We start from the raw sequence: 56,771 nt of genomic DNA, 5'->3' as shown, positions 1-56,771 counted from the left end.
CATAATCCGGCGACATCGCGCGAAACGTACCTCACGCACGACATCCCGAGAGCCGCGAAGAAGAAGCGCGTGCTCATCGTCGGCGCGGGGCCGGCGGGTCTCGAAGCCGCGCGCATCAGCGCGACGCGCGGCCATGACGTCACCGTGCTCGAAGCGAATTCGACGGCGGGCGGACAGATGCTGCTCGCGGCGACGGGAAGCTGGCGGCGCGATCTCATCGGCATCGTCGAATGGCGCGTGTCGCAACTCGACAAGCTCGGCGTCGATGTGCGCTACAACCACTACGCCGAACTGAGCGACGTGCTCGATCATCGCGCGGATGAGGTCATCATCGCGACGGGCGGTCTGCCGAATCTCGATGCGCTGCCGGGCAACGAGCTGTGCAAGTCCGTATTCGATGCGCTCACGGAAACGCCGCCGCGCACAGGCAGCGTGCTCGTCTACGACGGCACCGGCCGGCACAACGCGTATCTATGCGCCGAGCGTTATGTCGATGCGGGCCTGGATGTGTCGCTCGCGCTCATCGACAGCGTGCCCGCTCAGGAAACCGGCGGGCGTGGCGACGATCAGGTGTGGATGCGCAACATCGCGCGCTGGAACGTGCCGGTGCGCGCGGACATCGAACTGATCGAAGTGAATGCGTGCGATAACGGCAAGCGTCGCGCCGTGTTCCGTCATCATCTGACGAATGAACTCGTCGAGATGGAAGCGGATCATCTCGTGGTCGAGCGCGGCATGCTCGCGGTTGACGATCTTTTCGAGGCGGCGCGCATGTATTCGGCCAACGACGGCTACACCGATCTCGAAGCATTCGCGACGGGCAAGCCGCAGCCCGAAGCGCAGGAACGCGAGGAAGGACAGTTCCACTTGTACCGCATCGGCGATGCGAGCGCATCGCGCGACATTCACACGGCCATCTACGACGCCTACAGACTATGCCTGGCGCTGTGACGCACGCCGCATCCCATCCGCAAAACGACATGACCGAGCGAGGCTGACCATGACATTGCCGAAGGACTTCGTTGTCGCCGATCCTGGCCGCCGCAAGGCGATAAAAACGCTGGCCGCCGCGGGCGCCGCGACGCTGATTTTGCCGGGCGCATCGTCGCTCGCGTTCGCCGCGAACGAACCCACGCCGCAACGTGGCGGGCGCATCCGCGTGGCGCTCGCGAATCAGTCGCTGATGGATTCGCTCGATCCCGCGAAGGGCACGCATACCGGCGACTATTCGCGCGCCTACATGTTCTATAGCGGCCTCACCGAACTCGACGCCGACTTCAAGACGCAAAACGCGCTCGCGGAAAAGCTCGAATCCGACGACTTCATGACATGGACCGTCACGCTGCGGCCCAACGTGCACTTCCACGACGGCAAACCGCTCACATCAGAAGATGTCGTGTTCTCGCTGATGCGCCACAAAGACCCGGCGACCGGCTCGAAAGCGAAATCGATCGCGGATGGCATCAGCGCGGTGAAGGCGGCGGGACCGCTGAAAGTGGAGATCGTGCTGACCGAGCCGAATGTGGATCTGCCTGCGCTGCTCGCGATTCCGCATCTCGTGATCGTCGCCGCGAACACGACGGATTTCTCCAAAGGCAACGGCACGGGCCCGTTCAAGTGCAAGGAGTTCACGCCGGCGCAGCGCTGCATCGGCGCGCGCAATCCGAACTTCTGGAAGCCGGGACGTCCGTATCTGGATGAAGTGGAGATCATCGGCATCGGCGACGATGCGGCGCGCACCAATGCGCTGCTCGCGGGCGATGTGCAACTCATCTCGCCGCTGCCCGCGCGCGACGTCGAGCGCCTGAAGCAGACGGGCAAGGTGACGGTGCTGGAAAGCCCGTCGCAACTTTATTCGGATCTCGCGTTGCGGCAGGACATGCTGCCGACAAAAAGCGCGGACTTCAACGAAGGCATCAAGTACCTGCATGACCGCCAGCGCATCGTGAACGTGATGCTGCAAGGCCACGGCACGCTCGCGAACGATCATCCGGTGCCGGAGTGGCATCCGTACTTCATGAAGGGATTGCCGCAACGCGCATACGATCCCGACAAGGCGCAGTTTCACTTCAAGAAGGCCGGCACGCCGGGTGCGCGCGCGGAAATCATCGCGCCGCCATCTGTCGAGACCGCGCTCGATTCGGCGATGCTGATTCAGCAGGCCGCGAAACAGGCGGGCGTCGATATCAACGTGCGCCGCGTGCCCGCCGATGGCTACTGGACAACCTACTGGATGAAGTATCCGATGACCTACGGCTCGATCCTGCCGCGCCCGACGCTCGATCTGCTGTACACGCAGTTCTTCCGCTCGAACGCGAACTGGAACGAGTCCGGCTGGAAGAACGAGCAGTTCGATCAACTGCTCACGCAGGCGCGTCGCGAACGCGACGAAGCGAAGCGCATGCAGATGTACGGCGACATGCAGACCATCGTCTTCGAGAAGAACAGCCTCGTGATTCCCGCGTTCATCAACTTCATCGACGCGCAAAGCTCGAACTTGCGCGGCTTGAAGGGCACGCCTTCGGGACGTGTGATGGGCTATCGCTTCGCGGAGTTTGCCTGGCTCGCGAAGGCGTGATCGATCACCACACTGCCTGGCTCGTCAACGCGAATTGCGTGAGCGTCGCATCGGGGGATGGCGTGCCGTTGAGCGCCATCTGATCGATCGTATCGACGAGCGGCAGCCCGAGCCCGTCGAGCCACGACGACAAGCCGTAACGCAATGGCGTGTCGACGCGCACGAACATGCCCGCGTTCAGCGCGAGCCAATAGCTGATCAGCGCTTTGGCGCGGCTCCGGTCCGGCGATTCCGGCGCGATCACCGGACCGATCACATGGCCATCGCCGAAACGCCGGAAGAGCGCGAAGCCGATCAGCTCGCCGTCGCGATCGAGCGCGATGCCGCTCGCAACATCGAGCAATTGCGGCAGCAGTTCCGTGCGATCCAGTCCGCTCGCACGCGATGCGAGCGCGGCGAGACGCGGTGTGTCCTTCGCGCCGATCGGACGCAGGCGCTCGCCCGGCGGCAGCGAAACGAGCGGCGGCTGAAAGGCCGCGCCCTGATGTTGATGAATGGTGTCGATGTATTCGAAGCCGCGTTCCTCGCAAAGCGGCTTGCCTTCAATTGATGCATGGATCAGCAGCATGCGTGATCCGAGCTTCGCTCTGAGTCGGTCGAGCAGGCCGCGCCCGATGCCGCGCCGCTGATGTTCCGGCGCGACGATGAACATGCCGAGCGTCGCCGCGTCCGTGCCAAACTGAAACGCGAACGCCGTGCCGACGAGCGCGCCCTGGCTGTCGACGGCCGCGAAGCCGCTGCCGATGCGCGCCGCGAAGCGCCAGTCGTCCGCGCGATGCCGCCATTTGACGGACGCCGACAACGCGTGCGCCGCGGGGATGTCATCGAGCGTGAAAGCCCGGTATTCGACCACTTCGTTATGGTTCGAGTCAGGCACGCCGGCCTCCTCAGTTTGAAGACATTTACCGTGACTGTGACACCGCGAAGCGCGCATGGCTAGGACGATCTTCCTGTCGCGCGTGGTGCAACGCAAAACCGCAGGTTATCGCGTCAAGAACGCGCGCGCTGTGCTGAATCGGCAATTTTGTCGGCGAAATATGCCGGTGCGCTCGTCCTACGATAGAGCCATGTCAACGCAGCATCCCCGAGGAGGACTCACGCATATGGACCGGTTCGATCCTGCCAGCATCGTCATCAGGAGCGGGCACTTCATCGGCGGCGAATTGATCGATGCGGGCGCGTCGCGTATCGAGGTATCGCGTCCGTCGGATGGCGTCGCGTATGCATCGGTGCCCGTCGCCGATGACGCGATGATCGACTACGCCGTGCAGAACGCGTACAACGCGTTCAAGAAGAGCGACTGGGCCCGCCGTGCGCCACGCGAGCGCGCACGCGTGCTGCGCAAGTTCGCCGATCTCGTCGCCGCCGATGCCGCTAATCTCGCGCCGCTCGAAGCCATCGGCTCGACGCGTCCCGTGCGCGATGCCTATAACTGGGACGTGCCGTTCACCGCCGAGAGCATCCGCTTCTATGCAGAGCTCGCCGACAAGATCGGCGGCGATGTCGCGGCGACGGATCATCGGCATCTGGGCATGACGATCGCTGAACCGTATGGCGTGATCGGCGCCATCGCACCGTGGAATTTTCCGCTCGTGATGGGCGTATGGAAGACCGCGCCCGCGCTCGCGGCGGGCAACGCGGTCGTGCTGAAGCCTTCGGAGATGACGCCTTTCAGCGCGTTGCGCCTCGCCGAGCTCGCGCTCGAAGCGGGCGTCCCGCCGGGCATCTTCAATGTCGTTCAGGGCGATGGCCGCACGACCGGCGATGCGCTCGTGCGTCATCCGCGCATCGGCAAGGTGACGTTCACCGGATCGACGCGCACGGGCGCCGCGATCATGGCCGCGTGCGCCGAAACCGGCACGAAGCCCGTCACGCTGGAGCTGGGCGGCAAGAGCCCGCAAATCGTATTCGCCGATGCACCGCGCATCGATGAAGTCGCGCGTCGCATCGCGGGTGCGATCACGGGGAACGCGGGACAGGTGTGCGTCGCGGGTTCGCGACTGCTCGTGCAACGCGGCGTTGCTGAAGAACTGACGGATCGCATCGCACAGGCATTCAGCGAACTCAAGGCGGGCGCGACATGGGCCGCCGGCACGACCTTGTCGCCGATCATTTCGGAGACGCAGGCGCAGCGCATCGATGCAATCGTTCAGCGCAGCATCGCGAGCGGCGCGACCTTGCGATGCGGCGGCAAGCGTGCCGATGCCGCGACGCCCGGCGCGTTCTATGCGCCGACCCTGCTATGCGATGTCACGCAGGAAAGCGATGCCGTGCGCAGTGAAATCTTCGATCCCGTGCTCACCGTGCAGTCCTTCGATATCGAAGAAGAAGCGCTCGAACTCGCCGCACATCCCGACTACGGACTGGCTGCGGGCGTGCATACGGCGGATATCGGCCGCGCGCTGCGAATGGTGCGCCGCATTGAAGCGGGCACCGTATGGGTGAATCGCTATGGACGTACCAGCGATTTCGTCATCCCGACGGGCGGCTACAAGCGCTCGGGCATCGGCAAGGATCTCGGGCGGCAGGCTTATGAGGCAAATCTGCGCTTCAAGAGCGTGCTCATCGACACGGAAGTCTGAAGCGCACGATCGTTCGAAGCGCGCCGCATTTTGTGCTGTGACGGAGGATCAAAACGCATGACTTATGTCGCCGCGAGGCACGCATTCAACGCCATGAGTCATTTTTGCCTTGTTTAAATTTTCTCAACACTTCGCTGTTTTTTGTTTAACCAACACACGACAGGACTGACACCATGATCGATTTCGAGCCGAAGTACATTACGTTCGACTGCTACGGCACGCTGACGAAATTCCGCATGGCCGACATGGCCCGCGAGATGTACGCCGACCGTCTGCAAGGCGACGACCTCGAGCAGTTCGTCAAGTTCTTCGCGGGCTATCGCCGCGACGAAGTGCTCGGCGCGTGGAAGCCTTATCGCGACGTGATCGTCAACTCGGTGCGCCGCGCATGCGAGCGCATGAACGTCGAATTCAACGAAGCCGAAGCCGAAAAGTATTACCTCGCCGTGCCGACCTGGGGCCCGCATCCGGACGTGCCGGAAGGCCTCTCGCGTCTCGCGAAGAAGTACAAGCTCGTGATTCTGTCGAACGCATCGAACGATCAGATTCAGAGCAACGTCGACAAGCTCGGCGCGCCGTTCCATCGCGTGTTCACGGCGCAGCAGGCGCAGTCGTACAAGCCGCGCATGCAAGGCTTCGAGTACATGTTCGACCAGTTGAACTGCAATCCGGAAGACGTGCTGCATGTGTCATCGAGCCTGCGCTACGACCTGATGACCGCACACGACATGGGCATCAAGCACAAGGCGTTCGTGAAGCGCGGCCACGAGCCGGGCACGCCGTACTACGAGTATTACGAAGTGGACACCATCGGCGATCTCGCCGGCCAACTCGGTCTGTGAGCGAAGCCCCTACACGCGAGCGATGCCGATGAAACTCGACTCTTACTGGCTCGACACCGCGCCCGCGATGATCTCGACGTGCGAAGGCCCGGCGGACGGTCAGGCCGACGTCGCCGTGATCGGCGGCGGGTTCACGGGTCTGTCGGCGGCGCTCGCGTTGGGCAAGCGCGGCGCATCGGTCGTCGTGCTCGATGCCGGGCGCATGGGCGGCGGCGCGTCGGGACGCAACGGCGGTCAGTGCAACACGGGCGTCGCGCAGGATTACGCGGCGCTGCGTTCGCAACTCGGCGTCGAGCGCGCGCAAGGTTGTTATCGTGCGTATGCGGCGGCGGTGAGCACCGTCGAGCGTCTGATTCGCGAAGAGAACATCGATTGCGACTATCTCGCATCGGGCAAGCTCAAGCTCGCCGCGAAGCCGCATCATCTCGAACACATCGCGACGACCGCCGATCTCATCCGGCGTGAAGTCGATCCCGACATCGAACTGCTCGATCGCGAGCAGGTCCGCAGCGAAGTGCAATCCGATGCCTTCTACGGCGGGCTTTTGCAACGTCATGGCGGACAGATGCATATGGGCAAGTTCGCCGTTGGCCTCGCGAACGCGGCGGCGAGACAAGGCGCGCGTCTCTACGAGCACGCCGAAGTCACGGCGATCACGAAGGAAGGCGGCGCTTATCGTATCGATTCGAAGCGGGGCACCTTGCGCGTGAAGCAGGTGCTGATCGCAACGGGACCGTCGAAGCATGGCCCGTTCGCGTGGTATCGGCGCAGGCTCGCGCCGGTCGGCTCGTTCATCATCGTGACCGAGCCGCTGCCTGCGGAACGATTGCAGCAACTCTTGCCGCAACGGCGCTCGTACACGACGAGCCGCCTCATGCACAACTATTTTCGCGTGACGCCCGATGCACGCTTGCTGCTCGGCGGACGCGCGCGTTTCACCGCGTCGGAGCGTCCATCGGATGCAAAGAGCGGACGCATTCTGCAAGCCAATCTCGCAGCGATTTTCCCGAGCCTGGCTGATGCGCGCATCGACTATTGCTGGGGCGGTCTCGTCGATATCACGGCGGATCGCCTGCCGCGCGCGGGCCAGCACGACGGCATCTATTTCTCGATGGGCTACAGCGGCCACGGCACGCAGATGTCGACACACATGGGCCAGATCATGGCCGACGTGATGAACGGCAACGCGGAGGCCAACCCGTGGCGCGATTTCGACTGGCCCGCGATTCCGGGTCATACGGGCAAGCCCTGGTTTCTGCCGCTCGTCGGCGCGTATTACTCGATCAAAGACGTGTTCTATTGATGTATCGAAAGCAAAAACAGACGGCCTTCAACCAATAAACAAGCCGTCGAACATCCACAGCCCCTATCGCGGAGAAGTTCATGAGCATCGACAAATCGCCTGAAGCACTCGTTCACGCCGATGCCGGCAAACGCCTCGAAGAACTGACGCGCCGTGGCGCGTCGCGACGCAACGTCCTTCGCGCGATGGCCGCGGGCGGACTCATGTCGATGACGGGCGCGGGGCTTCTCACCGCGAGCGGCGCGGCTTTCGCGCAGGACAAGCCGAAGCAGGGCGGGCGCATCCGCGTAGCGACGCAGTCGTCCTCCGCCGCCGATACGCTCGATCCCGCCAAGGGCGCGCTCGGCACGGACTACGCGCGTGCGTTCATGTTCTACAGCGGCCTGACCGAGCTGGACAATCATCTCGGCGCGAAGATGGCGCTCGCCGAATCGCTCGAGACGAAAGACGCGACCGTGTGGGTCGTGAAGCTGCGCAGCGGCGTGCAATTCCACGACGGCAAGTCGCTCGCGCCGCAGGACGTCATCTACTCGCTGATGCGCCATAAAGACCCGGCGGTCGGTTCGAAGGCGAAGACGCTTGCGGATCAGTTCAAGGACATCAAGGCGACCGGCCCGAACGAACTCACGATCACGCTCTCCGGCGCGAACGCGGACCTGCCGGTGATTCTCGCGGACTCGCACTTCCTCATCATCAAGGACGGCACGACGGACTTCAAGACGGCGGTCGGCACGGGCCCGTTCAAGCTGAAGGAATTCGCGCCGGGCGTGCGCACGGTCGGCGTGCGCAACGAGAAGTACTGGAAGCCGGGCATGCCGCATCTGGATGAAGTGGAGCTGATCGGCATCGCGGACGAACCCGCGCGCGTGAATGCGCTCATGTCGGGCGACGTGCAGCTCATCAACGCAGTGAGCGCGCGTTCGACCGACCGCATCAAAGGCACGCCGGGCTTCACGGTGCTGGAAACGAAGACGGGCCAGTACACCGATCTCATCATGCGCGACGATGGCGGCATCACCGGCAATGCGGATTTCCGCCGCGGCATGATGTACCTGATGGACCGCGAGCAGATGCGCAAGACGATCTTCCGCGGCTATGGCGCGATCGGTAACGATCAGCCTATCGATCCGAGCAACAAGTACTACATGGCAGGTCTGCCGCAACGCGGCTTCGATCCGGACAAGGCGAAGTTCCACTTCCAGAAGGCGAAGCTCGGCAGCACGCCGATTCAGGTGTACGCGTCGCCGGCGGCGGAAGGTTCCGTCGAAATGGCCGTGCTGATGCAGCAGGTCGCGCCGCAAGCGGGCATCAATCTGCAAGTGACGCGCGTGCCGTCCGACGGCTACTGGTCGAATCACTGGATGAAGCATCCGCTCGGCTTCGGCAACATCAATGCGCGCCCGAGCGCGGACGTGATCTTCACGCAGTTCTTCAAGTCCGATGCGCCGTGGAACGAAGCGAACTGGAAAAGCCCGCAGTTCGACCAGATGCTGGTCGCCGCGCGTGGCGAGCCGGACGATGCGAAGCGCAAGAAGATCTACGGCGACATGCAGGAACTCGTGCATTCGGATGGCGGCATCGGCATTCCGATGTTCCAGAGCTCGCTCGATGCGCATACGACGAAGCTCAAGGGCCTGAGCGGCATTCCGCTCGCGGGTCTGATGGGCTGGATGTTTGCGGAGAACGTGTGGCTCGAAGCCTGAGCGTGATGTAGCCGCGGACGTGCGTCGCGTTCACCCGCGCGGCGCACGATGTCAACCCTTCAAACGAGAGGCGATATCCGATGAAAGCTCATGCGCAACGACTCATCGCCGCGCGCCTCGGCCTCGCGCTGCTCACGCTCCTGATCGTGTCGATGATCGTGTTCGGCATCACCGGTCTCTTGCCGGGCGATGCCGCGCAGCAGGCGCTCGGTCAGGCAGCGACGCCCGAACAGGTGGCGGCGCTGCGGCATCAGTTCGGCCTCGATCAGCCTGCCGTCACGCGTTATCTGCAATGGCTGCTGCACGTGGTGACGGGCAACTTCGGCACGTCGTTGTCGAACAATCTGCCGGTCAGCGAACTCATCTCCACGCGTCTGCCGAACTCGCTCGTGCTCGCGGGATTGACCGCGCTCGTGTCGGTGCCGCTCGCGTTGTTCATCGGCATTGCATCGGCGATGTATCGCGGCTCGCTGCTCGATCGCGCGCTCAACGTGCTCACGCTGTCGACGGTCGCGGTGCCCGAGTTTCTCGTCGCGACCATCGCCGTGCTGATCTTCGCGGTGAAGCTGCGCTGGCTGCCGGCGTTGTCGTATCTGTCGGATGTCTCGTCGTTCGGCGCGCTCGTGCGCACGTATGCGATGCCGGTGATGACGCTGTGCTGCGTGATCGTCGCGCAGATGGCGCGCATGACGCGCGCCGCCGTGCTCGATCAGCTCAATGCATCGTATGTGGAGATGGCCTTGCTCAAAGGCGCTTCGCCGATGCGCGTCGTGTTGCGGCACGTGCTGCCGAACACCATCGGGCCGATCGCCAATGCGGTCGCGCTGTCGCTGTCGTATCTGTTCGGCGGCGTGGTGATCGTCGAATCGATCTTCAACTATCCCGGGCTCGCGAGCCTGATGGTCGATGCCGTCACCAATCGCGACATGCCGCTCGTGCAGGGCTGCGTGATGGTCTTCTGCGCGGCTTATCTCGCGCTCGTGCTCATCGCCGATCTGGCTCAGATCGTCTCCAACCCGAGGCTGCGTCAACGATGAATCGGAACGTCTCTTCTCACGCCACGACCGTGCTATACGATCAACCGCCCGCCGACGCGCCGCAGGAGCAGGCGCCCGTGGTCGTCAGACGCGGCCTGTTGAGCCGGCTCGTCAGCCGCTTTTCGGTGCTTGGGCTGATCGGCCTTTTCATCGTCGTGTTCTGGCTCGCCATTGCGTTCATCGGGCCGGTGGTCGCACCGTATAAAGGCGGCGCATTCACGTCGACGGAAATCTTCGGCTCGTACAGCGCGGCGCATCTGCTGGGCACCGACTATCTCGGCCGCGACATGCTGAGCCGCATTCTCTACGGCACGCAGTACACGGTCGGTCTCGCGCTCGCAGCGACGGTCGCCGCGAGCGTCATCGGCACGTTCTTCGGTCTCGTCGCCGCCGTGTCGGGGCGCTGGGTCGATGAAGTCCTGAGCCGCCTGTTCGATGCGCTCATCTCGATCCCGAGCAAGATTCTCGCGCTCGTCGTGATCGCCGCATTCGGCTCGTCCATCCCGATGCTGATGATGGTCGCCGCGCTCGCGTACATTCCCGGTGCGTTCCGCATTTCGCGTTCGCTCGCGGTGAACATCATGACGCTCGAATACGTGCAGGTGGCGAAAGCGCGCGGCGAGAAGCTCTTCTATATCGCGCGCGTGGAAGTGCTGCCCAACATGATTCATCCGATGCTCGCGGACTTCGGCCTGCGCTTCGTGTTCATCGTGCTGCTGCTCTCGGGCCTGAGCTTTCTCGGGCTTGGCGTGCAGCCGCCGAACGCGGACTGGGGCTCGCTCGTGCGCGAGAACATTGGCGGCCTGGCGGAAGGCGCGCCCGCCGTCCTGATGCCCGCGGTCGCCATCGCGACGCTGACGGTAGGCGTGAATCTGCTCATCGACAGTTTGCGTCGTCATGGCGCGCGTTCGCATGGAGGCGGCCAGTGAATACGACAACGAGCACTAACATGATCGAAGTGAAAGGCCTGCGCGTCGTTGCAGGCGCGGCGCCGGACCCCGTCATCGAGATCGTGAAGGGCGTCGACTTCACGGTGAAGAAGGGCGAAGTGCTCGCGCTGATCGGCGAGTCGGGCTCGGGCAAGACGACCATCGCGCTCGCGCTGCTCGGTTATGCGCGCGGCGGTTGCTCGATCGCGGGCGGCTCGGTGAAGATCGGCGACACGGACGTCTTGTCGCTCGATGCGAAGGGCCGCCGCGCACTGCGTTCACGCACGATCGCATATGTGGCGCAGAGCGCATCGGCGGGCTTCAATCCGGCGCGCACGATCATGGATCAGGTCACCGAGCCCGCGTTGCTGCACAAGCTCATGACGCCGGCTGTGGCGCGCGAGAAAGCCATCGGCCTGTTTCGCTCGCTGGCGTTGCCGAATCCCGAGACGATCGGCGATCGATATCCGCATCAGGTGTCGGGCGGTCAGTTGCAACGACTGATGGCGGCGATGGCGTTGATCACCGATCCCGCTGTCGTCGTTTTCGATGAACCGACCACCGCGCTCGACGTGACTACGCAGATCGAAGTGCTCGCCGCATTCAAGGGCGTGGTGCGCGAACTCGGAACGACGGCCGTGTACGTGTCGCACGATCTCGCTGTGGTCGCGCAGATGGCGGATCGCATCGTCGTATTGAATGGCGGACGCGTGCGCGAAAACGGCGCGACCGCGCAAGTGCTCGATGCACCCGCCGATGAATACACGCGTCAATTGCTCGCGGCGCGGCGCCGTCCCGAAGTCGAGCTCGCGATGCCCGATGAAACGCGCGACGTGCCGCTGCTCGAAATCCGCAATCTGAGCGCGGGCTATGGACGTGTCGATGCGAACGGCATGCCCGCCGTGCGCGTGCTCGATGACGTGAGCCTCAAAATCGAGCGCGGCGCCACGCTCGGCGTGATCGGTGAATCGGGTTCGGGCAAGACGACGCTCGCGCGCGTGATCGCGGGTCTGGTCGATCGTGCGCGCGGCGACGTGCTGCTCGATGGCAAGCCCTTGCCCGCGAAGTTGTCGGAGCGCACGCTGGAGCAATATCGTCGTGTGCAGATTGTGTTTCAGAACGCGGATACCGCGCTGAACCCGAGCCGCACCATCGCCGATATCCTCGCGCGGCCGATGAATTTCTATCACGGCCTGCGCGGTGCGGCGGCACAAAAGCGCATGCTTGAACTGCTCGATCTCGTGAAGCTGCCGGCATCGATTGCAAAGCGTCAGCCGGGCGGTTTGTCGGGCGGACAGAAGCAGCGCGTGAATCTCGCGCGTGCGCTGGCGGCGAAGCCTGAACTCATTCTCTGCGATGAAGTGACGTCCGCGCTCGATACGGTCGTGGGCGCCGCGATTCTCGATCTGCTCGCGGAACTGCGTCGCGAACTGAATGTGTCGTACATGTTCATCAGTCACGATATCTCGACGGTGCGCGCCATTTGCGATGAAGTCATCGTGCTGTATGCGGGCCAGTGCGTCGAAGCGGGACAGCGCGATGCGCTTTCGCATCCACCGTATCACCCGTACACGGGTTTGCTCGTCGATTCGGTGCCCGCATTGCATCCCGGCTGGCTGGATTCGCGTCGCGCGATGGCGCTCGGCGCGTTGCCCGTGCTCGGACCGGAAAGCGATGCGCCCGAGCTGTGCAGCTTCCGTTCGCGCTGCGCTGCGCGTATCGACGGCAAGTGCAACGTGACGCCGCCCGCGAAGAAGACGCTACCCTCGGGCGCGCAGATCTTGTGTCATCACAGCGCCGACGATCTCGCGCGCATGCAGTCGACGGAAACGGTGACGGCATGAGCGGACGTTTCGTGAGAGTCGCGGAGCACGGGCGCAGGACGTTCGAAATCGTCATCGACGGAAGGCGCGCGCTTGCATCCGAAGGCGACACGCTGATGGTCGCGTTGCTCACATCGCAGGAAGCCTTGCGCGATTCCGAGTTCGGCGATGGCCGGCGCGCGGGCTTCTGCGTGATGGGTGCATGCCAGGACTGCTGGGTGTGGACCGCGGACGGCGAGCGTGTGCGCGCATGCACGACACCGGCGGCCGAAGGCATGTCGATCATCACGCGTCTCGCGCAAGCACAGGAGGGCGTATGGCCGCGACTGTGATCGTGATCGGCGCGGGACCGGCGGGCGTGCGCGCGGCGCAGGCGCTCGTCGAAGCGGGCCTGCGCCCCATCGTCATCGATGAAGGCAGGCGCGATGGCGGGCAGATTTATCGTCGTCAGCCAGAAGGATTCACGCGCACATACGAGACCTTGTACGGCACCGAAGCGCCACGCGCGCACGCGTTGCACGAAGCGTTCGATGCGCTGCGCCCGAAGATCGACTACATGCCCGATACGCTCGTGTGGAACATCGAAGCGAATGCGTTGCATACCATGAGTGGCGCGCGTCATCGCAGGCTCGCGTTCGATGCGCTCATCATTTGCAGCGGCGCGACCGATCGCCTGATGCCTGTTCCCGGCTGGCATCACGCAGGCGCGTATAGCCTGGGCGGTGCGCAGGTCGCGCTGAAATCGCAGGGCTGCGCGATCGGCTCGCGCGTCGTGATGATGGGCACAGGGCCGTTGCTCTATCTCGTCGCGGCGCAATACGTGAAGGCGGGTGCGACGGTCGCCGCCGTGCTCGATACATCGACGTTCGCGCAACGCGTGCGCGCGTTGCCGCAATTGCTCGCGATTCCATCGACGTTGAAGAAGGGCATCGCGTTGATGCGTGTGTTGAAGGACGCGCGCGTGTCGGTTCATCGCGGCATCACGCCGGTGGAAATTCGAGGAACGCCGGAGCGTGGCGTGCTAGGCGTGCGCGTGAGGCAGGCCGATGGTGCGATGCTCGACGTGAAGTGCGATGCCGTCGCGCTCGGCTATCACTTGCGTTCCGAGACTCAACTCGCCGATCTCGCGGGCTGCGAATTCCGCTTCGATCAGGCGTTGCAGCAATGGCTTCCGATCACCGATGAAGACGGCCGCAGCAACGTGAAGGGTGTCTATCTCGCAGGCGATGGTGCGCGCGTGCGCGGTGCCGATGCAGCGGAGAGCGCGGGACGTCTCGCGGCGTTAGCGGTGTTGAAAGACATCGGCATGACGCGCAACGAGGACGAAGCCAGCAAGCTGCGCATGCAACTGTCGCGCTTCACGCGCTTCGCTGCTGGCTTGCGCGCCGCGTTTCCGTGGCCCGCACGATTCGCCGCTGCATTGCCGGATGACACCATCGTGTGCCGATGCGAATCGATCACGGCGGGCGAGTTGCGCCGCGTCGTCAACGATATGGGCGCGCAGGAAGCGAACCGCGCGAAGGCCTTCTCGCGCGTCGGCATGGGTCGATGCCAGGGCCGCTTCTGCGCGCATGCGGGCGCGGAAGTCATCGCGGCCGAAGCACGCGTGCCGCTCGAAGCTGTCGGCCGTTTGCGCGGCCAGGCGCCGGTCAAACCTCTGCCGATGGCGCTCGCGCCGAACAAGGACATGGAGACGAGCGAATGAGCAAGCGCGCCGATGTGATCGTGATCGGCGGCGGTATCGTCGGCACGACGACCGCTTTCTTCTTGCGTCGCCGCAAGCGTTCGGTGATTCTGCTTGAACGGGGCCTCACGGGACAGCAAGCGAGCGGCGTGAACTTCGGCGGCGTGCGTCGGCAAGGCCGCGCGCTCGAACAACTCGCGATGTCGAATCGCGCGCTGCAAACGTGGCGGCGTTCGCGCGAATTGCTCGGCGAGGATGTCGAGTTCCTGCCATCGGGACATACGCGCGTGTGCTATCACGCGCATGACGCGGAGTACTTTCATCGCTATGCAGCCGATGCGCGCGCCTACGGTCTCGATCTCGAAGTGCTCGAAGGCGCGGCCATGTACAAGCGCTTTCCTTTCCTCGGCCGCGACGTGCTCGCTGCATCGATTTCGCCGCTCGATGGCCACGCGAATCCGCGTCTCGCCGCGCCCGCGTTCGGACGTGCGGCGGCGCGGCTCGGTGCAGGCATCGTCGAGAACACGGAAGTCGTGCGTGTCGAAAAGGAAGCGGGCGGCTTTCGCGTGGAGACCGCAACGGGCGATGTTTATCGCGCGGAGCAAGTGCTGATTTGCGCGGGTGCGTGGGCCGATACGCTATCGACGCAATTCGGCGAACCCGTGCCGCTCGTCGCGCGCGGCCCGCAAATGGCCGTCACGGAACCCGTGCCTTACGTCTTCAAATACTCGATGGGCGTGTACACGTCGATCAAGGAAGAAAGCGTCTATTTCCGGCAAGTGGAGCGCGGCAATATCGTGCTCGGCGGCGGCCCGCCCGGTCCCGCCGATGCAGGCACGCGGCGCGCATCGGTTTTGCCGGAGAACACCGTCGCGCAGATGGCGCAGTTCTGCCGCATGGTGCCCGCCATGCGCCCGCTGCATGTGATTCGCGTATGGAGCGGCGTGGAAAGTTATCTGCCGGATTCTGAGCCGGTGATCGGCCCAAGCTCGAAAGCCGATGGTCTTTTCTATGCGTTCGGCTTCAGCGGATCGGGCTTTCAGATCGGACCGGGCGTGGGCGAAACGCTCGCCGAATTGCTCGATACGGGCAGCACGCCGATCGATCTCTCATCGTTTTCCATCAGACGATTTCAGCGCGCTTCGTCGACGCACGCCGAATCCATCACATCCGAGACTTCGCCATGAGCCAAGCCAATCTGGTCGACGCGCGCGCCTATATCGAAGCCAATTTCGACAAGACCGTGAGCCTTGCGCAACTCGCGGATCTGTCGGCGTTGAGCGTGTCGCGTTTCGCGACTGTATTTCGCGAGCAATTCGGGCTTTCGCCGTACAAGTACTTGTGCGAGTTGCGCGTGCGGCGCGCGCAGACCTTGTTGCTTGCAGGCGTGCCGGGATCGGTCGTCGCGACGGAAGTGGGTTTCTTCGATCAGAGTCATCTGGCGCGGCATTTCAAGCGCTTTTGCGGCATGACGCCGAGCGCTTTCGTCGAGCGGGCGCGCAGAAAGGCGCGTTCAGCCAAGCCCGACGCCGGTTTGTTGAAGCGCGTCGCGCAATCCCAGCCGCGGGTATTTGCTTTCGACAGTGCGCATGTCGCTTAACGCTTCCTGAATGATCCACTCACGCACGCTGGCGACGATGGGCCGCATCGGCTTGTTCGGCGGCGTGAGCAGGCAGCAGCGCCGGCTCGTGACGATCAGTTCTTCTTCGGCCGGCACGAGCGCACCTTGCGCAAGCCAGTGCGATGTCACGTTCAGCCATCCAAGCGCGACGCCTTGTCCGAGCAATGCCGCCTGCACGACGATGGCGTAATCGTTGAAGCGCAACATGCCCGCTGCATGACGCTCCTTTGAAGCGAATGCATGAAAACGCTCGTGCCAGCCGCGTTCTTCATCATCCATCACGATGACCGTATCGCCATGCTCGCGCGCCGCGTCCGCTTGCGCGAGTTCGTGATAGCGCGGATTGCACAGCGGCAAGAGCGTTTCGGGCATCACGAGCACCGCGTGTTCGTCGATCTCTTCATCGTGCACAAAGCGCATGCCGAGATCGACATCGACGAGCGGCCCGCCGATACGCCCGGATATCAATTGAAACCGCAAATCGACGGAAGGAAACGCCTGATTCAGACGGCTCATGCGCGGCATGAGCCAGTGCGTCGTGAAGCCAGTGGACACCGAAAGCGTGACCGTTTCGATGCCTGTCGCGCGCGCTTCGATTTCGCGGATCGCGCTTTCGATGCCGCTAAAGCCTTCGGAAATCTTGCGATAAAGAATCTCGCCGCTTTCCGTCAGTTCGATACCGCCGCGCACGCGCTCGAAAAGCCGCACGCCGATATGGTCTTCCATGCGCGCGAGCATGCGGCTGACGGCGGGCTGACTGACATAAAGCTCTTGCGCGGCGCGCGTGAAATTACCGCAGCGCGCGGCCGCCTCGAACACGAAGAGCGCATTGGCGCTCGGCAGTTTCTTGCGAAGGTTTGGCATGACTTCATGTTATGCCCGATCCAACAATTTTGGAATTGCCGTCAAAAACATCGCGACTTAGTATTTTCCCAACCTCTCTCTTCTTCGACGAGACGAACGACATGGACGCACGCGCTAAAACCGGAGTGTCGATCAGGTCAGCGACCAAGCGCTACGGCGCGCTGACCGCGCTCGATGACGTGTCGCTCGATATCGCGCCGGGCGAATTCGTCTCGCTGCTCGGGCCTTCGGGTTCGGGCAAGACGACGCTGCTGGGCATTCTCGGCGGCTTCGTGCAACCCACATCGGGAAGCGTGTGGGTCGGCGAGCGTGACATTACATTTGCGCCGCCGCACAAGCGCGATATCGGCATCGTGTTCCAGAACTACGCGCTCTTTCCACATATGACGGTGGGCGAAAACGTTGCGTTTTCGTTGCGCGCGCGTCGCGAGCCGAAATCGACATGGGCGAAACGTGTCGCCGATGCACTCGCGATGGTCGAGCTAAACGGCTACGAAAGCCGCGGCATTCATCAGCTTTCCGGCGGACAGAAGCAACGCGTGGCGCTCGCGCGCGCGATGGTGTTTCAACCGCAACTCATTCTGATGGACGAGCCGTTGTCCGCGCTCGACAAGCAATTGCGCGAGACGATGCAGATCGAATTGCGCAGACTGCATCGACAGCTTGGCGCGACCATCGTCAACGTGACGCACGATCAACGCGAAGCACTCACGATGAGCGATCGCGTCGCCGTGCTGAAGGACGGCAGGCTCGTGCAGATCGACACGCCCGAGCGTTTATACGATCGTCCTTGCGATGCATTCGTCGCGAGCTTTATCGGCGAAGCGACGATGCTCAACGTCACGCGCGCCGGCGACGATGCCGTGCGTCTCGGCGATACGGTCCTGCGCACCGCGCATCCCTTGCCGCGCGGCGAAAAGTTACTGCTCGCGGTGCAGACGGAAAAGCTCGTCATCGACGGCGAGAACCATCATGCGAATGCGAACCGCCTGTCGTGCCGCGTGACCGAAGTGCTTTATCAGGGCGAGAGCCTGCGTGTGTTCGCCGCGCTCGCCGACGGCACCGCGATCAGTCTTCGCCAACCCGGCAGCCATGAGGCGCGCAAGCGCATTCCCGCGCCGGGTGCGTCGATGACGGTCGCGCTCGATCCGCAAGACACGATCGTCGTGTCGGCCTGATTTCTTTTCACCGCCTGTGCACGGGCGATTTCGACTGCAAACGTAGTTACGCAACCGGTAAAGGATGAAGCAATGAATCTCACCGATTTCAAGGTCCTGACGTTCGATGTCGTCGGCACGCTGATCAACTTCGAAAAGGGCGTGCTCGATTCAGTGCGCCGTCTGGGCGGACCGAAGGCGAAGGACCTCACTGACGACCAGATCTTCGAGCCATACATGGAAGGACGCGCGAAGTATCCGGGCCGGTCGAGTCATGAGATGGCGAACGTGTATCTCTATCTCGCGAAGCAACTCGGCCTGCCCGACGATGCGCAATCCGCCGCCGCATTTCAACGCGATGTGCTCGAATGGCCCGCATTCGAAGATTCGGTCGCCGCATTGAAGCGTCTGCGCAAGCACTTCCGTCTCGTCGCGATGACTAATGCGGATCGCGTTGCGTTGTCGGCGTATGCGCACACGCTCGGCGATCCGTTCGACGATACCGTCTGCTGCGATGAAACCGGCGTCGCCAAGCCGGACCCGCAATTCTTCGCTTATAACCGTGGACGTCAAGCCGCATTCGGCTACAAGTTCGAGGAGATTCTGCATACGGCGCAGAGCCAGTATCACGATATCGGCATCGCGACGAAGCTCGGCTATTCGACATGCTGGATCGAGCGCCGTCAGGGCATGAAGGGCTTCGGCGCGACGCCGGTGCCCGAGACCGTGACCGCGCCGACGTGGAAGTTCGCGACGCTTGCCGCGCTCGCGGATGCCGTCGACGATGAAGTGCGCGCCGCCGCATAACGATGCGCGCCCCGACGACACCATCACGCCCGCAACCGGACTCGCTGTGGCGGGCGATGGCCGCGCCGCAGAGCACGGGCGCGCCGCTCGCACGCGATATCGCCGTGGACGTGGCGATCATCGGCGCGGGGTATTCGGGCTTGAGCGCCGCCTATGCGCTGCAAAAGCGCGGCGTCGAATGCGCGGTGCTCGATGCGAATCCTGTCGGCTGGGGCGCGAGCGGGCGCAATGGCGGCGTGGTGTCGTCGAAGTTTCGCCTCTCGTTTCCGACGATAGCGAGCACGCACGGCATCGATGTCGCGAAGCGCATGCATCGGCTCGCGCATGATGGCGTGCGCACGGTTGAGGCGTTCATCGACGAATTCAAGCTCGAACGCGCGCGATTCGAGCATACGGGCAGCCTGCGTTGCGCGCATACGGAACGCGCGCTCGCGTCGATATGCGCGGAAGCGGACTGGGTTCGCACGACGCTCGACGATACGTCGATGACCGTGCTATCGCGTGCCGAAGTGGAACATGAGACGGGCTCGAAGGGCTTTGTCGGCGGCGTGTTGAGCGCGGATGCGGGCACGATACTGCCGCTCGAATACGTACGCGGTATCGCGGCCGGTCTGAGGGCGCGCGGCGTGCCGATCTACGAGACGACGCCTGTCATCGACATGTCGCGCGAACGGGGCGGCCGTGTGCTCTTGAAAGCGCCCGGTGGCACGGTGCGCGCGAAGCAGGTCATCGTCGCGACCAACGCGTATTCGAATCTCACCGATGCAACGGCTTCGTATCATCGCGAGCTCGTGCCCTTCAGAAGCGCGATGATCGCGACCGCGCCGCTATCGCCGGAAGTCGATGCGCAGTTGATGATCCATCGGCGCAGCTACACCGAAACGCGCCGCATGATGAAGTGGTTCCGCAAGGTCGATGGCCGCATGTTGTTCGGCGGACGCGATGCGTTCGGCAAGGAAGGCGAGCCGACCGGCTTCGATGCGCTGCAACGCGCGATGGTCTCGCTCTTTCCGCAACTGCGAGACGTGGCGGTGGAATATCGCTGGTCGGGTTATGTCGGCATGACCTTCAATGCATTGCCGCATGTGGGCCGCAGCGACGATGCGACTACGTTCTGTCTCGGCTACAACGGCGCGGGCGTCGCGATGGCGAGCCTGATCGGCCGGCACGCCGCGGCGCTTGCATTGGGCGAAAAGCCGGAGCTTGCGTTGCTCGCGCAAGATGGCCTGCGGCCCGTGCCGTTTCACGCGTTGCGCGCGCCGGGCGTGAGGCTCGTCGCCGCGTGGTATCAGTTTCTCGACGCCGTAGGTGCATGATGACCACAGCCAAACGGATTCTCCAGGACACCGCCGTGATGCAATCCGCGACCATCGATCCATCGGTGCGCCATCAGCGTCGCGAAGACCGCACGATGCTGCTGTTGATGGCGCCTGCACTGCTGGTGGTCGTCGTGCTGCTCGTGGTGCCGCTCGCGTGGCTCTCGTGGCAGTCGTTCTATCACGATGGCGTGTTCTCGCTCGTGAACTACAAACGCGTCTTTACCGGCGCATATCTCGACACGTTTCTGCTGACGTTCAAGCTCAGTTTCATCGTGACGGCCATTGCGCTGCTGCTCGGCTATCCGGTCGCTTATTTCGCGGCGTCGATATCGCCGCGATGGAGCGCGCTCGTGCTCGGCATGGTGATTCTGCCTTTCTGGACGAGCGTGCTCGTGCGCACGTATGCGTGGCTCGTGCTGTTGCAGCGTACGGGTCTCGTCAACAAGGCGCTGCTCGGCATGGGTTTGATCGATCGTCCGTTGCAGCTTTCCTATAACCAGTTCGGCACGATCATCGCGATGGTGCATATCCTCTTGCCGTTCATGGTGCTGCCGCTCTATTCCGCGATGCAAAAGATTCCGCCGAATCTCTCGCAGGCAGGCGCGAGTCTCGGCGGTTCGCCCGTGCATGTGTTCTTGCGTGTGTTTCTTCCGCTCTCGATGAGCGGAGTGCTCGCGGGCGTCACGCTCGTCTTCGTGCTGTGCCTCGGCTTTTACATCACGCCTGAACTGATGGGCGGCGGCAAGTCGATGATGGTATCGATGATCGTGAGCCGCAACGTCGAGATCTATAACAGTTGGGGCGCGGCAAGCTCGGTGAGCGTGGTGCTGCTGATCTGCGTGTTCGCGATCTTCTATGGCGTGAGCCGCGTGATTCCGCTCGAAAAGACGTTGGGAGCGAAATGATGCAAATGAGAAATACGATGTCCTTTGGCCGCGTGACGCTCGGCGCGTCGGTGATGCTGATTCTCGCGTTTCTGATGATTCCGGTCGTCATCGTCGTGCCGCTGTCTTTCTCCGACGCGCGCTTCCTCACGTTTCCGCCGCCTGCTTATTCGCTGCGCTGGTATCACGCATTCTTCGACAACCCGGCGTGGATCGATGCGGCGAAAACGACCTTCGCAGCATCGACGTGCGCGGCGCTCATCGCGACACCGCTCGGCATCGCGGCGGCATACGGCATTCAGTATGGATCGCACGGGTCCTTGCGTTACATGCGCACGTTGCTGATGCTGCCGTTGATGGTGCCGATCATCATCGTCGCGGTGGGCGTGTTCTTCGTCTTTACGCAGATGGGTTATGTGAACACGCTCGGCGGTCTTATCATCGCGGATACGATGCTTGGTTTGCCGTATGTGCTGATTTCCGTCGGCGCAGATTTGCGCACGTTCGATCGCACGCAGGAGATGGTCGCGCGCAGTCTCGGTATGAATCGCTTTCGTGCATTCATGGCGGTGACGCTGCCGCAGATTAAAGCGAGCGTGATTTCAGGTGCGGTATTCGTGTTCATTCAGGCGCTCGATGAAACCGTCGTTGCATTGTTCATTTCGGGCGGCAACAATCAGACGCTCACGCGCCGCATGTTCGTCACGTTGCGCGATGAAATCGATCCGACCATCGCCGCCATCAGCACGATGTTGACGGCGCTGACCTTGTGCCTCGTGATGATCGTCGTCGTGAGCCGGCGCTCGTCGGCGGCGGCGCGAGTCTGAATCTTCCACAACTAAAAGTTATGCGACATCTACAGCAGTTCTATATCGACGGCGAATGGATCGAGCCATCCGGCAGCACGCGTTTGCCGGTCATCGATCCGTCGACGGAAGAAACGATCGGCGAAGTCGCGCTCGGCGATGCACGCGATGTCAATCGTGCGGTCGCGGCGGCGCGACGCGCGTTCGCCTCGTTTTCGCAGACGAGCGTCGAAGCGCGCGTGGCATTGCTCAAGCGCTTGCTCGAAGCGTATGTGGCGCGTTACGACGAGATGGCCGACGTCATCTCGCGCGAAATCGGCGCGCCGACGAAGCTCGCGCATGCGTGGCAGGCCGCGCTCGGCAAGCGGCATATCGAAGAGACATTGCGCACCGTCGAGACCTTTCCGTGGCAGCGCAAGAAGGGCACGACGCTCGTCAATCACGAACCCGTGGGCGTGGCCGCGCTCATCACGCCGTGGAACTGGCCGATCAATCAGATCGTCTGCAAGGTCGCGCCGGCGATCGCCGCCGGTTGCACGGTCGTGTTGAAGCCGAGCGAAGTATCGCCGATGAACGCCGTGCTCTTCGCCGAGATCATCGATGCCGCCGGCGTGCCCAAAGGCGTCTTCAATCTGATCAACGGCGATGGCCCGACGGTCGGCGCTGCATTGAGCGCGCATCCGGATGTGGACATGGTGTCGTTCACCGGATCGACGCGCGCGGGCATTGAAATCGCGAAACTCGCTGCACCGACTGTCAAGCGCGTGCATCAGGAGTTGGGCGGCAAGTCGGCGAACATCCTGCTCGACGATGCCGATTTCGAAGCCGCCGTCACCGCCGGTGTGAATTCGTGCTTCAGCAACAGCGGTCAATCGTGCAATGCGCCCACACGCATGCTCGTGCCTGCATCGCGCCACGACGAAGCGGTGCTGATTGCGTTGCGCGCGGCGCAGAAGCATCGCGTGGGACCGGCCGGCGATCCGTCGACGACGATGGGCCCCGTCGTCAGCGACGTGCAGTTCGGGCGCGTGCAGCGGCTGATCGATATCGGCATCGAAGAGGGCGCGTCATTGGTGACGGGCGGGCCCGGTCGTCCCGATGGACTCGAACGCGGCTATTACGTGAAGCCGACTGTGTTCGCCAACGTGAATCCGTCGATGACTATCGCGCGTGAGGAAATCTTTGGGCCGGTGCTCGCGATCATGCCGTATCGCGATGAGGAAGAAGCGATCGCCATCGCAAACGACACGCCATATGGACTGGCGGCGTACGTGCAGTCGAAGGATCAGGAACGCGCGCGGCGTGTCGCGATGAGAATGCGCGCGGGCAGCGTCTATGTGAACTATCCGGCGTGGGATCCGGGCTCGCCCTTCGGCGGATACAAGCAGTCGGGCAACGGGCGCGAATACGGCGAGTGGGGACTGGAGGCGTTTCTCGAAGTGAAGGGCATCGTCGGTTACGGCGCTTAGTTCACGATGTGCGCGGCAGGTTCATGTTTGTCGAGGACCGTGCCGCGTAACGCATCCGCCACGCGCTCCGCGATCATGATCGTGGGCACATTCGTATTGGCGCACGGAATCGACGGCATCAGCGACGCATCGCACACATGCAGCCCTTCGACGCCATGCACCGCGCCGCGGGCATCGGTCACAGCGAACGGATCACTCGATGAACCCATCCGGCACGTCCCCGACGGATGCCACGTCCCACCCACATTGCGCATCACGAACGCTGTCATCGCGCGATCATCGGCGAGCAACTCGTCGATGCTTATGCCTTGCGTCACGACGCTTTTAATCAATGCAGCGCGCAACGGTCCGGCGATATCGAGCAATGCGCTCAACGCGCCGCGTTGCATTGCGTTCCATGTGCCCGGCACGGCCACCGCCGCCACGCGCGGCGAATAGCTCGACGGAAAGATCACGTTCATCGAAGCCGACGCGAGCGTCGAAGCGCCGAAGCGCAACGCGCGCTTGAGCCGTTCGAGATCGCGGGTATCGGAGAGCATGGCGAAATCGACGTTCGGTGCATCGAATGTATTCGCCGATGCCAGCGTCACGCGCCCGCGCGAATACGACTTGTTGACCCAGAAGAAGATCGTGCCGAGCCGATAACCCACCGAGTGCCAACCCGAGCGCGAAAGAATCGCGCCGTGCATGTCGCCCTGAACGGTGTTGGGCAAACCGGAAGAGAAGCGCACGATCGCCTGCTCGTGATGTTCATCGGGAAACGGTGTGCGTGCTGCGCGCGGGAGAAACGCGGACACGGCAATCGAAGGATGCTCCATCAGATTGCGCCCGACGCCCGCACGATCCGCGACCACGTCGATGCCGAGCGCCGCGAGCTCATCACCGGGGCCGATGCCGCTTCGCATCAGCATCGCGGGACTGTGAATCGCGCCCGCCGATACGATCACGCGATGCGCCTTCACCTCATCACGCGTGCCATCGGCGCGAACGATACGCGCACCGATTGCGCGCTTGCCATCGAACAGCACGCGCTCGACGATATCGCCCGTGCGTATCGTCAGATTGCTGCGTGCGCGCGCGGCATCGTCGAGATAGCAAATCGATGTCGGTATTCGTTCTCCATGGGCACTCACCGCGATCGAACCGATGAACGTGCCGTCTTCCCAAGGCCCGTTCTGATCGTCGTGCAATGCATGGCCGCTTTCGGCGAGTGATGCAAGCACCGCACGCACGAATGGCGAAATGCGCGGCCATGCCGTGCGTTGAATCCGCAAGGGACCATCGCTGCCGTGCAACGCGCCGCTGAAATCGCAGTCCGTTTCGAGCTTGCGAAAGTAGGGCAGACAGGTCTGCCAGTTCCAGCCCTCGGCGCCGAGCGTTTCCCATTCGTCGTAATCGGATGGCGAACCGCGATTGGCCATCAACGCATTGATCGCGGAACCGCCACCCAAAAGCCGTGCCTGTTCATAGCGTCGGAGCGCGGCGCGCTCGCTCATGCGCGCTTTCAATGTCTGCCAGATGTTGCGCGTGTCGAGATACGCGCGGCCCGGAAAACGGCTGCGTATCGCATCGGGCATCGTGTGCGCGGAGATATCGCGGCCCGCTTCGACGAGACACACCTTCGCGCGTGCGTCTTCGGATAGGCGCGCGGCCAGCACGCAGCCAGCCGAGCCGCCGCCCAGAATCAGAAAGTCGAACACGTCTGCGTTATTGCATGAACTTGAGCCAGCGCGCCTTCGCCTGAATGCCGGACTCGGAAGCCCACCATTCTTCCGACAGCAGCGCCTGCTTCGCGGCATTCGCGGGCGCGCTCGGCAATTCGGCGGCGCGCTTATCGGTGATCTTGCCGGTCTTGAATGCGGCCGGATTGCCCGGACCGTAATCGATATAGAGCGGCAGATTGGCCTGCAATTGCGGCGATACGGCCGCATTCAGGAAGCGCACCGCATCGTTCAGGTTCGGCGCGTTCTTCAGGATGCAAAGCTGCGTGTTCTGCAGAATGCCGTCGTTGAACGTAAAGGCGACGTCCGCATCGTCCTTCATCACGGCGCTCGCGCGGCCGTTCCAGATCATCGTCATGTCGACTTCGCCGTCATGCAGCAATTGCGCCGACTGCCCGCCGGACGTCCACCATACCGTGATATTCGGCTTGATCTCTTCGAGCTTCTTGAATGCGCGATCCACATCGAGCGGATACAGCTTGTCACGCGGCACGCCGTCCGCGAGCAGCGCGGCTTCGAGGACGGTCATCGGATCGTTGCGCAGCGCGCGCGTGCCGGGGAAGTTCTTCACGTCCCAGAAGTCCTTCCAGCTTTGCGGCACTTTCTTCAGCGTCTTCTTGTTATAGCCGATGACCGTCGAATAAAACTCATAGGCCACCGAATACGGCGTGCGATATTTTTCGGGGATGCTGGCGGCGTTGGGAATCTTCGAGAAATCGAGCTTTTCCAGCAGGCCTTCGCGACCGCCGCGCAAGCAGTTCGACGGGGGCGTATCAACGACGTCCCAGATCGGCTTGCCCGTCGCGCCTTGCGCCTTGATCTGCGGCCACGCATCCGGAATGCTGTCCTGGTTGATCGTGATGCCCAGCTCTTTCGCGGCGGGATCGAGAATCGCCTTGGTCTGCGCTTCCTGATATGCGCCGCCTTGCGATACGAACGTGATCTTGCCCGCCGCGAACGCGGGTGCCGCGCCCGCGATGGAAAGCAGCAATGTCATGGCCAGCGGGCGGACAGGCACATGCGGACAGCGGAACCTTGCAATCTTCATCACGGCGTTTTCCTCGACAAGGTTGAAGCAGTGGACGTCTTGCAGATCGCGGTCCCGTCATGCTTCGAACGAAGCCGGGGACGCGTGGATGACTAAAAATATATTGAGTCAAATACGCGGGGGCAACGCCGGAATTGTTGGAGTGACCATGACCTGATGTTATGTCAGTGCAATGGCCACACGTTGTCGCGCTTTTAGAAAATCACGTAGACCTTGCGCATGGTTTCATCGACTTCCCATGTGCCTTCCGTGTTTGCCGCGAAGAAGAGCGTGTCGCCGCCTGCGAAATGGATCGTGTCTTCGCCATCGGGCGTAAAGCGGCCGCTGCCCGCGAGAAAGTGCATTACTTCGGCCTCTTTTACCGAACGCCGATAAGTACCCGGCGTGCATTCGAATACGCCGGTGTCGATCGCTTCGCTGCCCGGAATCACTTTCTGCACGCCGGATATCTTGATCTCCTGCGTGCCCGGCAGTCCAGCGGTGCCCCAGTCTTCCAGTCCTTGAATCGCGATGCTCTGCCTGATCTGCTGAACTTTCATGTGTCGCCTTTAAGTGGATTGAATGCGTCGTTCGATCTTGCCGAGCCGCACGACCGTCACGCCCGGACGCAACTGCCGCAGCGACGGCATCACGAGCATGCAATCGTCATAGGGCGTCTTGACCGCTTCGCCATCCGACCAGCCGATCACGCTGCCCGCGTCAGGAAACACTTCGAGGCCGGTGTAGGCATCGGCGAAACGGAAGTCCATGCTCTTCGCGACGACCGGTTCCGTGACGCGCACGACGAGCATTTCCTGCGGCGACGGCCGAATCCAATCGGCGGGCACGTCTTCCTTATCGATAACGCCGGATAGCAGAAGAAAGCGCGCAGTCACATCGCGCGCAACCGTGACGGCGCTCGCTTCCCAGTGCTGTCCGCATTCGATGAGCAAAGCGTTCTTGCTGCTCGACGGATCGCTGAAGTCTTCGTAATCGCGCATACGCCGGCCTTCGGGATGGCCTTCGTCGCAGATCACGGTCGCCGGCGTGCCGAGCTTCGCGGACAATTCGATGCCTTTATCCAGCGGTCCCGCGACGATCAGCGGCTTGCTCTTCTCATGCATCGAATGAAGATCGAGCAAGAGATCCACCGTGTCGATGACGGGCCGCATCGCGCGGGCGCGGCGCAGTTCGCTTGAATCGCGAGACGTGTCGTTGAGCGCTTGTGCGGTCCATACGCGGTTGAAGTCCTGATCGACGAAACGCGAGGCATCGGGCTTGTCTGCATCGAAACGCGCGTAGGCGTCGACGTTCGCGAAGGCGAGCGTGAGCTTGCCGCGTCGAGGCCGCAACTGCGCACGCAACAAGGCATCGACGACGATCGCGCCGCACACTTCATTGCCGTGCGTGAGCGCGTTGATCATCACATGCGGACCGTCGATGCCCGAATCGAACGTATGCACGTACGGCACGCCCGCGTTGCCCGTTGCATGCGCGCCGATATCGGGGAACGTGATCTCGATCGGATACGCGTTCATTCGAGCCCGCCCTGGCAGAGATATTTGATCGAGAGGTAATCGTCGAGGCCGTACTTCGAGCCTTCGCGTCCATAACCCGATTCCTTGACGCCGCCGAACGGCGCGGCTTCACTCGATATCGCGCCTTCGTTGATGCCGACGAGACCCGATTCGAGCAGCCGCGACACGCGGTCGATGCGCTTCAGGTTCTGGCTATAGAAGTACGCTGCGAGGCCGAACGGCGTGTCGTTGGCGGCGCGGATCGCTTCGGCTTCGTCGTCGAAACGGAAGAGCGGCACGACCGGGCCGAAGGTTTCTTCGCAACTCAATTGCATCTCGGCCGTGGCATCGGTGAGCACGGTCGGCGCGTAGTAGTTGGGGCCGAGATCGGCAAGACGCTTGCCGCCCGTGAGGGCGCGCGCGCCATGTTTCACGGCGTCGCTCACGTGACGCTCGATCTTGTCGACCGCGCGTGCGTTGATCATCGGGCCGATCTGCGCATCGGGATCGGTTGCGGGGGCGACCTTCAATGCGGCGACGCGCTTCGCCAACAGATCAGCGAACTTGTCGTACACGGACGACTGCACATAGACGCGATTCGGGCACACGCAGGTCTGTCCGCCATTGCGGAATTTCGACGCCATGAGTCCCGTGACGGCAGCATCGAGATCGGCGTCGTCGAACACAATGAAGGGCGCATTGCCGCCGAGTTCCAGCGACAGCTTCTTCAACGTACCCGCCGATTCGCGCGCGAGATACTTGCCCACCGGCGTCGAGCCGGTGAACGTGATCTTGCGCACGCGGCCATCTTCGAGCCAGTCGGCGACCGCGTCCTGCGCGTTCTCGCGCGATGCGCTGATCAGATTCAGCGCGCCCGCCGGCACGCCCGCTTCATGCGCAAGCATCACGAGCGCGAGCGCCGTGAGCGGCGTATCTTCAGCCGGTTTGCCGATGACCGTGCAGCCCGCCGCGAGCGCGGGCGCGATCTTGCGCGCGATCATCGCGAGCGGGAAATTCCACGGCGTAATGGCCGCGACGATGCCAATGGGTTCCTTCACCGCGCTCATGCGCTTGCCGCGCTGCTGCTGCGGAATGATGTCCCCATAGATGCGCGTGGCTTCGTCCGCGAACCATGCGACGTAGGACGCGCCGTACATCACTTCGCCACGGCCTTCGGCGAACGGCTTGCCTTGTTCGAGCGAGATGAGACGCCCCAACGCATCCGCGTTCTCGACGATCAGCGCATGCCAGCGATGCAGCACCGCCGCGCGATCTTTCGGCAGCGTGTCGCGCCATGCGGGGAAGGCGCGCGCGGCGGCATCGGTGGCGGCGCGGGCATCGGCGGGGCCGCTGTCGGCCACTTGCGCGATGACGTCGCCCGTTGCGGGATCGGTGACGGCGAAGCGCTTGCCGCTTGCGGCGGGCACCCATTTGCCGTCGATGAAATTGTCTGCGCGAATCAGATCGCTCAGTTCGTATCGTTGCGTCATGATGGTCTCCAGACAGTTCAGGCGAGCAGTTGCGCAATGGCCGCGCCGACTTCCGTGGTCTTCGCCTTGCCGCCGAGATCGCCCGTATGCGGGCCTTCCTTCAATACCGCCGAGATCGCGGCGAGCATCGCATCGTGCGCTTTGCGCTCGCCGAGGAACTCGAGCATCATCGCCGCGGACCAGATCATCGCGACCGGATTGGCGATGCCCTTGCCCGCGATATCCGGCGCCGAACCATGCACCGGCTCGAAGAGCGACGGGAAGTTGCGCTCCGGATTCATGTTCGCCGAAGGCGCGATGCCGATGGTGCCCGTGCATGCCGGGCCGAGGTCCGAAAGAATGTCGCCGAAGAGATTGGTTGCGACGACCACATCGAAGCGATCGGGGCTCAGTACGAAACGCGCGCACAGAATGTCGATGTGCTGCTTGTCCCATTTGATCTCGGGATATTGCGCGGCGATTTCGGCGGCCCGCGCATCCCACCACGGCATGCTGATCGAAATGCCGTTGCTCTTGGTCGCGACGGTGACTTTCTTTTCGCGCCCTTGGGCGAGATCGAACGCGAACTTCAAGACGCGTTCAGCGCCCTTGCGCGTGAAGATCGAGGTCTGCGAGACGAACTCGCGCTCGGTGCCTTCGAACATCGTGCCGCCGACCGACGAATACTCGCCTTCGGTGTTCTCGCGCACGATCATGAAGTCGATGTCGCCCGCCTTGCGATTCGCGAGCGGCGAGGGCACGCCGTCGAAAAGACGGGCGGGGCGCAGATTGATGTATTGGTCGAACTCGCGCCGGAACTTGAGCAGCGAGCCCCACAGCGAGATATGGTCGGGCACGGTGTCGGGCCAGCCGACCGCGCCGAACAGGATCGCATCGGTGTCTTGCAGTTGCGCCTTCCAGTCGTCCGGCATCATCTGGCCATGCTGCGCGTAGTAATCGCAACTCGCCCACTCGATATGCCGGTACTCCAGTTCGATACCGAAGCGCTTGCCGACGGCGTCGAGCGCGCGCAATGCTTCGGGCATCACTTCCTTGCCGATGCCGTCGCCCGGAATCACGGCAATACGATATTTGCTGGACATGTGCTACTCCGCGTGAAAATGATCGACGATAAAAAGCACGCACGTGCATAAAGCGCATGCGTCCATTCGAGGCAAACGAGTCAGAGGCGCGCGCCTCAGTGATGATGCTGCGAGAAGAGCGTTTCGAGAGGATAGTGCGTCTTGACGAACGACGTCTTGATGATGACGTAGCTGAAGTACTTCTCGATGCCGATGCCGCGCTCCAGCAGCCCTTCGATGATGCTTTGATAATGGCTTACGCTGCGCGTGACGAACTTGAGCAGATAGTCGTAGCCGCCGCTCGCGAGATGACATTCGACGATCTCGTCGACATCTTTCACCGCGTTCACGAAGTTGATGAAGTCTTCGCGGCGATGATCGGCGAGCGTGACTTCGGTAAAGACCACCTGAACGTCGCCGAGCTTTTCGAGCTGAATCTGCGCACCGTATCCGACGATATAACCCGCCTTCTCCAGCCGCTTCACACGAATCAGGCAAGGGCTGGGCGAGAGGCCGACCGCATCGGCGAGTTCCACGTTCGTGATGCGCCCGCGCTTCTGCAATTGCGAGAGGATACGCAGATCGATTCGGTCCAGCTTGCTGTCGGTGCTCATCGCGGCGGGTCGGGTCTCGCATGTCGGCGGTCGGTCGATGTTATCACGCAGCCGCGCGTGAATTGAAGTCGGGTCCGCCCTTCAATGCGTCGCGCACATCGCTTTGCGCGAGTACGTCGTCGAGCGTTTTCGTGAGGCGCTCGAACAGCATGTCGAAGTTGGCTTCCGTATAACAGAGCGCCGGTGCGAAGCCGAGAATGTTGTCGCCGAATGCGCGGAATACGAGGCCGTTGTCATATGCCGCTGCCGCGATGCGGTCCGGCAGCTTGAGCGACGCATCGAAGCCGCGCTTGCTGTCCTTATCGGCGACGAGTTCGAGCGCGCCCAGCAAACCGCGATGACGCGAATCGCCGACGAGCGGATGATCGAGCAATGCATCGAGCCCTTGTGCGAAGCGCGGCGCTTGCGCCTGGCCGTTCGCGAGCAGGCCGCCTTCGTGATAGAGCCGCATCACTTCGAGGCCGATCGCCGCGCTCACCGGATGTGCCGAATACGTGTGGCCATGACCGATGGCCGCGGACGCATCGCCGCCATCGGCGATGCCTTGATAGACGGCATCGGACATGAGGACCGCGCCCATCGGCGCATAGCCCGCGGTGAGTCCCTTCGCGACCGTCATCAGATCCGGCTCGACGCCTTCGCCTTCGCACGCGAAGAGCGGGCCGGTGCGGCCGAAGCCGGTAATGACTTCATCCGCGACGAAGAGGATATCGAGCTTGCGGCACGCTTCACGCATTGCTTTCAGCCAGCCGAACGGCGGCACGATCACGCCGCCCGAGCCTTGAATCGGCTCGCAGAAGAATGCGGCGACATTATCCGCGCCCAGTTCCGCGACCTTCGCTTCGAGCGCGTTCACCGAAGCCGCGATGAGCGCGGCGTCGTCGGCGTAAGCGTTGCGATACGCATACGGCGACGGAATGTGATGCTGCGTCGGCAGCGGCAAGTCGAAGTTGCGATGAAACGCGGGCAATGCGGTCAGTCCCGCGCCGATCGACGACGAGCCGTGATAACCGCGTTGCAGCGCAATGAAATGCTTCTTCGACGGACGGCCCGTCGCGTTGTAGTAGTGCGTGATGAAGCGCAACGCGGAATCGACGGCATCCGAGCCGCCCAGCGTGAAGTACACGTGTTGCAGCGACGCGGGCGCGAGCTCGACGAGCTTCGCGGCCAGTTCGATCGCCGGCTCCGAGCCGAAATGGAAATAACCCGTGGCGTAAGGCAGTTTCGCCATCTGCTTCGCCGCGGCTTCGACGACGCTCGCGTGTCCATAACCCGTGTTCACGCACCACAGGCCGGAGAATGCATCGAGCAGTTCGCGGCCTTCGATATCGCGCAGGAACACGCCATCGGCGGAATCGAGCACGGTGACGCCGCGCGCCTCATGCGCGCGATAACTGACGACGGGATGAATCAGATGCTTACGGTCGGATTCGACAAGCGACTTGATCGACATGATGCGGCTCTCTCTCGCGAAGGGGTCGGAATGGCTCTGGACCGTTTCATACTATCGGCAGAGCCGTATCGCGCGCATCGCCAAAAAAATCGCCAAAAAGCGAATCCGCGGCGTTTTGCGGGGCGCTCGCAGCATTTTCTGCTGCGCGCGCTTTCCGGCGATTCAATAGCCGCGCGTGCGGTCGATTTCGCCGATCATGCGCTCGCCCGCGCGATGACGGCGCAGGTTTTCCAGCACGACATCGACGGCCGTTTCGGGCCGCGTCGCGCTCGCGATATGCGGCGTCAGACGCACGCGCGGATGCGTCCAGAACGGATGCTCATGCGGCAGCGGCTCGGGATCGGTGACGTCGAGAATCGCGGCGTGCAGATGGCCGCTGTCGAGCGCATCGAGCAGATCCTGCTGGATCACATGCGGGCCGCGTCCGACATTGATGAACGACGCGCCTTTCGGCAGCGTCTCGAACACCTTCTTGCCGATAAGACCGCGCGTGGCATCCGTGAGCGGCAGCAGGCACACGAGGATATCGGTGCGCGCGAGAAACGCGTCGAGCGATTCGGCGCCCGCATGACACGCGACGCCCTCGATGTCATGCGGCGAACGGCTCCAGCCCGCGCAATCGAAGCCGAACGAACGCAGCGTCTTCAGCACGGCGGTGCCGAGCATGCCGAGACCGAGCACGCCCACACGCCGCGTCGACGCCGCGCGCACGGGCAGTTCGCGCCACACGCGCTCGCGTTGCTGCGCGGCGTAATCGAAGAGATCGCGATGAATCGTGAGCACGGCCTGCGTCACATATTCGACCATGCCTTGCACGATGCCCGGCTCGGTCATGCGCACGACCGCGACGTGCGGCGGCACGCCGGACAGATCGAACTGATCGATGCCCGCGCCGACCGAGAAGATCACGTCGAGATTGGGGAACGTGCGCATGACATCGGCGGGCGGCTGCCATGCGGCGAGGTAGCGCACGGCGTTCGCATCGCCGATATCGGGCCATAAGCGGAACGGCACGTCGGGTGCTTTTTGCGCGAAGTGCTCGGCCCATTGCTTGCCGCGATCGGGATCGGCTTTATAGAGGATCGTCATCGTCTTAACCGAGCGCCTGATTGATGATCGCGAATTGCGCGACGGATGCATCGTGCGGCGGCATGCCGTTGCGCGCCATCTTGATGACGGTATCCGCACGCTTCAGTCCGATGCCATCGAGCCACGCCGACAGGCCGCTTTCATCGGGCGTATCGATGCGCGTGAACTTGCCTTCGTTATGCGCGAGCCAATGCGCGATCAGCGCCTGCGCGCGGCGCGCGTGCTGCCGATCCGCGGTGACGGAGACCACCGGACCGATCGCATGGCCGCGGCCGAATTCGCGGATGAGCGAGAAGCCGAGGAGTTCGCCATCGCGTTCCAGCACGATGCCTTTCGCGACGTTCAACAGCGCAGGCAAGAGCGCGCTTCTGTCGAGCCCGCTCGCCCGCGATGCGAACGCGACGAGCGCTTCCGTATCGCGCGGTTCGATGGCGCGCAGTTGTTCGCCTTGCATGAGCTCGATGCGAGGCACGATGAAGTCGGCCGATTGATGCTGATGAATCGCGCCGATGCGTGCGAAGCCGAGCTTGGCATAAAGCGGTTCGCCGGCGGGCGTCGCGTGCAGCACGGTGATGCGATCGCCGAGCGCATCGAGCAGCAGTTCCATCAGCTTGCGGCCGATGCCCTTGCCCTGGCAATCCGGCGCGACGATCACCATGCCAAGCGAGCCGCCGTTATCGCCATACTTCCAGCACAGCGCGGTGCCGACGACGCGCTCGCCTTCCTGCGCGATGAAACCCGTGCCGGCATCGAGCACGAAGCGCCAGTCATCGGCGCGATGCGGCCATTTGACATCGACGGACAGCGCATGCGCCGCGGCGATGTCGTCGGCGGTGAAAGAACGATAGAGAAGAGCGGATGTTTCGGCGGCGGACACGGCATGCTCCACGTTAGACGATGCCTGCCACTGTGACACGCGCTCCGCCGCGCGGCTAGGACGATCCTGTTGCCTGCTTGGCGCGCAAGCCGAGCCACGTCAGTCCCGCCGCGCCGAATCCCAACGCGGCCACCGCGATCCATAACGCGATGGAAAACGATCCCGTGTGCGCGGCGATCGGCGCGGCGACGAGCGGTCCCGCGATCTGGCCGAGTCCGTATGATGCCGTCGCGTAACCCATCAGACCGGCTGCGGCCTCGCCACGCAGGCGGCGCGCTTCGCGCATCGCAAACAGCGTGATGGCGGTGAACGGCAAGCCCAGCAGCAGACTGCCGATACCGAAGCCGAGCACGCTCGGAAACACGATGCCGAGCAGGATGCCCAGCGCCTGAATGACATAGCACGCCGCCGAGAGCAGCCGGTTGTCCCACGACAGCGGCAGCCGCGCGGCGATCAGCGCGCCGGCGATCAACGCCAGCCCGAACACCGGCCAGAACAGATCGGGCCACGGCGAGCCGGGCAAGGCCTGTCGCGCGATGACGGGCAGAAACGTCGCGGTGATGATGTAGCCGAAGCCCGCGAGACTATAGAGGCCGACGAGCCCGATCGAATCGATGCGCGCCGATGCGCTCGACACGCGATTGCCGACAGCCGCACGATCACGCATCGCCGCAGCGCGATGAACGAACGCATTCCACACGATCACGCCCGCGACGCCCGAGCAGACCGCGAATCCGATCCATACCGACGGCGCGCTCACGCCGAGCGCCGCAGCGCCCGCGCCGAGCAAGCCGGTCGCGACGATGCCCACGCCCGGCCCCGCGTAGATCACGCCGGCGAGACCGTGCGCGTCGAGTTCGGCGAGCCGTCGCAAGCCCCATTGCGACGCGAACACGAAGGCCCACGCGCTGACGACGCCCGCCGCGAACCGTATCGCGGCCCACAGCCAGAAGAGATGGACGAGGCCCATCGCGAGCGTCAGCACGATGGTCCACGCGAGCGCGAGGCGCACCATGCGCGCGTGATCGATACGAATCGCCGCGCACGACAGCGCGCCGATCAGATACCCGGCGTAATTGGCCGATGCGAGCCAGCCGCCGTGGCGGATATCGAGCGCGCCGCTTTTGAGCATCAGCGGCAAGAGCGGCGTGAACGCGAACCGGCCGACGCCGAGCGCCACCGCCAGCACGACGGCGCACGCGAGCGCGGCGTTTCGTGCGTGATTAGCCGGCAGCGACGAAGCTTGAGCGGGCGAAGCCATGAGTCGATGACAGAGAGCGAAGCGGCGATAGACGCATCCTAGCTTGACCGATCCATCTTGAAAAATGAATAATCGAGATGCGATCAATCTTCGGAAAAGATCATGGATTTGTCTGCATTGACGATATTTCGCGCTGTCGTGCGCGAAAACGGCGTGACGCGCGCGGCGGCGAAGCTCAACCGCGTGCAGTCGAATGTGACGACGCGCATCCGCCAGCTGGAGGAAACGCTCGGCACGGACCTCTTTATCCGCGATGGCCGGCGTCTCGTCCTTACGCCAGCCGGTGAGACGTTGCTGCCGTATGCGGAACGTCTGCTCGCGCTCGCGGAGGAAGCGCGTCACGCCGTCAGCGAGAATCGTCCGCAAGGCCGTCTGCGGCTCGGGACGATGGAAAGCACCGCCGCAAGCCGTCTGCCGCGCGTGCTGGCGGCGTATCACCGGCAATGGCCGCAGGTGACGCTCGAACTGACCACGGGCGTGACGCGCGCATTGATCGAAAGCGTGCGTTCGTTCGAGGTCGATGCGGCGATCATGGCGCGGCCATACGAACCCGACGCGCTTCCCGCCGAGCAATTCGAATCGGTGGCTGTGTTCGAGGAGGAACTGACGCTCGTGACGCCGCGCGGCCATCAACCGGAAACGCTGGCACGCGAGGCAGCGGGCCTCACGCTCGTCGCGTTCGAGCGCGGCTGCGCGTATCGCTCATATGCGATGCGCTGGTACGAGCAGCAGGGCATCCGGCCGGCGCGCGTGCTGGAGCTGGGTTCGTATCACGCGATCGTCGCGTGCGTGGCGGCGGGAGCGGGCGTCGCGGTGGCGCCGCGTTCGGTGCTCGAACTCGCGGGCCTGGGCGATGAAGTGGACATGCATCCGATGGGCGAGCTCGGGCAAATCGACACGTTGCTCGTGTGGCGCAAGGGGCACTTCTCGGCTGCGCTCAATGCCATGCGCGAGTTGCTGCTAACGAAGCCTCAATAGCGCCGGTCAGCTTTGCGCCGACGAGCGCGCGCGAAGGAACGGATCAGGGCGACATTCCGTGCCCGGCTTGCCACGTGCTGCGCGCTCACTCAAACTCGAAGTTGCGCCGCGAGTAGAAGCGCTGCAACTCATGCTTCTTCGGCCGCACGCCCGTAAAAACTTCGACGTATTCGGGAATGCGCGACATGCGCACCGCCAGGTCTTCTTCAGGCTTCGTCGACACATAGCCGGCCTGCGTGTAATACGCCACGCGCGCGCGGACATCGGCGACGCGCGGTTCATAGCCGAAGCGCGCAAACAAGGCCGTCAATGCCGCGATGCGCAGCGCATCGTCCCGCGCCATCTGCTCCGCGATTTCCGGCGACTGCTGCGCCCAACTGCGCATGGCGGCTTCGAAACGGGAGTCGAAGATCGTGTCGTCGAACCAGCAGTCGAAGACGTTCAGCATCGCTTCGCACACGCTGTCCGCATAGGCTTCCGTACGCTCGATCCAGTTGCCCGTGTTCTTTTCTTTCCATCGGCCGAGCAGGGCGGAAAGCAGCTCCTCGCGATCCTTGAAGAACCAGTAGAAGCTCGTGCGCGAAAGATTCAGCTTCTTCGCGAGCGGAAGGATGCGGACCGCATCCACGCCGCCTTCGAGAAGGCCTTCATAGGCCACGTCGATCCACATGTCGGCGGAGCCGCGTACTACGTCGAGCGTCTCGTCCATTTCGTCGTTTTCCCTATCCGTGATGCCGATGTACACCATTGTCCTCCTACTTGACACATGTGTACAGAGGTTCTACTCTTGATTCACAACAGGCGTTCATCCCCACTTGCTTCGATGAGGCACTCATGTCCACGGATCCGCTGCTCCAGCCTTACACGCTGAAACATCTCACCTTTCGCAACCGGATCATGACGACCTCGCATGAACCGGCCTACGCCGAGGACGGGATGCCGAAGGAGCGCTATCGCGCGTATCACGTCGAAAGGGCGAAAGCGGGCATCGCATTGACGATGACAGCGGGTTCCGCAGCGGTCTCGAAGGACAGCCCGCCGGTCTTCAACAACATCCTCGCGTACAAGGACGAAGTCGTGCCGTGGCTGAAAGATCTCGTCGACGAATGTCACGAGCACGGCGCGAAGGTGATGATCCAGTTGACCCATCTCGGCCGGCGCACGCGCTGGGACAAGGGCGACTGGTTGCCCGCCGTGTCGCCGTCGCATAGCCGCGAGCCGGCGCACAGGGCTTTCCCGAAGAAGCTGGAGGACTGGGACATCGAGCGCATCGTGCGCGATTTCGCGGATGCGGCCGAGCGCATGAAAGCCGCCGGCCTCGACGGGCTCGAAATCGAATCGTATGGCCATTTGATGGACCAGTTCTGGTCGCCGCTCACGAATACGCTCGAAGGTCCGTATGGCGGTTCGCTCGACAATCGCATGCGCTTTTCGTTCGACGTGCTGCGCGCGATTCGCGAACGCGTAGGCGAGCGCTTTCTCGTCGGCTTGCGCTATACGGCCGATGAAATGCTCGCAGGCGGCATCACGAAGGAAGAGGGCTTCGAGATATCGAAGCGCCTGAAAAAAAGCGGTCTCGTCGACTTTCTCAACGTCATTCGCGGCCATCTGGAAACGGATGCCGGACTGACCGACGCCATCCCGATCATGGGCATGAAGAGCGCGCCGCATCTCGACTTCGCGGGTGAAATCCGGCAGGCCACGAACTTCCCGACGTTTCATGCAGGTCGCATACAGGACGTCGCCACGGCGCGCTACGCGATCGAGTCGGGCAAGCTCGACATGGTCGGCATGACGCGCGCGCACATGACCGATCCGCATATCGTGCGCAAGATCATCGAGCGCCGGGAAGACGATATCCGTCCGTGCGTGGGCGCGAACTATTGTCTCGATCGCATCTATCAGGGCGGCATGGCGCTGTGCATCCACAATGCCGCGACGGGCCGCGAACTGGAGATGCCGCAAACGATCAAGCCCGCCGCGACGAAGCGCAAGATCGTGATCATCGGCGCGGGGCCGGGCGGTCTCGAAGCGGCGCGCGTCGCGGGCGAGCGCGGGCATGATGTCGTCGTGCTCGAAGCGATGAACGATCCCGGCGGCCAGATTCGTCTCACCGCGCAGAACGTTCGCCGCAAGGAGATGATGGGCATCATCGACTGGCGCATGGCGCAGTGCGAAAAGCTCGGCGTCCGGTTCAGGTTCAATACGTGGGCGGATACGGAAACGGTGCTTGCGGAAAGTCCCGATGTGGTGATCGTCGCGACGGGCGGCATGCCGCACACGGAGGTGTGCAGCGAGGGGAACGAGCATGTCGTCTCGTCGTGGGACATCATTTCCGGCGACGTGAAACCCGGCACCAACGTGCTCATCTTCGACGATGCCGGCGATCACGCCGCGCTTCAGGCCGCGGAAACCATCGCGGAGGCGGGCGGCAAAGTGGAAGTGATGACGCCCGACCGCTCGTTCTCGCCCGAAGTGATGAGCATGAATCTCGTGCCTTACATGCGCTCGTTGCAGAAACTCGCGACTACGTTCACGGTGACGTTCCGTCTCGAATCGGTGCGCCGCGAAGGTAGCGATCTTGTCGCCACAATCGGCAGCGATTACGGCGGCGTCACGAAGGAACAGCGGCACGATCAGATCGTCGTGAATCACGGCACGATTCCGATGGACGAGCTTTACTTCGAGCTCAAGCCGCTTTCGAAGAATCGTGGCGCGGTGAATTACGACGATCTCATCGACGGCAGGCAGCAGGCCGAGGAGACGAATCCGGAAGGCCAGTTTCAGCTTTTCAGAATCGGCGATGCGGTGGCGGCGCGCAACACGCACGCCGCCATTTACGATGCGCTTCGTCTCGTGAAGGATCTCTGATCACGAACTCAGACGGCTGACCTTCGTGCCTTCGAGCGACACGCCGGCCATGAGACCGGCGTTCGTCAGAACGAAGACCTCGACGGGATTCATCGCCGTGGTCGTATCGAGCTGACCGTTCGCGCCGAGCTTCACGACGGCCACGGTCGCGTCGGTGCCGACCGCCCAGCCGTCGCGGCGACGGAATTCCGCGAGGGCGTCGTCGGTCAGGAACACATAGATCAGCGCCTTCGACTGAGCGCCGATCTGCAAGCCGAACGAGCCGCCCGCCGTGCTGTAGTAGCCATCGGTGCGGCCATCCACACGCAATGCGCCTTCGCCGTATTGCGCGCCCAGCCAGAATCCCGCCGCGATCACGCGAGGAAAGACGAGCACGCCTCGCGCCTTGCTCACGAGCTCGCGCGAGCCGCTCACGGAGACGAAGAGGCGTTGCAGCGTCGCATCAACGGCGGCGTCGATGGCGCGATCGCGATCCGCTGTGCCTGCCGCGGTTTCTCCGGACGACGGACCCGTGGTCGTGCATCCGGTGATGCATAGCGCTGCGGTCGCCATGCCGCCTGCTAACAAGAGACGCCGTTTGTTCTTCTGATCCATACGCTTCCCTGGTCGATGGTTCGTGGGCCTTCGAACTATACAAGCTGTCATCGCGCGTGTGTAAAGCTACGTATTGAACAGAAGGAAACGGCCTGAACCGTGCTAGTCAGAAGCTTCCCGGGATGTCCCAATCGAGAGGAGCGGAACATGAAGCGGCTGAGGGCATGCGTATGCGCGATCCTGTCGTGCTGTCTGAGCACGGCATATCCCGCGCACGAGACGGCGTCGACGCATCATCGCCACGTGAAAACGAATTCCGCTCATCAAAGCGGGCTTGACCGGTCCGGCAAGCCGCGCAAGGGCGAGGCTTCGTACTACGGCCGGAAGTTCTACAAGAAAAAGATGGCGGACGGCACGCACATGAATCCGCAATCCAACGCCGCGGCGAGCAAGACACTTCCGCTCGGCACCAAGGCGCAGGTCACGAACCTCGACAATGGCAAAAGCGAGGTGGTCGAAATCAAGGATCGTGGTCCGTATGTGAAGGATCGGATCGTCGATGTATCGCCCAAAACGGCGGACAAACTTGGCATCAGGAAGGAGGGCACGGCGCCTGTCGAGGTGAAGCCGATCGAGATTCCTCAGTCTGATGCAAATGTTAGTAAAACGAATTAAATCGACTGGCGGTATATGTTTCGAAAGACGGTATCTTTTTCCGATCTCGTCCAAGGCAAAGCACAAGGCGTAATAAGGTTATGCCAAAAATGGATGCGACATGGTACCGGTTCCACTGTATTCTGCGGCCGCAGCGTCGGATTACCGTTATCCGGCCAGTCAGAACCTGAGAGAGAGCCGAGGATCATAAGCCACCGGCCGACGCTGCACCTTGCTTGGCCTTCTGTCACTTCGTCGTCTACAGTCGAGTGTTGCAATGACCTCGTTTATCGCCTGAATTCGTCTGGGAAAAGACGAGCGGCGGCAACTGACGGAGAAATCATGGACTGCGCCGAGCTATACACCGACGCCGATGGGCACTCCGCATTCCGGACCCTCCGCGTGTTCGAAGCCAGCGCCGTGTTGTTCAATGGCGTTTCCGTGTCGCTGTCGCCGCCGCAGCCCTGCGAAAGCATGCTGATGCATGAATTCGATGCCGATTACTTCATGGATCGGCATAACCCGCCGTCGAAGCAGTATGTCGTCGTGCTCGAAGGCGAACTGGAAATCTCGGTCAAAGGCGGAGAAGTCACGCGGCGTTTCGCGCAAGGCGCGATATTCATCGCCGGTGATCTGCAGGGATCGGGACACACGACGCGCGCGATTCGATCCGGCCGCGCTTTGGTCGTCAACCTGCGGGGATAAGACGATGCTGCTCGAACACAAGCTCGCCGTGGTGACCGGCGCAAGCACTGGCATCGGCTTCGCTACAGCGCAACGGTTCGTCGCTGAAGGCGCGCGCGTGGTCATCAGCGCGCGTAACGAGGACAAGCTGCGCCAGGCCGCGCAGAAGCTCGGCGCACATGCACTGCCTGTCGTTGCGGATGCGGCGAGTCCAACCGATATGCAGCGTCTCTACAAGACCGCCGTCGACCATTTTCAACGCGAGGTGAATGTCGTGGTCGCCAATGCTGGTATTTCCCGGCAAACGCCGGTGCGCGAAACGTCGCTGGAACACTTCTCCGAAGTAATGAACGTCAACGTAGGCGGCGTGTATTCGACGGTGCGCGAAGCATTGCCGTCGCTTTCGCGGCCTGCATCGATCGTTCTCGTTGCATCGCTTGCGGCCAATCAGGGCACGAAAAATTTCTCGGCCTATTGCGCATCGAAAGCGGCCGTGGTCTCGCTGGCAAAGAGCTTTGCCGCTGAATTCGTCGAACTGGGCATTCGGGTCAATAGCATTTCGCCGGGCGTCGCGAACACGCCTATCTTCGACACGCTCGGCATGACGGAAGCGCAACTGCTCGAATGGGCGAAAGTGATTCCGATGAAGCGCCCCGCCGAACCCGCCGAGATCGCGGCGGCCATCCTCTTTCTGGCAAGCGATGCATCGCGATACATGACCGGCGCGGATATCGCCGTCGACGGCGGCATGTCGGGAATCAGTCCGTTTTGACAGGCGCGGTCGTCAATCGGCCGTTCGTTCATCGTCTCCGCGCGCCGGAATCCTGAACTGGCGCAGCTTGTGATACAGCGTCTTGCGCGGCATGCCGAGCGCTTCGCTCGCCGCGCTGACATTGCCGTCGTGACGCCGCAGCATGTCTTCGATCAGAACACGCTCGATATGAGCAAGTTGCTCGCTGAGCGGAACATTGCCGCGCGGCCGGTCGGCGGACGGGATCAGTTGATCGCCGGCGAGACCGAGCACGAAGCGATCGGCAACGTTCTGCAATTCGCGCACATTGCCCGGCCACTGATGCGCGGTCAGTTCGGAGACTTGCGCGGCCGTGACCGTCGGCGCATCGGTGCCGAAGCGCTGCGCCGCCGCGAGCACGAAATGCTCGAAGAGCAGCGGCACGTCTTCACGTCGCTCGCGCAGCGGCGGCAGGTCGATCAGCGCAACATTCAGCCGATACAGCAAGTCGGCGCGAAAGCGTCCTTCATTCGATAGCAACGCGAGATCGGCCTTCGATGCCGCGACGACACGGCAATCGACCGCAATCGATTCATTGGTGCCGAGCCGTTCCACGCGCCGCTCCTGCAGCACGCGCAACAGCTTGATCTGCAGCGCGACCGGCATGGTTTCGATCTCGTCGAGAAAGAGCGTGCCGCCATCGCTCCATTCGATCTTGCCGATGCGGTTTTTCGTCGCCCCGGTGAATGCGCCGGCTTCGTGGCCGAAGAGCTCGCTCTCGAAAAGCTGCTCCGGCAGGCCGCCGCAATTGAGCGCGACGAAGTGATGCTCGCGCCGGCGCCCGTAATCGTGCAGCGCCCGCGCGATCAGTTCCTTGCCGGTACCCGTCTCGCCCGTGATGAGCACGGACACGGACGTATCCGCGAGCCGCAGAATCTTTTTGCGGACATCGGCGATGGCCGGCGACTTGCCGAGCACGAGCGCCTCGATGCCGCGTCCGCTTTGCAGCGCCGCGCGCAGGTCCTGGACTTCCAGCGTGAGCCGGCGCTTCTCGACCGCCCGCGCGACGCGCCCCGCAATGTGCTCCGACGAGAACGGCTTCTCGATGAAATCGTAGGCGCCCACGCGCATCGCGCCGACGGCCGTGGAAATGTCGGCGTGGCCGCTGATGAGGACCACGGGAATCTGCGCGTCGATGGCGATCACGCGTTCGAGCAACTGCATGCCGTCGATGCCCGGCATGCGCAGATCGGAGACGAACACGACGGGCGCGCCCGGCACGGCGGCGGCGAGCGCGGCGGCGGCCGTCGCGTGCGATTCCACTGGAAAGCCCGCGAGCGCCACGGCCTGTTCGACGCCGAGGCGCACATCCTCGTCGTCCTCGACGATCACCACGCGGATGTCGTCGTTCATGCTTTTATTCACTGTCGATGCTCCCGCCGTTTGCCGCTACGAATTCGATGGTGAATTGTGCGCCACCGCCTCCGAGATTGACAGCCGCGATGCGCGCACCGAAACCCTCGACGATGCGTGAAGTGATCGCGAGCCCGAGGCCGAGTCCATGTCCGCGCGGCTTGGTCGTCACGAACGGCTCGAACAGATGCGCGAGCACGTGTGGATCGATGCCGGGACCGTTGTCCGCGATGAAGAACGTCACGCGCGCGGCGTCGTCGGAACGTTTTGCGCCCATTCGAATGCGCGGTGCTTCGCGCCCTGTGAGCGCATCGAGCGCATTGCCGAGCAGGTTGACGATCACTTGCTGCAAGCGACCGGGTTCGGCTGCAACCAACGTATCAGGCGCGATGTCGATATCGAGCTGCACGCTTTCGTCGCGGATACGCGAATCGTAGATGAGCCGCGCATGCGCCAGCGCATCGGCGAGCGAGACCGGGACCGTGCTCGCCTCGGGCTTTCTCGCGAAGGCCTTCAGCTCCGCCGTGAGCAGCGCCATATTTTCGACGAGCTTGCCCACGCGCGCCAGGTTGGCGAGCGCCTGCGCGCTTTGGCCGCGCTCGAAGAACGTGCGCGCGTTGTCGCACAGCGTACGGATGGCGACGAGCGGCTGATTGATTTCGTGCGTGAGGCCCGCGGCCATTTGCCCGAGCACCGCGAGCTTGCCCGCATGCACGAGTTGCTGCTGCGAATCGCGCAATTTGTGCTCGGTGAGCACGCGTTCGTCGATTTCCTGCTGCAACGCCGCGGTACGCTGCTGCACGGTTGCTTCGAGACGGTCGTTCGCGCGCTGCAAGGCGTCCTGCGCCTTGAGACGCTCCACGATCACGCGGCGCCGCTGCACGGCGTAAAGACCGTAGAACGCCGCGATCAGGAACACGCCCGTCACGAACGCAAACGCGAGTTGCTGCTGACGCCGCGCCGTGGAGAGATCGAGCGCGACCATGATCGCGTCGCCCGCTTGCGGCGCGCTGCGCGACATCACGAGATAGCGCCGTTCGCGGCCGGGATGCGACCAGTCGGGCAGACGCGCGAACCACGCGCCGTTGCGCCAGTCGCCGAGCCGCGCGTAGCCGAGGTTATCGACCTTGCGGCCCGCGTACTGGCGCGATGCCTGGATTTGCTGCTGCTTCTGCGGGGCGATCGGCGCAAGCGCGGTGAATTTCCACGCGGGCACGGTCGAGATCACGACGACGCCGTTGCCATCGACGACCATCGCCGCTTCGTTCGGCACGCGCCACGCGGACTCCAGCGGATCGACGCGAATCTTGACGGCCGTCGCGCCGAGCACTTTCTGCCCGTCGCGCACGGCGCTCGCGAAGTAGAGGCCCGGCTCGCCCGTGTTCGTGCCGATGCCGAAGAAGCGGCCATTGCCGGCGGACAGCGAATCGGTGAAATACGGACGATACGCGACGTTCGTGCCGACGAAGCTCACCGCCTGATTCCAGTTGCTCGCGGCGATCACATCGCCATTCAGGTCGATGACATCCACCGCAACGCTGCCCGCGTCGCGGTTGACCGCTTGCAAATAGTCATCGACGGCGGGAAGAAGCGCGCGCCGCGCGTCCGGCGGCGCGGCGAGCAGCGTCTTGATGCTGTCCTGGCGCGCTGCGATTGCGGGAAGCAGTTCATAGCGGCCGAGTTCGCTCCTGAGGCTCGCGGCGTAGAGATCGAGCCTATGCGCGCCCGCTTCGGTCAGTGCGTCGAGTCCGCGATGCCAGGCCACTTCCACGGCGGCTGCGGCCGCGGCGAGATAGAGCACCGCGCTTGCCGCTACTGCCCACAGGGGAACGCCCAACATCGTCATACTCGATCATCCGAAATGCGCCAGGATCAACAAAGTCAGCGTGACGACGATTGCACCGCCGATGCGCGTCGCGATCTGCGCGAAGGGCATCAGCGTCATGCGGTTGGCGGCCGTCAGGATGGCCACGTCGCCGGTGCCGCCCTGGCCGCTGTGGCAGGCATTCACGATCGCGGTGTCGATAGGGTACATCTTCAGCAGCCGGCCGACCACGAAGCCCGTGCCCATCAGCGTCGCGACGGTCACGACGATCGTCACGATGTTCGCCAGCGTGAACGCGGCCATCAGCTTGTCCCACGGCGTCATCGCGACGCCGATCGCGAACAGCAGCGGATACGTCACCGCCGTCGAGAAGAACTTGTAGACGACGAACGCGCCTTCCTGAAGCTGCGGCGACACCGCCCGCGCGAGCTTCACGAGCACCGCGAGGAACAGCATCGCGACCGGCGCGGGCAGGCCGAATAAATCGCGGCACGCGAGGCCGAGCAGATACAGCGTGATCGCCGTGATGCCCGCCGCCGCGATATGCGTGACGTCGATATGTCCGGTGATCTCTTCCTTCACCGGGTCCATTTCGTCCTGCTCGCCCACTTGCAGACGGCCCTTGCCCGTCAGATGCGGATAGCGACGGCCGACCATGTCGAGCACGCCCGAGAGCACGATCGCCGTGAGGCTGCCGAGCATCACCGGCGGCAACACCTGCGCGAAGAGCTCGCCCTGCGGCAGATGCATGATCTCCGAATAGCCGATGGAAAGCGGAATCGCGCCTTCGCCGACGCCGCCCGCCATGATCGGCACGACGATATACAAGAGCGTATGACGCGCGCCCAGCCCGAGCGCCGTGCCGACCAGCGTGCCGACGATCGCCGCGACGATCGACCCGGTCGCGAGCGGAATGAAGATCTTGATGAAGCCCTGGATCAGCACGCGCCGGTCCATGCTCAGAATGCTGCCGACGATGATCGACGCAATGAAGAGATACAGGAAGTTGGTCTGCTTCGTGAACTCGGTGGTGAGATGCAGGATGGGCTTCGGCAGCAGATGATAGTAAGTCAGCGCCGACGGAATGAAGGTCGCGAAAATCGCCGCCGCGCCGATGTTGCGCACGAGCGGCATGCGCTTGCCGATCTCGGCGCACGTGAAGCCGAAGAAGGCGAGCACGGCGATCGCCATCGAGATTTCGCCCGGCACCTTGCCCGTCACGGCGAATCCGGCGATCAGCACGAGCAGCAGCGCGTACACCGGCAGCGGAATGATGCCGATGCGCGTTTCCATCAGCTTCCACCAGCCTTCGGGCCAGAAGCGTTCCTTCTTCGTCGATGCCTGCTGCTGCGCTTCGTCGTGCGGCGCGCTTTGAGATGTGATGTGCACGGTGTCTCCTTGCTGATTGTGCGATGCGTGTGCTGCGGTCCGAACCGGCGGGCGTGCGTGTTCATCGCCGCGCCGGGCGGATGATTCGGGATGCGTGGGGGAAAGCGGGCGGGTCCGGTTATCGGACCAGGGGCGGGCGCTCGGGCGTCGGCAGGAACAAGATATCGTCTCCATTTTTTGAGCCGCGACGAGGTTCGCCGTGGCGCTATGCGGATAGACAAGGCAAGGCCCGTGCCAAGCGAGACGTGCGGGTGACTCGCATCAAGCCATTGATTTAACGATGATTTTTATCGGCGATGATTTGCCGGCCGCGCGCCGTTCTGAATTTTCAGAATCGCTCGATTTTCGATGGCCGAGCTTTTAGACTGCGAAAGTCCCTTTCACGCAACCGGAGCGCCTTCACGCATGACGAGAACCAACGAGTATCAGCAGAACATCGGCGAAGCGGTGACGGACTGGCAGGCGCGCGAGCGGCCCGCGCGCATCGGCATCGAGGGCAGGCATTGCCGCATCGAGCCGGTCGACGTGGATCGCCACGCCGCCGATCTCTTCGAAGCCTATGGTCAGGCGCCGGACGGCCGCGACTGGACGTATCTGTTCGTCGGCCCGTTCACGGACTTCGAGACCTTTCGCGACTATCTGACGAAGGCTGCGGCGTCCGCCGATCCGCTGCACTACACGGTCATCGATTCCGCGAGCGGCAAGGCGGTCGGCACGCTCGCGCTGATGCGCATCGAGCCTGTGCATGGCGTCATCGAAATGGGCAGCGTCACATTCTCGCCCTTGCTCAAGCAGACGCGCATCTCGACGGAAGCGCAATATCTGCTGATGCGCTATGTGTTCGACGATCTGGGCTACCGGCGCTACGAATGGAAGTGCGACAGCCTGAACGCGCCGTCGCGCAAGACCGCGCTTCGGCTCGGCTTCGAGTTCGAAGGCATTTTCAGGCAGGCGATCGTCTACAAGGGGCGTAATCGCGATACGGCGTGGTACGCGATCATCGATAAAGACTGGCCGCGCATCCGGCGCGCGTTCGAACGCTGGCTCGCCGACGATAACTTCGATGCGAACGGAAAGCAGCGTGCATCGCTTGCGCAATTGCGGGACGAGGCCGCCTGAACGGCGCATCGCCCGCAACTGCGCGGAACTTGCTTACTTCTTGATGTCGAGCAGTTCGACTTCGAACGTCAGATCGCTATTCGGCGGGATCGCGCCCACGCCACGGTCGCCATAGGCGGTCGCGGCCGGGCAGGTCAGCTTCGCTTTGCCGCCGACCTTGATCTTCTGCACGCCTTGCGTCCAGCACGGAATCACGCGGTTGAGCGGGAAGGTCGCGGGGCCGCCGTGCTTGCTGGAGCTGTCGAATTCGGTGCCGTTGGCGAGCGTGCCGCGATAGTTGACGCTCACCGTGTCGTCGGCGCTGGGCTGCGCGCCGGTGCCTTGTTTGATGTGCTCGACGACGACACCCGACGGCAGCTTCTCGGTGGGGTTGGCGGCGAACGCGGTCGATGCGATGGTTGACGCGGCGAGCAAAGCGATGACTGATTTCATGCGGTTACCTCGTTGAACGGAAGGTTCATTATATCGGCAGGCCTTTTGCCTCAATTCATCCGCGCTTCCGTGCATTCCGCCTGATACCAGCGATCCACCTGACGCTGCGCCGCGTGCAGGTCATCGGGATAGTACGGGTCGTAGAACTTCGACGGATCGTAGCCCGCTCGCTCCAGCGCCGCCAGCTCGCTCAGGTTGCGCTCGCGCGTCATGGGCGCGTGGTTCCTCAGCGCGGTGAGATCGCGGCATTGCGCCGCGCTCAGGTTCGTCGCGCCTTGCTGCGAAGCGCCCGTGGCGCAGCCGGCGAGCGCGACGGCCAGCGCTGAAATAATCGATCGTTTCTTCATGTCGCGTTCCTTTGATTCGGGCGTCCATCCGAAGTATCCCTAGTCCGGCCGAAATCCGCTCGAACGGCGTCCTCCGGCCCCGCGAGCGCTGCAACCGCGCCATTGTTCGCGTTTCGCAAATGACGCATTCGGCGGTTCGCCCGTTCTGTTCATACCGCGTCTGGGTCACCCTTTGTTCCATCGACGATGCCGCACTTCGACGAAGCGGCCCGCGATTCTGACTCAGGAGACGAAGATGACCTCGAACCGGTGGGATACGTCCTACGAATGGAAAGCCGTGACGCTGCTTGCGCTCGGATTCGGCCTTGTCGGCCTCGATCGATGGCTGATCGCGCCGCTCTTTCCGGCGATCATGAAGGACCTGCATCTCACCGCGCAGGATGTCGGCAACTGCATCGGCATTCTGGGCCTCTCGTGGGGCGTGTTCGCCGCGCTGATGGGCGGCATCTCCGACAAGATCGGGCGTCGCAAGGTGCTGATTCCCGCGATCATCGCGTTTTCGCTGCTGTCGGGATTCTCGGGCGTCGCGGGCGGCCTCGCGAGCCTGCTCGCCGTGCGCGCGCTGATGGGCGTCGCCGAAGGCTCGTTCTGCCCGACGAGTTTCGCCGCCACCGCCGACGCGTCGCATCCGAAACGGCGCGGCTTCAATCTCGGGTTGCAGCAAAGCGGATTCGCGCTCTTCGGGCTCGCGCTTTCGCCGATCATCGCGACGCAACTGCTCAACGTGGTCTCGTGGCGCTGGGTCTTCGCGCTCGTCTCCGTTCCCGGTCTGATACTCGGGCTGCTGATGTTCTTCGTAATCCGCGAGCCGCGCGCGACCGAACCGGCGTCTGCCGTTTCGCACGCGCCGGCCGCGAAGGGCTTCTGGCGCGACGTGCTGAAGAGCCGCAACATTCCCGTCGCGATGGTCGCGCTATTCTGCGCGATGACCGGCGTTTTCGTGCTCGGCGCGATGCTGCCGATCTATCTCACTGAATATCTTTCGCTGGATACGCAGCGCATGGGCATCGTGGTGTCGGCAATCGGCTTCGGCGGATTCGTCGGCCAGTTCGGTCTGCCGGGACTGTCCGATATCGTCGGACGGCGGCTGGCGAGCATCGTCGGCTTTGCGGGAACGGCCGTCATGCTGTATGTGTTTCGCGGCGTCGGCGCGCAGCCGGTCGTGTTGTTCATCGTGCTCTTCGTCGCGGCCTTCTTCACGCTGGGCCTCGTTTCGCTGCTGTCCGGGCCGGTCGCGACGGAGGCGGCGCCGATCGGCATGGTGTCGACGGCGATCGGCATTGTCGTGGGCGCGGGCGAAATCTTCGGCGGCGGCGTGGCGCCCGCGCTAGCCGGGTTCGTCGCAACAAAGTTCGGAATCCAGAATATTCTCTGGCTGCCGATTTGCGCGGTGGTGCTCGGTATCGGCGTGAGCCTGCTGCTCGAAGAAACCGCGCCCGCCCGAGTGCGTGCGAAAGCGCGTGCCGTGGAACTCGTCGGAGGCGAGCAGCCCGAGTAAGCGCGGGCGTCCGGGATCACGCGCGCTGCGGGATACACTGACATGCTGGACACGATCGAAAGGAACCGGCATGGATCGTTTTCTCAGCATCGAAGCCTTCGTGCGCGTAGCGGAAACCAGCAGTTTCGCCGAGGCGGCGCGGCAACTCGGCGTCGCCAGTTCGGTCGTCACTACGCGCATCCAGCAACTCGAGAAATTCCTGAATGTGCCGCTGTTTCATCGAAGCACGCGGCACGTCAGGCTGTCCGATGTCGGTGAGGCGTTCTATCGCGACTGCGCCGAAGTGGTCGGGCGCGTCAACGAACTGACCGACCAGATGCGCGAGTTGCGCGCGACCCCGACCGGGCGGCTTCGCATCCAGATGTTGCCCGGTTTCGCGCTCGGTCACTTCGGTGCGTCGCTGGCCGAGTTCAACCGGCGCTATCCCGGCATTCAACTCGATGTCATCGTCAATGACCGTGTCGTCGATCCGATCGAAGAGGGCTTCGACGTGGCGTTCCAGATCTTCCCGCCGATCTCCGATTCGCTGATCGAGCGGCGTCTTTTCACCGTCCGCCGGCTCTTCTGCGCCGCGCCTTCCTACGTGAACGAGCATGGCGCGCCGCGGCATCCGCGCGATTTGCTGGATCACAGAACGGCGCTTTATTCGGGCTATCCGTCGCGCAATCGGTGGACGATGACGCGCGGCGACGAGGTCGTCGAAATCGAGCTGCCCGGCATCGTCCGCTCCAATTCGGTCCACTTGCTGCACGACTATGCGTTGACGGGCGGCGGCATCGTGTGCCTGCCGACGCTCGTGGCGAGCGCGTCGCTGCTGAATGGCGCGCTCGTGCCGATCCTGCCGGATTACGCGCTCTCGCCGATGAACTTCGCGGCCGTTTATCCCGCCACGCAACGGCAGGGGTTGAAGGTGAAGGCGCTGGTCGAGTTTCTCGCCGAGCGGCTCGGGCCGGAGCCGGCGTGGGATGTGCCGCTCATCGAACGCGGTTGGGTTACCTAGCAAAGCAACTAACCGTCTTTGCCGCCGACCCGTGAACAGCGCGCCTAGCGACGCTGTGGCCCGAACATTCGCGACAACGCTTTCGCGAGTTCCTTCACGACAGCATCCGCCGTCGGGCGATGCAACAGCGCGATATCCATCGTCTCGATAGCGGGCAATCCGCTCTTCGTCGTCAACACGACGTGCTCCGGCAGAACGGCGCGCGCCGGCAGCAGACTGATCCCCAGACCATCGGCGACGGCTGCCTGAATACCGCTAAGACTCGAACTGATGAAGCTTAGCCGCCAGCGTCGTCCGATGCTTTCGATCGCGTTGGTCATGTCGTCGCGATACAGCCCGCGCGGCGGAAACGCGACGAGTGGAATCGGATCGAGTTGAATCGACGGATTCTTCGCGCTGTCGATCCATCTCAGTTGCTCGGGCCACGTCGCGACGGCTTCGCGGCTATTGCGCCGCTGCTTCACGAGGATCAGATCGAGATCGCCGCGATCGTAGCTGTTGCTCAGATCGCGGCTCAGTCCGCTCGTCACTTCGAGCTTCACCTGCGGATGCTTGCGGTTGAACGCGGCGAGCATGTGCGTCGTCGGTCCGCCGACGAAATCTTCCGGCACGCCGAGCCGCACCGTCAGGCCGACGTTCGCGCCGGATAGCGCCTCGATCATTTCATCGTTGAGCGCGAGCATGCGGCGCGCATAGGCGAGCAGCGTTTCGCCGGCATCGGTCGGACGAACGTCGCGGCTGCCGCGTTCGAGCAGCCTGTGTCCCGCCATATCTTCCAGGCGACGGACCTTCTGACTGATCGTCGATTGCGTCGAATGAAGCCGTGCGGATGCAGCTGTGAACGTGCCGCAATCGGCCACCATGACGATGGCCTTCAGCAGATCCAGATCGAACAGCGGTGTGCGTGCTTTGGGAGCGTTTTTCATCGACCGGATGGAGCTTCGAAGGGGACACCGACTTCTATCACGCACGAACGACCGTGGCAATCGCAGGCATTCGTTTCTCAACTGACGCCCATTCGAACATTTAACTTTTTAATACGAGGGCAGATGGATAACATCAGTTCGACGTCGATGCGAAGGGCTGACCGTCATGCATCGACGTCAGACAAAAAGCTCGAGCGCGGACGAACAAACGCCCCGTTACGAGACAAATGCCCGGAGACGAGGATGATGAAAGCGCAGGTGCAGATGTGGAGGACATCGCTCGCGGCGGCCGGCACAGGCATGATGCTGGCTGCAACGGCGAATGCGCAGTCGAGCGTCGTGCTGTACGGCATGACGCTCGCGTCGGTGTTCCCCCATGCGCCGCTCGCGTTCACGTCCATCAACATGGGACTCGTTGCGCTGTTCGCGAATGCCGTGGTTTTCGTTGCAATCAGCGGCGCGCAACGCATGCTGCGCCCGCGTATCGATACTGCCGTCGAATCGGCATGACAAACATGAATCGTTCTGTCTATCTCTCGAATGTCCGGCTGGCCGATGGCCAACGCGTTTCAGTCTCCATCGTCGATGGACACATCGAATCGATCGGCGTGCAAGTCGTGGCGCCACACGATGCGCCGATCGAAGACGGCGGCGGCGCGTTGCTGCTGCCGGGCTTCGTCGAAGGCCATACGCATATCGACAAAAGCAACTGGGGCCGTCCGTGGTATCGCAACGAAGTCGGTCCGCTGCTGACCGATCGCATCAGCAACGAACGCGAATGGCGCAAGACATCGGGACACGATGCAGCCGAGCAATCGCTCGCGTTGTCGCGCGCTTTCGTGCAGGCGGGCACGACGCGTCTGCGCACGCATGTCGACATCGACACCGATGCGCGCTTGCGCTATCTCGACGGCGTGCTCGCGACAAAAGAGACGATGCGCGACACGCTCGACATGCAGATCGTCGCGTTTCCGCAGTCGGGCATGCTGATTCGTCCGGGCACGGTCGAGCTGCTCGGCGATGCGCTCGCGCAAGGCGCGGACGTGCTCGGCGCGCTCGATCCCGCGTTGATCGACGGCGATCCGGTCGCATCGCTGAACGCGACCTTCGCGCTCGCGGAGCGCTATCGCAAGCCGATCGATATCCATCTGCACGAGCCCGGCGAAATCGGCGCATTCACGCTGAAGCTTCTGCTGGATCGCGTCGAAGCGATGGGCATGCAAGGACAGGTCGTCGTCAGTCATGGTTTTTGCCTCGGCGCGTTGCCGGAGCGCGAGCGCGATGCGCTGCTCGATCGCATCGCTCATTTGCGCGTGGCCTTGCTCACGAGCGCGCCGCCTTCGCGCCCGGTTCCGCCGCTCAAGCTGTGCCGCGACAAGGGCATCACGATGTTCGGCGGCAACGACGGCATCCGCGATACGTGGTCGCCGTATGGCGTTCCCGACATGCTCGAACGCGCGATGCTGATCGGCATGCGCTACGACCTGCGTCGCGACGACGATCTCATGATCGCGTTCGATTGCGTGAGCGACGCCGCAGCACGCGGCTGCGGATTCGCCGACTACGGTCTGCGTGCGGGTGCTCGCGCGGACCTCGTTCTGGTTGATGCCGAAACCGTCGCGCATGCGGTCGTGGCGCGGCCGAAGCGCAAGCTCGTCGTGGCGAACGGACGCATCGTCGCGCGTGACGGAGCGCTCGTGTCATGAACGAGCGCGAACACGTCGACATATTGATCGAGCACGGCTGCGTCATCACGATGGACGCATCGCGCCGTGTCATCGACGATGGCGCGGCGCCCGATCGCGGCTACGACATGTTCCGTCATCTGTGGCAGTGCATGCACTACCATCGCAGGCACTTTCGCGATCCGGACGTGCTTCCGCATGGCTAGGCGCTGGAGATGGTGACCATCGATGCCGCGAAGGCACTGTCGATCGATCACGAACGCGGTTCGCTCGAAGCGGGGAAGATGGCGGACATCATTTTCATCGACCTGTTCAAGCCGCATCTGATGCCGATGAACATGCCCGTTTATCGCGTCACGTGCTTCGCGAATGCGGGCGATGTATGCATGACGATGGTCGGCGGACAGATCCTGATGGAGGACTATCGCGTGATATCGGTCGACGAAGGAGAGATACTCGAACGCGTCTCCGAGGTGGCGGAGCGCACGTTCGAGCGCGCCGGCCTGCGTCATCTGCCCGATGCGCCGCCGACGCTATGGGCGCGCAGCCACTACTGAAGCTGCGGCCCGTCGCGTGGACGTTCAACGCGGTGCGTTGAGCGTCAGCTTCATATGGCGATTCACGTCCTTGTACAGCAGATAGCGGAAGCGGCTCGGTCCGCCCGCGTAGCAGGCCTGCGGACAGAATGCGCGCAGCCACATGAAGTCGCCCGCTTCCACTTCGACCCAGTCCTGATTCAGCCGATACACCGCCTTGCCTTCGAGCACGTACAGGCCGTGTTCCATCACGTGCGTTTCCGCGAACGGAATCACGCCGCCGGGCTGGAACGTGACGATGTTCACGTGCATGTCGTGGCGCATGTCGCTGGAATCGACGAAACGCGTCGTCACCCAGCGTCCTTCGGTGCCGGGCATCGGAATCGGCTCGATATCCTGTTCGTTCGTCACGAAGGCTTCGGGAAGCGGGATGCCATCCACGGCTTCATAGTGCTTGCGCACCCAGTGAAAACGCGCGGCATCCTTATGACGATTGCGCAATTGCCAGTTCGTGCCAGGCGGAATGAATGCGTAACCGCCGGTCTTCAGAACGTGCAGATTGCCTTGCAGCGTCAGTTCGATCTCGCCTTCGACGACGAACAGCACGCCTTCGGCATTCGGATCCTGCTCGGGACTTTCGCTGCCGCCGCCGGGCGACACTTCCATGATGTATTGCGAGAACGTTTCGGCGAACCCCGAGAGCGGACGCGCGATCACCCACAGACGCGTCTTGTCCCAGAACGGCAGATGGCTCGTGACGATATCGCGCATCACGCCTTTGGGGATGACGGCATACGCTTCAGTGAACATCGCGCGATCGGTGAGCAGCTCGGCCTGCGATGGATGACCGCCGTGAGGCGCGTAGTACGTATTGCTTGACATACGAAAGTCTCCGTTAGATTTCACGCCGTCGTCGCGAAGTCGACGCCGTGTTGGTGTCCGGCTTTCCCGGACGCGAATGACATGCGGGACGAATCGCTCCAGAACGCTCCGCCGCGGACGATGACGCGTTTCGCGGGCACCGCGGCAACGGCGGCCGCCGCATTGGGCGCCTCGACGACGACGAAGGTGGCGTCGTTGCCGGCCTTCAATCCGTAAGCATCGATGCCCAACACGGCCGCGCCGGCGTCGGTCGCCATGTCCAGCGCGACGAGCAGTTCATCATCAGTATAGAAACCCGAGCGATAACCGATGAGCATCGCGCGTTGCAGCATGTCGCCGTTGCCGTAGGGCCACCAGGCGTCCTGGATGTTGTCGTTGCCGGTGAACACGCGCACGCCCGCCGCACGCAATCGCAGGATCGGCGGGAACGCGCGGTCGCCGGGCGCGTTGGTCATGATGGACACGCCGGCATCGGCGAGCGCCGACGCGACATGATCGACCACGGCGGGCGCGACATCGCCCAGTGCATAAGCGTGGCTGACGTTGACGCGGCCATGCAGGCCCGATGCTTTCGTGCGCGCGGCGATCCGGTAAAGCTGATCGATGCCTTGCTGGTCCGGTTCGTGCAGATGCATGTCGATTTTCACGCCGCGCTTCTCGGCGAGACCGAAGACGATATCGAGCTGGCCGTCGGCGTCGCCGTCGAGTGTCGCCGGATCGATGCCGCCGACGACATGCGCACCCTCGCGCGCCGCAGCATCGAGAATGTCTGCGGTGCCGGGGCAGGACACGACGCCCGCCTGGGGAAACGCGACGAGTTCGATATCGACGAGGCCGCGCCACTTTTCGCGCGCTTCCATGACTGTGTGGAGATTCGCGAGGCCGGTGGTCGCGTCGACGTCGACATGACTGCGCATGGCGATCGTGCCGAACGATGCGGCCTGACGGATCAGCGCATCGGCGCGCTCGGCGATCGGGCGCGCGCCGGCGAGTTCCTGCTTTTCGACGGCGAGACGCTCGCGCAAACTGGCGACGGAACGATGCGGCCGCCAGCGATCGCCGACGAAGCTCTTGTCGAGATGAATATGGCCATCGACGAAACCGGGAAGAACGAGATGGCCTTCGAGATCGACGATGTCCGCGTCGCCTGTGTGCGGGCATTGCGCACCGATGCTGGCGAAACGGCCGTCCTTCACCGCGAGATTCAAGGGATTGCCGTGAGCGTCGATGGCATTGATGAAGACGCGGTCGAACATGCTTGTGCCTCAGTGATTCGGGACCTTTTCAACGCGTCCTGAACCGGCTGCGGCGCTGGATTGCGTGGTCCTCGGTGTGGTGGACCTGTACAAAATATCGGAGGCGGGCGGTATCGACAAATTAAATGTTTGAATGCGGGGTATCCATTTTCTGAATGGAGCGAAAGGTGCCTCTCCAGGATGGGTGACGAGCGCAATCGCCAGAACGAGAGGCGTCTCAGGAGACCGCTGCTTATCAGTTTGATAAGAGTGCGTCCCACCGATTACGCGTGGTGTGGCGGCCGCGCGGCGAAAATCGGATATTTCTAATCTGAACCTACAGCCTATGTCACGGCCAGATACAAATGTCGGGGTTTCAGCTTTTTAGAAATGTCAGGTTTTGAGTTTTATAAATCTCACTGTAAAAGCTCACTTCTCCACCGCGGCTGCCCGTTCTCGCGCGGTACTCAAGACCGCCGCGTTGAACTGCTCGCGCGTCAACTCGCGCTGCGTGC

53 protein-coding genes and 1 pseudogene (1 of these 54 running past the window's edge) are annotated in these 56,771 nt (G+C 63.1%); 31 read left to right on the top strand and 23 right to left on the bottom strand.

What is annotated here, in order from left to right; all coding sequences use genetic code 11:
• Both oye and AWB76_RS27075 read left to right on the top strand, forming a co-directional pair.
• Positions 1–951: the 3' end of a multifunctional alkene reductase/demethylase OYE gene (gene oye / locus AWB76_RS27080; protein WP_061163207.1), read on the top strand. 1,077 nt of this gene lie to the left of the window's left edge; 951 of the gene's 2,028 nt are visible here — the last part of the coding sequence; its start codon lies off the left edge, out of view; its stop codon occupies positions 949–951.
• Positions 952–1,000: 49 nt separating this feature from the next.
• A complete protein-coding gene (locus AWB76_RS27075) occupies positions 1,001–2,578 on the top strand; it encodes an ABC transporter substrate-binding protein (RefSeq protein WP_061163206.1) in 1,578 nt (525 codons plus the stop codon).
• 4 nt (positions 2,579–2,582) lie between these two features.
• Here the strand turns inward: AWB76_RS27075 and AWB76_RS27070 are convergent, their stop codons facing one another.
• Positions 2,583–3,455, bottom strand: a complete 873-nt coding sequence (locus tag AWB76_RS27070; RefSeq protein ID WP_061163205.1) for a GNAT family N-acetyltransferase — start codon at positions 3,453–3,455, stop codon at positions 2,583–2,585.
• A gap of 226 nt (positions 3,456–3,681) precedes the next feature.
• On the opposite strand from AWB76_RS27070, the gene AWB76_RS27065 reads away from it, so the two are divergent.
• From AWB76_RS27065 to AWB76_RS27015, 11 genes are all read left to right on the top strand, one after another.
• Positions 3,682–5,160, top strand: coding sequence for an aldehyde dehydrogenase family protein (locus tag AWB76_RS27065; RefSeq protein ID WP_061163204.1), 1,479 nt, complete (start codon positions 3,682–3,684; stop codon positions 5,158–5,160).
• A 173-nt stretch (positions 5,161–5,333) separates the two neighbouring features.
• Positions 5,334–6,002 carry a haloacid dehalogenase type II gene (locus AWB76_RS27060; protein ID WP_061163203.1) on the top strand — a complete coding sequence of 223 codons (669 nt, stop codon included), beginning with the start codon at positions 5,334–5,336 and terminating at the stop codon, positions 6,000–6,002.
• 28 nt (positions 6,003–6,030) lie between these two features.
• The gene (locus AWB76_RS27055) at positions 6,031–7,305 is read left to right on the top strand and encodes an NAD(P)/FAD-dependent oxidoreductase (protein ID WP_061163248.1); all 1,275 of its coding nucleotides are present in this window, start codon (positions 6,031–6,033) and stop codon (positions 7,303–7,305) included.
• A gap of 80 nt (positions 7,306–7,385) precedes the next feature.
• Positions 7,386–9,008 (top strand): ABC transporter substrate-binding protein, encoded by a 1,623-nt coding sequence (locus tag AWB76_RS27050; RefSeq protein WP_061163202.1) that lies wholly within the window; start codon positions 7,386–7,388, stop codon positions 9,006–9,008.
• An 80-nt stretch (positions 9,009–9,088) separates the two neighbouring features.
• Entirely contained in the window at positions 9,089–10,045 is a 957-nt protein-coding gene (locus AWB76_RS27045; protein ID WP_061163201.1) for an ABC transporter permease, read from the top strand.
• Positions 10,042–10,974, top strand: coding sequence for an ABC transporter permease (locus tag AWB76_RS27040; RefSeq protein ID WP_061163200.1), 933 nt, complete (start codon positions 10,042–10,044; stop codon positions 10,972–10,974). Before AWB76_RS27045 ends, AWB76_RS27040 begins: the two co-directional genes overlap by 4 nt.
• A gap of 20 nt (positions 10,975–10,994) precedes the next feature.
• Complete coding sequence (locus AWB76_RS27035) at positions 10,995–12,818, top strand: ABC transporter ATP-binding protein (protein WP_061163199.1); 1,824 nt, start codon at positions 10,995–10,997, stop codon at positions 12,816–12,818.
• Positions 12,815–13,129 (top strand): (2Fe-2S)-binding protein, encoded by a 315-nt coding sequence (locus AWB76_RS27030; protein WP_061163198.1) that lies wholly within the window; start codon positions 12,815–12,817, stop codon positions 13,127–13,129. Before AWB76_RS27035 ends, AWB76_RS27030 begins: the two co-directional genes overlap by 4 nt.
• Positions 13,114–14,502, top strand: coding sequence for an FAD/NAD(P)-dependent oxidoreductase (locus tag AWB76_RS27025; protein WP_061163197.1), 1,389 nt, complete (start codon positions 13,114–13,116; stop codon positions 14,500–14,502). The genes AWB76_RS27030 and AWB76_RS27025 overlap by 16 nt, the downstream gene beginning before the upstream one ends.
• Complete coding sequence (locus tag AWB76_RS27020; RefSeq protein ID WP_061163196.1) at positions 14,499–15,668, top strand: NAD(P)/FAD-dependent oxidoreductase; 1,170 nt, start codon at positions 14,499–14,501, stop codon at positions 15,666–15,668. The genes AWB76_RS27025 and AWB76_RS27020 overlap by 4 nt, the downstream gene beginning before the upstream one ends.
• A complete protein-coding gene (locus AWB76_RS27015; protein WP_061163195.1) occupies positions 15,665–16,081 on the top strand; it encodes a helix-turn-helix domain-containing protein in 417 nt (138 codons plus the stop codon). The genes AWB76_RS27020 and AWB76_RS27015 overlap by 4 nt, the downstream gene beginning before the upstream one ends.
• Here AWB76_RS27015 and AWB76_RS27010 read toward each other — a convergent pair.
• Positions 15,995–16,966, bottom strand: a complete 972-nt coding sequence (locus AWB76_RS27010; RefSeq protein WP_061163194.1) for a LysR family transcriptional regulator — start codon at positions 16,964–16,966, stop codon at positions 15,995–15,997. The genes AWB76_RS27015 and AWB76_RS27010 overlap by 87 nt on opposite strands.
• Positions 16,967–17,067: 101 nt before the next feature.
• Here AWB76_RS27010 and AWB76_RS27005 point away from each other — a divergent pair, with 101 nt between their 5' ends.
• The 6 genes from AWB76_RS27005 (at position 17,068) to AWB76_RS26980 (ending at position 23,408) form a co-directional block, all read left to right on the top strand.
• Entirely contained in the window at positions 17,068–18,144 is a 1,077-nt protein-coding gene (locus tag AWB76_RS27005) for an ABC transporter ATP-binding protein (protein WP_061163193.1), read from the top strand.
• Positions 18,145–18,216: 72 nt separating this feature from the next.
• On the top strand, positions 18,217–18,930 hold the full coding sequence (locus AWB76_RS27000) for an HAD-IA family hydrolase (RefSeq protein ID WP_061163192.1): 714 nt from the start codon (positions 18,217–18,219) through the stop codon (positions 18,928–18,930).
• Positions 18,931–18,932: 2 nt separating this feature from the next.
• Positions 18,933–20,246, top strand: coding sequence for an NAD(P)/FAD-dependent oxidoreductase (locus tag AWB76_RS26995; RefSeq protein WP_061163191.1), 1,314 nt, complete (start codon positions 18,933–18,935; stop codon positions 20,244–20,246).
• Positions 20,243–21,154, top strand: coding sequence for an ABC transporter permease (locus tag AWB76_RS26990; protein WP_061163190.1), 912 nt, complete (start codon positions 20,243–20,245; stop codon positions 21,152–21,154). The genes AWB76_RS26995 and AWB76_RS26990 overlap by 4 nt, the downstream gene beginning before the upstream one ends.
• A gap of 17 nt (positions 21,155–21,171) precedes the next feature.
• Positions 21,172–21,960 carry an ABC transporter permease gene (locus AWB76_RS26985; RefSeq protein ID WP_096031356.1) on the top strand — a complete coding sequence of 263 codons (789 nt, stop codon included), beginning with the start codon at positions 21,172–21,174 and terminating at the stop codon, positions 21,958–21,960.
• 20 nt (positions 21,961–21,980) lie between these two features.
• Positions 21,981–23,408, top strand: a complete 1,428-nt coding sequence (locus tag AWB76_RS26980; RefSeq protein WP_061163189.1) for an aldehyde dehydrogenase family protein — start codon at positions 21,981–21,983, stop codon at positions 23,406–23,408.
• Here AWB76_RS26980 and AWB76_RS26975 read toward each other — a convergent pair.
• The 11 genes from AWB76_RS26975 to AWB76_RS26925 all read right to left on the bottom strand — a co-directional run bounded on the left by AWB76_RS26975 (position 23,405) and on the right by AWB76_RS26925 (position 35,518).
• On the bottom strand, positions 23,405–25,108 hold the full coding sequence (locus tag AWB76_RS26975; RefSeq protein ID WP_061163188.1) for a GMC family oxidoreductase: 1,704 nt from the start codon (positions 25,106–25,108) through the stop codon (positions 23,405–23,407). The two genes, AWB76_RS26980 and AWB76_RS26975, sit on opposite strands and share 4 nt — an antisense overlap.
• Before the next feature lie 7 nt (positions 25,109–25,115).
• Positions 25,116–26,177: an ABC transporter substrate-binding protein gene (locus AWB76_RS26970; protein ID WP_061163187.1), complete on the bottom strand. Its 1,062-nt coding sequence runs from the start codon at positions 26,175–26,177 to the stop codon at positions 25,116–25,118.
• A 194-nt stretch (positions 26,178–26,371) separates the two neighbouring features.
• Positions 26,372–26,716 (bottom strand): cupin domain-containing protein, encoded by a 345-nt coding sequence (locus AWB76_RS26965; RefSeq protein ID WP_061163186.1) that lies wholly within the window; start codon positions 26,714–26,716, stop codon positions 26,372–26,374.
• A gap of 9 nt (positions 26,717–26,725) precedes the next feature.
• Positions 26,726–27,694 (bottom strand): M14 family metallopeptidase, encoded by a 969-nt coding sequence (locus AWB76_RS26960; protein ID WP_061163185.1) that lies wholly within the window; start codon positions 27,692–27,694, stop codon positions 26,726–26,728.
• A complete protein-coding gene (locus tag AWB76_RS26955; protein ID WP_061163184.1) occupies positions 27,691–29,163 on the bottom strand; it encodes an NAD-dependent succinate-semialdehyde dehydrogenase in 1,473 nt (490 codons plus the stop codon). Before AWB76_RS26955 ends, AWB76_RS26960 begins: the two co-directional genes overlap by 4 nt.
• A 17-nt stretch (positions 29,164–29,180) precedes the next feature.
• Positions 29,181–30,245 (bottom strand): tartrate dehydrogenase, encoded by a 1,065-nt coding sequence (locus AWB76_RS26950; protein ID WP_061163183.1) that lies wholly within the window; start codon positions 30,243–30,245, stop codon positions 29,181–29,183.
• A 95-nt stretch (positions 30,246–30,340) separates the two neighbouring features.
• Positions 30,341–30,838 carry an Lrp/AsnC family transcriptional regulator gene (locus AWB76_RS26945; protein ID WP_061120865.1) on the bottom strand — a complete coding sequence of 166 codons (498 nt, stop codon included), beginning with the start codon at positions 30,836–30,838 and terminating at the stop codon, positions 30,341–30,343.
• 43 nt (positions 30,839–30,881) lie between these two features.
• Positions 30,882–32,291: an aspartate aminotransferase family protein gene (locus AWB76_RS26940; protein ID WP_061163182.1), complete on the bottom strand. Its 1,410-nt coding sequence runs from the start codon at positions 32,289–32,291 to the stop codon at positions 30,882–30,884.
• Positions 32,292–32,453: 162 nt separating this feature from the next.
• A complete protein-coding gene (locus AWB76_RS26935) occupies positions 32,454–33,380 on the bottom strand; it encodes a 2-hydroxyacid dehydrogenase (protein ID WP_061163181.1) in 927 nt (308 codons plus the stop codon).
• Between the two features lie 4 nt (positions 33,381–33,384).
• Positions 33,385–34,257, bottom strand: coding sequence for a GNAT family N-acetyltransferase (locus tag AWB76_RS26930; RefSeq protein WP_082864546.1), 873 nt, complete (start codon positions 34,255–34,257; stop codon positions 33,385–33,387).
• 55 nt (positions 34,258–34,312) lie between these two features.
• Positions 34,313–35,518, bottom strand: coding sequence for a YbfB/YjiJ family MFS transporter (locus tag AWB76_RS26925; RefSeq protein WP_061163179.1), 1,206 nt, complete (start codon positions 35,516–35,518; stop codon positions 34,313–34,315).
• Positions 35,519–35,620: 102 nt separating this feature from the next.
• Between AWB76_RS26925 and AWB76_RS26920 the strand changes: the two genes are divergently transcribed.
• Positions 35,621–36,496 (top strand): LysR family transcriptional regulator, encoded by an 876-nt coding sequence (locus tag AWB76_RS26920; RefSeq protein WP_061163178.1) that lies wholly within the window; start codon positions 35,621–35,623, stop codon positions 36,494–36,496.
• A gap of 85 nt (positions 36,497–36,581) precedes the next feature.
• Here AWB76_RS26920 and AWB76_RS26915 read toward each other — a convergent pair whose 3' ends face one another.
• Complete coding sequence (locus AWB76_RS26915) at positions 36,582–37,244, bottom strand: TetR/AcrR family transcriptional regulator (protein ID WP_244173460.1); 663 nt, start codon at positions 37,242–37,244, stop codon at positions 36,582–36,584.
• Positions 37,245–37,330: 86 nt separating this feature from the next.
• Between AWB76_RS26915 and AWB76_RS26910 the strand changes: the two genes are divergently transcribed.
• Entirely contained in the window at positions 37,331–39,367 is a 2,037-nt protein-coding gene (locus AWB76_RS26910; protein WP_061163177.1) for an NADH:flavin oxidoreductase, read from the top strand.
• Here AWB76_RS26910 and AWB76_RS26905 read toward each other — a convergent pair whose 3' ends face one another.
• On the bottom strand, positions 39,368–39,961 hold the full coding sequence (locus AWB76_RS26905; protein ID WP_061163176.1) for a BPSL1445 family SYLF domain-containing lipoprotein: 594 nt from the start codon (positions 39,959–39,961) through the stop codon (positions 39,368–39,370).
• A 147-nt stretch (positions 39,962–40,108) separates the two neighbouring features.
• Between AWB76_RS26905 and AWB76_RS26900 the strand changes: the two genes are divergently transcribed.
• From AWB76_RS26900 to AWB76_RS26890, 3 genes are all read left to right on the top strand, one after another.
• Positions 40,109–40,576 carry a septal ring lytic transglycosylase RlpA family protein gene (locus tag AWB76_RS26900; protein ID WP_061163175.1) on the top strand — a complete coding sequence of 156 codons (468 nt, stop codon included), beginning with the start codon at positions 40,109–40,111 and terminating at the stop codon, positions 40,574–40,576.
• 321 nt (positions 40,577–40,897) lie between these two features.
• Positions 40,898–41,260 (top strand): cupin domain-containing protein, encoded by a 363-nt coding sequence (locus AWB76_RS26895; RefSeq protein ID WP_061163174.1) that lies wholly within the window; start codon positions 40,898–40,900, stop codon positions 41,258–41,260.
• A 4-nt stretch (positions 41,261–41,264) separates the two neighbouring features.
• Positions 41,265–42,011, top strand: a complete 747-nt coding sequence (locus AWB76_RS26890) for an SDR family NAD(P)-dependent oxidoreductase (RefSeq protein ID WP_061163173.1) — start codon at positions 41,265–41,267, stop codon at positions 42,009–42,011.
• 12 nt (positions 42,012–42,023) lie between these two features.
• Here AWB76_RS26890 and AWB76_RS26885 read toward each other — a convergent pair whose 3' ends face one another.
• From AWB76_RS26885 to AWB76_RS26875, 3 genes are read right to left on the bottom strand one after another with little or no spacing between them, the layout of a single operon-like run.
• Positions 42,024–43,382, bottom strand: a complete 1,359-nt coding sequence (locus AWB76_RS26885; RefSeq protein WP_061163172.1) for a sigma-54-dependent transcriptional regulator — start codon at positions 43,380–43,382, stop codon at positions 42,024–42,026.
• Between the two features lie 4 nt (positions 43,383–43,386).
• A complete protein-coding gene (locus AWB76_RS26880; RefSeq protein WP_061163171.1) occupies positions 43,387–45,228 on the bottom strand; it encodes a sensor histidine kinase in 1,842 nt (613 codons plus the stop codon).
• A gap of 6 nt (positions 45,229–45,234) precedes the next feature.
• On the bottom strand, positions 45,235–46,590 hold the full coding sequence (locus AWB76_RS26875) for a 2-hydroxycarboxylate transporter family protein (RefSeq protein WP_244173464.1): 1,356 nt from the start codon (positions 46,588–46,590) through the stop codon (positions 45,235–45,237).
• A 411-nt stretch (positions 46,591–47,001) separates the two neighbouring features.
• Here AWB76_RS26875 and AWB76_RS26870 point away from each other — a divergent pair.
• Positions 47,002–47,712: pseudogene (locus AWB76_RS26870) on the top strand (GNAT family N-acetyltransferase); the annotation flags it as partial.
• Positions 47,713–47,748: 36 nt separating this feature from the next.
• On the opposite strand, the gene AWB76_RS26865 reads toward AWB76_RS26870, so the two are convergent.
• Positions 47,749–48,147 carry an FKBP-type peptidyl-prolyl cis-trans isomerase gene (locus AWB76_RS26865; RefSeq protein WP_061163168.1) on the bottom strand — a complete coding sequence of 133 codons (399 nt, stop codon included), beginning with the start codon at positions 48,145–48,147 and terminating at the stop codon, positions 47,749–47,751.
• Between the two features lie 50 nt (positions 48,148–48,197).
• The gene (locus AWB76_RS26860; protein WP_061163167.1) at positions 48,198–48,494 is read right to left on the bottom strand and encodes a DUF4148 domain-containing protein; all 297 of its coding nucleotides are present in this window, start codon (positions 48,492–48,494) and stop codon (positions 48,198–48,200) included.
• Between the two features lie 235 nt (positions 48,495–48,729).
• Here AWB76_RS26860 and AWB76_RS26855 point away from each other — a divergent pair, with 235 nt between their 5' ends.
• On the top strand, positions 48,730–49,992 hold the full coding sequence (locus AWB76_RS26855; RefSeq protein WP_061163245.1) for an MFS transporter: 1,263 nt from the start codon (positions 48,730–48,732) through the stop codon (positions 49,990–49,992).
• A gap of 70 nt (positions 49,993–50,062) precedes the next feature.
• Positions 50,063–50,992 (top strand): LysR family transcriptional regulator, encoded by a 930-nt coding sequence (locus AWB76_RS26850; RefSeq protein WP_061163166.1) that lies wholly within the window; start codon positions 50,063–50,065, stop codon positions 50,990–50,992.
• Between the two features lie 44 nt (positions 50,993–51,036).
• On the opposite strand, the gene AWB76_RS26845 is transcribed toward AWB76_RS26850, so the two are convergent.
• On the bottom strand, positions 51,037–51,918 hold the full coding sequence (locus AWB76_RS26845; protein WP_061163165.1) for a LysR family transcriptional regulator: 882 nt from the start codon (positions 51,916–51,918) through the stop codon (positions 51,037–51,039).
• 243 nt (positions 51,919–52,161) lie between these two features.
• Here AWB76_RS26845 and AWB76_RS26840 point away from each other — a divergent pair, with 243 nt between their 5' ends.
• From AWB76_RS26840 to AWB76_RS26825, 4 genes are read left to right on the top strand one after another with little or no spacing between them, the layout of a single operon-like run.
• Positions 52,162–52,428 (top strand): hypothetical protein, encoded by a 267-nt coding sequence (locus AWB76_RS26840; RefSeq protein ID WP_061163164.1) that lies wholly within the window; start codon positions 52,162–52,164, stop codon positions 52,426–52,428.
• Positions 52,429–52,433: 5 nt separating this feature from the next.
• Complete coding sequence (locus AWB76_RS26835) at positions 52,434–53,624, top strand: amidohydrolase family protein (protein WP_061163244.1); 1,191 nt, start codon at positions 52,434–52,436, stop codon at positions 53,622–53,624.
• Positions 53,621–53,809, top strand: coding sequence for a hypothetical protein (locus tag AWB76_RS42325; RefSeq protein ID WP_061163163.1), 189 nt, complete (start codon positions 53,621–53,623; stop codon positions 53,807–53,809). Before AWB76_RS26835 ends, AWB76_RS42325 begins: the two co-directional genes overlap by 4 nt.
• Before the next feature lie 9 nt (positions 53,810–53,818).
• On the top strand, positions 53,819–54,160 hold the full coding sequence (locus AWB76_RS26825; protein WP_061163162.1) for an amidohydrolase family protein: 342 nt from the start codon (positions 53,819–53,821) through the stop codon (positions 54,158–54,160).
• Positions 54,161–54,184: 24 nt separating this feature from the next.
• Here the strand turns inward: AWB76_RS26825 and AWB76_RS26820 are convergent, their stop codons facing one another.
• Together AWB76_RS26820 and AWB76_RS26815 are read right to left on the bottom strand one after the other, a co-directional pair.
• A complete protein-coding gene (locus AWB76_RS26820; RefSeq protein WP_061163161.1) occupies positions 54,185–55,021 on the bottom strand; it encodes a bifunctional allantoicase/(S)-ureidoglycine aminohydrolase in 837 nt (278 codons plus the stop codon).
• A 20-nt stretch (positions 55,022–55,041) separates the two neighbouring features.
• A complete protein-coding gene (locus AWB76_RS26815; protein WP_061163160.1) occupies positions 55,042–56,277 on the bottom strand; it encodes an amidohydrolase family protein in 1,236 nt (411 codons plus the stop codon).
• Positions 56,278–56,771 lie beyond the last annotated feature (494 nt).

It is taken from the genome of Caballeronia temeraria, from assembly GCF_001544795.2.
Classification (GTDB): Bacteria; Pseudomonadota; Gammaproteobacteria; order Burkholderiales; family Burkholderiaceae; genus Caballeronia; species Caballeronia temeraria.
This window is presented reverse-complemented; position numbering and strand designations above follow the sequence as displayed.

Excerpts from the sequence above, each read along its gene's own strand:
- AWB76_RS27075 (WP_061163206.1), top strand. The coding sequence starts at position 1,001 with ATGACATTGCCGAAGGACTTCGTTGTCGCCGATCCTGGCCGCCGCAAG.
- AWB76_RS27065 (WP_061163204.1), top strand. The coding sequence starts at position 3,682 with ATGGACCGGTTCGATCCTGCCAGCATCGTCATCAGGAGCGGGCACTTC.
- AWB76_RS27060 (WP_061163203.1), top strand. The coding sequence starts at position 5,334 with ATGATCGATTTCGAGCCGAAGTACATTACGTTCGACTGCTACGGCACG.
- AWB76_RS27055 (WP_061163248.1), top strand. The coding sequence starts at position 6,031 with ATGAAACTCGACTCTTACTGGCTCGACACCGCGCCCGCGATGATCTCG.
- AWB76_RS27050 (WP_061163202.1), top strand. The coding sequence starts at position 7,386 with ATGAGCATCGACAAATCGCCTGAAGCACTCGTTCACGCCGATGCCGGC.
- AWB76_RS27045 (WP_061163201.1), top strand. The coding sequence starts at position 9,089 with ATGAAAGCTCATGCGCAACGACTCATCGCCGCGCGCCTCGGCCTCGCG.
- AWB76_RS27040 (WP_061163200.1), top strand. The coding sequence starts at position 10,042 with ATGAATCGGAACGTCTCTTCTCACGCCACGACCGTGCTATACGATCAA.
- AWB76_RS27035 (WP_061163199.1), top strand. The coding sequence starts at position 10,995 with ATGATCGAAGTGAAAGGCCTGCGCGTCGTTGCAGGCGCGGCGCCGGAC.
- AWB76_RS27030 (WP_061163198.1), top strand. The coding sequence starts at position 12,815 with ATGAGCGGACGTTTCGTGAGAGTCGCGGAGCACGGGCGCAGGACGTTC.
- AWB76_RS27025 (WP_061163197.1), top strand. The coding sequence starts at position 13,114 with ATGGCCGCGACTGTGATCGTGATCGGCGCGGGACCGGCGGGCGTGCGC.
- AWB76_RS27020 (WP_061163196.1), top strand. The coding sequence starts at position 14,499 with ATGAGCAAGCGCGCCGATGTGATCGTGATCGGCGGCGGTATCGTCGGC.
- AWB76_RS27015 (WP_061163195.1), top strand. The coding sequence starts at position 15,665 with ATGAGCCAAGCCAATCTGGTCGACGCGCGCGCCTATATCGAAGCCAAT.
- AWB76_RS27010 (WP_061163194.1), bottom strand. The coding sequence starts at position 16,966 with ATGCCAAACCTTCGCAAGAAACTGCCGAGCGCCAATGCGCTCTTCGTG.
- AWB76_RS27005 (WP_061163193.1), top strand. The coding sequence starts at position 17,068 with ATGGACGCACGCGCTAAAACCGGAGTGTCGATCAGGTCAGCGACCAAG.
- AWB76_RS27000 (WP_061163192.1), top strand. The coding sequence starts at position 18,217 with ATGAATCTCACCGATTTCAAGGTCCTGACGTTCGATGTCGTCGGCACG.
- AWB76_RS26995 (WP_061163191.1), top strand. The coding sequence starts at position 18,933 with ATGCGCGCCCCGACGACACCATCACGCCCGCAACCGGACTCGCTGTGG.
- AWB76_RS26990 (WP_061163190.1), top strand. The coding sequence starts at position 20,243 with ATGATGACCACAGCCAAACGGATTCTCCAGGACACCGCCGTGATGCAA.
- AWB76_RS26985 (WP_096031356.1), top strand. The coding sequence starts at position 21,172 with ATGTCCTTTGGCCGCGTGACGCTCGGCGCGTCGGTGATGCTGATTCTC.
- AWB76_RS26980 (WP_061163189.1), top strand. The coding sequence starts at position 21,981 with ATGCGACATCTACAGCAGTTCTATATCGACGGCGAATGGATCGAGCCA.
- AWB76_RS26970 (WP_061163187.1), bottom strand. The coding sequence starts at position 26,177 with ATGAAGATTGCAAGGTTCCGCTGTCCGCATGTGCCTGTCCGCCCGCTG.
- AWB76_RS26965 (WP_061163186.1), bottom strand. The coding sequence starts at position 26,716 with ATGAAAGTTCAGCAGATCAGGCAGAGCATCGCGATTCAAGGACTGGAA.
- AWB76_RS26960 (WP_061163185.1), bottom strand. The coding sequence starts at position 27,694 with ATGAACGCGTATCCGATCGAGATCACGTTCCCCGATATCGGCGCGCAT.
- AWB76_RS26955 (WP_061163184.1), bottom strand. The coding sequence starts at position 29,163 with ATGACGCAACGATACGAACTGAGCGATCTGATTCGCGCAGACAATTTC.
- AWB76_RS26950 (WP_061163183.1), bottom strand. The coding sequence starts at position 30,245 with ATGTCCAGCAAATATCGTATTGCCGTGATTCCGGGCGACGGCATCGGC.
- AWB76_RS26945 (WP_061120865.1), bottom strand. The coding sequence starts at position 30,838 with ATGAGCACCGACAGCAAGCTGGACCGAATCGATCTGCGTATCCTCTCG.
- AWB76_RS26940 (WP_061163182.1), bottom strand. The coding sequence starts at position 32,291 with ATGTCGATCAAGTCGCTTGTCGAATCCGACCGTAAGCATCTGATTCAT.
- AWB76_RS26935 (WP_061163181.1), bottom strand. The coding sequence starts at position 33,380 with ATGACGATCCTCTATAAAGCCGATCCCGATCGCGGCAAGCAATGGGCC.
- AWB76_RS26925 (WP_061163179.1), bottom strand. The coding sequence starts at position 35,518 with ATGGCTTCGCCCGCTCAAGCTTCGTCGCTGCCGGCTAATCACGCACGA.
- AWB76_RS26920 (WP_061163178.1), top strand. The coding sequence starts at position 35,621 with ATGGATTTGTCTGCATTGACGATATTTCGCGCTGTCGTGCGCGAAAAC.
- AWB76_RS26915 (WP_244173460.1), bottom strand. The coding sequence starts at position 37,244 with ATGGTGTACATCGGCATCACGGATAGGGAAAACGACGAAATGGACGAG.
- AWB76_RS26910 (WP_061163177.1), top strand. The coding sequence starts at position 37,331 with ATGTCCACGGATCCGCTGCTCCAGCCTTACACGCTGAAACATCTCACC.
- AWB76_RS26905 (WP_061163176.1), bottom strand. The coding sequence starts at position 39,961 with ATGGATCAGAAGAACAAACGGCGTCTCTTGTTAGCAGGCGGCATGGCG.
- AWB76_RS26900 (WP_061163175.1), top strand. The coding sequence starts at position 40,109 with ATGAAGCGGCTGAGGGCATGCGTATGCGCGATCCTGTCGTGCTGTCTG.
- AWB76_RS26895 (WP_061163174.1), top strand. The coding sequence starts at position 40,898 with ATGGACTGCGCCGAGCTATACACCGACGCCGATGGGCACTCCGCATTC.
- AWB76_RS26890 (WP_061163173.1), top strand. The coding sequence starts at position 41,265 with ATGCTGCTCGAACACAAGCTCGCCGTGGTGACCGGCGCAAGCACTGGC.
- AWB76_RS26885 (WP_061163172.1), bottom strand. The coding sequence starts at position 43,382 with ATGAACGACGACATCCGCGTGGTGATCGTCGAGGACGACGAGGATGTG.
- AWB76_RS26880 (WP_061163171.1), bottom strand. The coding sequence starts at position 45,228 with ATGACGATGTTGGGCGTTCCCCTGTGGGCAGTAGCGGCAAGCGCGGTG.
- AWB76_RS26865 (WP_061163168.1), bottom strand. The coding sequence starts at position 48,147 with ATGAAATCAGTCATCGCTTTGCTCGCCGCGTCAACCATCGCATCGACC.
- AWB76_RS26860 (WP_061163167.1), bottom strand. The coding sequence starts at position 48,494 with ATGAAGAAACGATCGATTATTTCAGCGCTGGCCGTCGCGCTCGCCGGC.
- AWB76_RS26855 (WP_061163245.1), top strand. The coding sequence starts at position 48,730 with ATGACCTCGAACCGGTGGGATACGTCCTACGAATGGAAAGCCGTGACG.
- AWB76_RS26850 (WP_061163166.1), top strand. The coding sequence starts at position 50,063 with ATGGATCGTTTTCTCAGCATCGAAGCCTTCGTGCGCGTAGCGGAAACC.
- AWB76_RS26845 (WP_061163165.1), bottom strand. The coding sequence starts at position 51,918 with ATGAAAAACGCTCCCAAAGCACGCACACCGCTGTTCGATCTGGATCTG.
- AWB76_RS26840 (WP_061163164.1), top strand. The coding sequence starts at position 52,162 with ATGATGAAAGCGCAGGTGCAGATGTGGAGGACATCGCTCGCGGCGGCC.
- AWB76_RS26835 (WP_061163244.1), top strand. The coding sequence starts at position 52,434 with ATGAATCGTTCTGTCTATCTCTCGAATGTCCGGCTGGCCGATGGCCAA.
- AWB76_RS42325 (WP_061163163.1), top strand. The coding sequence starts at position 53,621 with ATGAACGAGCGCGAACACGTCGACATATTGATCGAGCACGGCTGCGTC.
- AWB76_RS26825 (WP_061163162.1), top strand. The coding sequence starts at position 53,819 with ATGGTGACCATCGATGCCGCGAAGGCACTGTCGATCGATCACGAACGC.
- AWB76_RS26820 (WP_061163161.1), bottom strand. The coding sequence starts at position 55,021 with ATGTCAAGCAATACGTACTACGCGCCTCACGGCGGTCATCCATCGCAG.
- AWB76_RS26815 (WP_061163160.1), bottom strand. The coding sequence starts at position 56,277 with ATGTTCGACCGCGTCTTCATCAATGCCATCGACGCTCACGGCAATCCC.